This is a genomic window from Streptomyces sp. NPDC018045 (assembly GCF_044327445.1).
Taxonomy (GTDB): Bacteria; Actinomycetota; Actinomycetes; order Streptomycetales; family Streptomycetaceae; genus Streptomyces.
Window position 1 is genome coordinate 1 of sequence record NZ_JBIRFL010000023.1, and the last position, 56365, is coordinate 56365.

The 56365-nt window shown below is 71.8% G+C and carries 52 protein-coding genes (1 of these 52 cut by a window edge); 19 read left to right on the plus strand and 33 right to left on the minus strand.

Annotation, left to right across the window (positions count from 1 at the left end):
- Window positions 1-266: 266 nt before the first annotated feature.
- The gene (locus ACH4EB_RS31275) at window positions 267-1730 is read left to right on the plus strand and encodes a catalase (RefSeq protein WP_398351448.1); all 1464 of its coding nucleotides are present in this window, start codon (window positions 267-269) and stop codon (window positions 1728-1730) included.
- An 88-nt stretch (window positions 1731-1818) separates the two neighbouring features.
- Here the strand turns inward: ACH4EB_RS31275 and ACH4EB_RS31280 are convergent, their stop codons facing one another.
- Window positions 1819-4071 (minus strand): transglycosylase domain-containing protein, encoded by a 2253-nt coding sequence (locus ACH4EB_RS31280; RefSeq protein ID WP_398351449.1) that lies wholly within the window; start codon window positions 4069-4071, stop codon window positions 1819-1821.
- A 291-nt stretch (window positions 4072-4362) separates the two neighbouring features.
- Between ACH4EB_RS31280 and ACH4EB_RS31285 the strand changes: the two genes are divergently transcribed.
- From ACH4EB_RS31285 to ACH4EB_RS31320, 8 genes are all read left to right on the plus strand, one after another.
- Window positions 4363-5340 (plus strand): SPFH domain-containing protein, encoded by a 978-nt coding sequence (locus tag ACH4EB_RS31285; protein ID WP_398351450.1) that lies wholly within the window; start codon window positions 4363-4365, stop codon window positions 5338-5340.
- Window positions 5337-5684 carry a hypothetical protein gene (locus ACH4EB_RS31290; protein WP_398351451.1) on the plus strand — a complete coding sequence of 116 codons (348 nt, stop codon included), beginning with the start codon at window positions 5337-5339 and terminating at the stop codon, window positions 5682-5684. The genes ACH4EB_RS31285 and ACH4EB_RS31290 overlap by 4 nt, the downstream gene beginning before the upstream one ends.
- Before the next feature lie 218 nt (window positions 5685-5902).
- Window positions 5903-6589 (plus strand): ABC transporter ATP-binding protein, encoded by a 687-nt coding sequence (locus tag ACH4EB_RS31295; protein WP_398351452.1) that lies wholly within the window; start codon window positions 5903-5905, stop codon window positions 6587-6589.
- Window positions 6586-8997: an FtsX-like permease family protein gene (locus tag ACH4EB_RS31300; protein WP_398351453.1), complete on the plus strand. Its 2412-nt coding sequence runs from the start codon at window positions 6586-6588 to the stop codon at window positions 8995-8997. The genes ACH4EB_RS31295 and ACH4EB_RS31300 overlap by 4 nt, the downstream gene beginning before the upstream one ends.
- A 102-nt stretch (window positions 8998-9099) precedes the next feature.
- Window positions 9100-9624: a PadR family transcriptional regulator gene (locus tag ACH4EB_RS31305; RefSeq protein WP_398351454.1), complete on the plus strand. Its 525-nt coding sequence runs from the start codon at window positions 9100-9102 to the stop codon at window positions 9622-9624.
- The gene (locus ACH4EB_RS31310) at window positions 9621-10310 is read left to right on the plus strand and encodes an ABC transporter ATP-binding protein (protein WP_398351455.1); all 690 of its coding nucleotides are present in this window, start codon (window positions 9621-9623) and stop codon (window positions 10308-10310) included. Before ACH4EB_RS31305 ends, ACH4EB_RS31310 begins: the two co-directional genes overlap by 4 nt.
- Window positions 10311-10377: 67 nt before the next feature.
- Window positions 10378-12825 carry an ABC transporter permease gene (locus tag ACH4EB_RS31315; protein ID WP_398351456.1) on the plus strand — a complete coding sequence of 816 codons (2448 nt, stop codon included), beginning with the start codon at window positions 10378-10380 and terminating at the stop codon, window positions 12823-12825.
- 6 nt (window positions 12826-12831) lie between these two features.
- Window positions 12832-15279: an ABC transporter permease gene (locus tag ACH4EB_RS31320; protein WP_398351457.1), complete on the plus strand. Its 2448-nt coding sequence runs from the start codon at window positions 12832-12834 to the stop codon at window positions 15277-15279.
- Between the two features lie 169 nt (window positions 15280-15448).
- Here the strand turns inward: ACH4EB_RS31320 and ACH4EB_RS31325 are convergent, their stop codons facing one another.
- Entirely contained in the window at window positions 15449-16405 is a 957-nt protein-coding gene (locus tag ACH4EB_RS31325; protein ID WP_398351458.1) for a hydrogen peroxide-inducible genes activator, read from the minus strand.
- A 539-nt stretch (window positions 16406-16944) separates the two neighbouring features.
- Window positions 16945-17289: an Lsr2 family protein gene (locus ACH4EB_RS31330; RefSeq protein WP_398351459.1), complete on the minus strand. Its 345-nt coding sequence runs from the start codon at window positions 17287-17289 to the stop codon at window positions 16945-16947.
- A 346-nt stretch (window positions 17290-17635) separates the two neighbouring features.
- Between ACH4EB_RS31330 and ACH4EB_RS31335 the strand changes: the two genes are divergently transcribed.
- From ACH4EB_RS31335 to ACH4EB_RS31345, 3 genes are all read left to right on the plus strand, one after another.
- A complete protein-coding gene (locus ACH4EB_RS31335; RefSeq protein WP_360127556.1) occupies window positions 17636-18190 on the plus strand; it encodes a peroxiredoxin in 555 nt (184 codons plus the stop codon).
- 38 nt (window positions 18191-18228) lie between these two features.
- Complete coding sequence (locus ACH4EB_RS31340; RefSeq protein ID WP_398351461.1) at window positions 18229-18762, plus strand: alkyl hydroperoxide reductase; 534 nt, start codon at window positions 18229-18231, stop codon at window positions 18760-18762.
- 90 nt (window positions 18763-18852) lie between these two features.
- Entirely contained in the window at window positions 18853-20568 is a 1716-nt protein-coding gene (locus tag ACH4EB_RS31345; RefSeq protein ID WP_398351462.1) for an alpha/beta hydrolase, read from the plus strand.
- A gap of 90 nt (window positions 20569-20658) precedes the next feature.
- Here the strand turns inward: ACH4EB_RS31345 and ACH4EB_RS31350 are convergent, their stop codons facing one another.
- The 4 genes from ACH4EB_RS31350 to ACH4EB_RS31365 form a co-directional block, all read right to left on the minus strand.
- Window positions 20659-22110, minus strand: a complete 1452-nt coding sequence (locus tag ACH4EB_RS31350) for an AI-2E family transporter (RefSeq protein ID WP_398351464.1) — start codon at window positions 22108-22110, stop codon at window positions 20659-20661.
- Between the two features lie 211 nt (window positions 22111-22321).
- Window positions 22322-23023, minus strand: coding sequence for a transglycosylase SLT domain-containing protein (locus ACH4EB_RS31355; protein WP_398351466.1), 702 nt, complete (start codon window positions 23021-23023; stop codon window positions 22322-22324).
- A 404-nt stretch (window positions 23024-23427) separates the two neighbouring features.
- Window positions 23428-24750: a PhoH family protein gene (locus ACH4EB_RS31360; protein ID WP_398351469.1), complete on the minus strand. Its 1323-nt coding sequence runs from the start codon at window positions 24748-24750 to the stop codon at window positions 23428-23430.
- A gap of 370 nt (window positions 24751-25120) precedes the next feature.
- A complete protein-coding gene (locus tag ACH4EB_RS31365) occupies window positions 25121-25918 on the minus strand; it encodes an isoprenyl transferase (protein WP_398351470.1) in 798 nt (265 codons plus the stop codon).
- Between the two features lie 117 nt (window positions 25919-26035).
- On the opposite strand from ACH4EB_RS31365, the gene mgrA reads away from it, so the two are divergent.
- Window positions 26036-27079 carry an L-glyceraldehyde 3-phosphate reductase gene (gene mgrA, locus ACH4EB_RS31370; RefSeq protein ID WP_398351472.1) on the plus strand — a complete coding sequence of 348 codons (1044 nt, stop codon included), beginning with the start codon at window positions 26036-26038 and terminating at the stop codon, window positions 27077-27079.
- 237 nt (window positions 27080-27316) lie between these two features.
- Here the strand turns inward: mgrA and ACH4EB_RS31375 are convergent, their stop codons facing one another.
- A complete protein-coding gene (locus tag ACH4EB_RS31375; RefSeq protein ID WP_398351567.1) occupies window positions 27317-28063 on the minus strand; it encodes a prepilin peptidase in 747 nt (248 codons plus the stop codon).
- A 188-nt stretch (window positions 28064-28251) separates the two neighbouring features.
- On the opposite strand from ACH4EB_RS31375, the gene ACH4EB_RS31380 reads away from it, so the two are divergent.
- Window positions 28252-28560, plus strand: coding sequence for a DUF192 domain-containing protein (locus ACH4EB_RS31380; RefSeq protein ID WP_398351570.1), 309 nt, complete (start codon window positions 28252-28254; stop codon window positions 28558-28560).
- Between the two features lie 371 nt (window positions 28561-28931).
- Here the strand turns inward: ACH4EB_RS31380 and ACH4EB_RS31385 are convergent, their stop codons facing one another.
- Both ACH4EB_RS31385 and ACH4EB_RS31390 read right to left on the minus strand, forming a co-directional pair.
- Window positions 28932-29168 carry a DUF397 domain-containing protein gene (locus ACH4EB_RS31385; RefSeq protein WP_398351473.1) on the minus strand — a complete coding sequence of 79 codons (237 nt, stop codon included), beginning with the start codon at window positions 29166-29168 and terminating at the stop codon, window positions 28932-28934.
- Window positions 29134-29985, minus strand: coding sequence for a helix-turn-helix domain-containing protein (locus ACH4EB_RS31390; RefSeq protein WP_398351474.1), 852 nt, complete (start codon window positions 29983-29985; stop codon window positions 29134-29136). Before ACH4EB_RS31390 ends, ACH4EB_RS31385 begins: the two co-directional genes overlap by 35 nt.
- A 136-nt stretch (window positions 29986-30121) precedes the next feature.
- On the opposite strand from ACH4EB_RS31390, the gene ACH4EB_RS31395 reads away from it, so the two are divergent.
- Complete coding sequence (locus tag ACH4EB_RS31395) at window positions 30122-30571, plus strand: ATP-binding protein (protein WP_398351475.1); 450 nt, start codon at window positions 30122-30124, stop codon at window positions 30569-30571.
- A gap of 9 nt (window positions 30572-30580) precedes the next feature.
- Here ACH4EB_RS31395 and ACH4EB_RS31400 read toward each other — a convergent pair whose 3' ends face one another.
- The 16 genes from ACH4EB_RS31400 to ACH4EB_RS31475 all read right to left on the minus strand — a co-directional run bounded on the left by ACH4EB_RS31400 (window position 30581) and on the right by ACH4EB_RS31475 (window position 44936).
- Entirely contained in the window at window positions 30581-31819 is a 1239-nt protein-coding gene (locus ACH4EB_RS31400; RefSeq protein WP_398351572.1) for a Cmx/CmrA family chloramphenicol efflux MFS transporter, read from the minus strand.
- A 161-nt stretch (window positions 31820-31980) separates the two neighbouring features.
- The gene (locus ACH4EB_RS31405) at window positions 31981-32562 is read right to left on the minus strand and encodes a TetR/AcrR family transcriptional regulator (protein WP_398351477.1); all 582 of its coding nucleotides are present in this window, start codon (window positions 32560-32562) and stop codon (window positions 31981-31983) included.
- A gap of 202 nt (window positions 32563-32764) precedes the next feature.
- On the minus strand, window positions 32765-33175 hold the full coding sequence (locus ACH4EB_RS31410) for a VOC family protein (RefSeq protein WP_398351478.1): 411 nt from the start codon (window positions 33173-33175) through the stop codon (window positions 32765-32767).
- Between the two features lie 168 nt (window positions 33176-33343).
- The gene (locus ACH4EB_RS31415) at window positions 33344-33973 is read right to left on the minus strand and encodes an OmpA family protein (protein WP_398351480.1); all 630 of its coding nucleotides are present in this window, start codon (window positions 33971-33973) and stop codon (window positions 33344-33346) included.
- Window positions 33974-33976: 3 nt separating this feature from the next.
- On the minus strand, window positions 33977-34558 hold the full coding sequence (locus tag ACH4EB_RS31420) for a hypothetical protein (protein ID WP_398351481.1): 582 nt from the start codon (window positions 34556-34558) through the stop codon (window positions 33977-33979).
- Window positions 34559-34590: 32 nt separating this feature from the next.
- Entirely contained in the window at window positions 34591-35298 is a 708-nt protein-coding gene (locus ACH4EB_RS31425; protein WP_398351574.1) for a pilus assembly protein TadG-related protein, read from the minus strand.
- Entirely contained in the window at window positions 35295-35459 is a 165-nt protein-coding gene (locus ACH4EB_RS31430; RefSeq protein WP_398351575.1) for a hypothetical protein, read from the minus strand. The genes ACH4EB_RS31425 and ACH4EB_RS31430 overlap by 4 nt, the downstream gene beginning before the upstream one ends.
- Before the next feature lie 647 nt (window positions 35460-36106).
- Window positions 36107-37009 carry a DUF5936 domain-containing protein gene (locus tag ACH4EB_RS31435; RefSeq protein WP_398351483.1) on the minus strand — a complete coding sequence of 301 codons (903 nt, stop codon included), beginning with the start codon at window positions 37007-37009 and terminating at the stop codon, window positions 36107-36109.
- Window positions 37010-37104: 95 nt separating this feature from the next.
- Complete coding sequence (locus tag ACH4EB_RS31440) at window positions 37105-38049, minus strand: type II secretion system F family protein (protein WP_398351484.1); 945 nt, start codon at window positions 38047-38049, stop codon at window positions 37105-37107.
- A 32-nt stretch (window positions 38050-38081) separates the two neighbouring features.
- Window positions 38082-39419 carry a CpaF family protein gene (locus tag ACH4EB_RS31445; protein ID WP_398351485.1) on the minus strand — a complete coding sequence of 446 codons (1338 nt, stop codon included), beginning with the start codon at window positions 39417-39419 and terminating at the stop codon, window positions 38082-38084.
- On the minus strand, window positions 39416-39889 hold the full coding sequence (locus ACH4EB_RS31450) for a TadE family protein (protein WP_398351486.1): 474 nt from the start codon (window positions 39887-39889) through the stop codon (window positions 39416-39418). The genes ACH4EB_RS31445 and ACH4EB_RS31450 overlap by 4 nt, the downstream gene beginning before the upstream one ends.
- On the minus strand, window positions 39886-40305 hold the full coding sequence (locus tag ACH4EB_RS31455; protein ID WP_398351488.1) for a TadE/TadG family type IV pilus assembly protein: 420 nt from the start codon (window positions 40303-40305) through the stop codon (window positions 39886-39888). The genes ACH4EB_RS31450 and ACH4EB_RS31455 overlap by 4 nt, the downstream gene beginning before the upstream one ends.
- Window positions 40306-40308: 3 nt before the next feature.
- Window positions 40309-41673: a CpaE family protein gene (locus ACH4EB_RS31460; RefSeq protein WP_398351489.1), complete on the minus strand. Its 1365-nt coding sequence runs from the start codon at window positions 41671-41673 to the stop codon at window positions 40309-40311.
- A 13-nt stretch (window positions 41674-41686) separates the two neighbouring features.
- The gene (gene cpaB / locus ACH4EB_RS31465; protein WP_398351490.1) at window positions 41687-42409 is read right to left on the minus strand and encodes a Flp pilus assembly protein CpaB; all 723 of its coding nucleotides are present in this window, start codon (window positions 42407-42409) and stop codon (window positions 41687-41689) included.
- A 196-nt stretch (window positions 42410-42605) separates the two neighbouring features.
- A complete protein-coding gene (locus tag ACH4EB_RS31470) occupies window positions 42606-43625 on the minus strand; it encodes a hypothetical protein (protein WP_398351492.1) in 1020 nt (339 codons plus the stop codon).
- A 396-nt stretch (window positions 43626-44021) separates the two neighbouring features.
- Window positions 44022-44936: a serine protease gene (locus tag ACH4EB_RS31475; protein WP_398351493.1), complete on the minus strand. Its 915-nt coding sequence runs from the start codon at window positions 44934-44936 to the stop codon at window positions 44022-44024.
- A 204-nt stretch (window positions 44937-45140) separates the two neighbouring features.
- On the opposite strand from ACH4EB_RS31475, the gene ACH4EB_RS31480 reads away from it, so the two are divergent.
- Complete coding sequence (locus ACH4EB_RS31480) at window positions 45141-46490, plus strand: M14 family metallopeptidase (RefSeq protein WP_398351495.1); 1350 nt, start codon at window positions 45141-45143, stop codon at window positions 46488-46490.
- A 48-nt stretch (window positions 46491-46538) separates the two neighbouring features.
- Here ACH4EB_RS31480 and ACH4EB_RS31485 read toward each other — a convergent pair whose 3' ends face one another.
- Together ACH4EB_RS31485 and ACH4EB_RS31490 are read right to left on the minus strand one after the other, a co-directional pair.
- On the minus strand, window positions 46539-47105 hold the full coding sequence (locus ACH4EB_RS31485; RefSeq protein WP_398351496.1) for a class IV adenylate cyclase: 567 nt from the start codon (window positions 47103-47105) through the stop codon (window positions 46539-46541).
- 222 nt (window positions 47106-47327) lie between these two features.
- Complete coding sequence (locus ACH4EB_RS31490; protein WP_398351497.1) at window positions 47328-47762, minus strand: helix-turn-helix domain-containing protein; 435 nt, start codon at window positions 47760-47762, stop codon at window positions 47328-47330.
- 110 nt (window positions 47763-47872) lie between these two features.
- Here ACH4EB_RS31490 and ACH4EB_RS31495 point away from each other — a divergent pair, with 110 nt between their 5' ends.
- Window positions 47873-48268, plus strand: coding sequence for a hypothetical protein (locus tag ACH4EB_RS31495; RefSeq protein WP_398351498.1), 396 nt, complete (start codon window positions 47873-47875; stop codon window positions 48266-48268).
- 1 nt (window position 48269) lies between these two features.
- Here ACH4EB_RS31495 and ACH4EB_RS31500 read toward each other — a convergent pair whose 3' ends face one another.
- The 4 genes from ACH4EB_RS31500 to ACH4EB_RS31515 form a co-directional block, all read right to left on the minus strand.
- Window positions 48270-49748, minus strand: a complete 1479-nt coding sequence (locus ACH4EB_RS31500) for a GntP family permease (RefSeq protein WP_398351500.1) — start codon at window positions 49746-49748, stop codon at window positions 48270-48272.
- Window positions 49749-49873: 125 nt separating this feature from the next.
- A complete protein-coding gene (locus ACH4EB_RS31505; RefSeq protein WP_398351501.1) occupies window positions 49874-50284 on the minus strand; it encodes a RidA family protein in 411 nt (136 codons plus the stop codon).
- Between the two features lie 2 nt (window positions 50285-50286).
- On the minus strand, window positions 50287-51054 hold the full coding sequence (locus ACH4EB_RS31510; protein WP_398351503.1) for an IclR family transcriptional regulator: 768 nt from the start codon (window positions 51052-51054) through the stop codon (window positions 50287-50289).
- Window positions 51051-52115, minus strand: a complete 1065-nt coding sequence (locus ACH4EB_RS31515; RefSeq protein ID WP_398351576.1) for a sugar kinase — start codon at window positions 52113-52115, stop codon at window positions 51051-51053. Before ACH4EB_RS31515 ends, ACH4EB_RS31510 begins: the two co-directional genes overlap by 4 nt.
- Window positions 52116-52433: 318 nt before the next feature.
- Here ACH4EB_RS31515 and ACH4EB_RS31520 point away from each other — a divergent pair, with 318 nt between their 5' ends.
- Window positions 52434-53774, plus strand: coding sequence for an amino acid deaminase (locus ACH4EB_RS31520; RefSeq protein ID WP_398351505.1), 1341 nt, complete (start codon window positions 52434-52436; stop codon window positions 53772-53774).
- Window positions 53775-53993: 219 nt separating this feature from the next.
- On the plus strand, window positions 53994-55610 hold the full coding sequence (locus ACH4EB_RS31525; RefSeq protein ID WP_398351506.1) for an amidohydrolase family protein: 1617 nt from the start codon (window positions 53994-53996) through the stop codon (window positions 55608-55610).
- On the opposite strand, the gene ACH4EB_RS31530 is transcribed toward ACH4EB_RS31525, so the two are convergent.
- Window positions 55546-56365 carry the 3' portion of a P-loop NTPase fold protein gene (locus ACH4EB_RS31530; RefSeq protein WP_398351508.1) on the minus strand. Its footprint extends 1046 nt past the window's final position, so only the last 820 of its 1866 coding nucleotides appear in the window; its start codon lies off the right edge, out of view; the stop codon is at window positions 55546-55548. The genes ACH4EB_RS31525 and ACH4EB_RS31530 overlap by 65 nt on opposite strands.

Genomic DNA, 56365 nt, shown 5'->3' on the forward strand with positions numbered 1-56365 from the left:
GCCGGACGAACTCCCACTCGGCATCCGACAGCTCATGTCGACGTATCACCCGACCATGATCCACCACGCAAGATCATTTGAAGACACGACCTAGGGGCGTGCGCGGGGTCTCGGCGTACGGGGGCCGCCGGGGCGCCGACGCGCGGGCCGGTGGCCGGACTTCGTCTCGAACCGGACGGCGTCCAACGGTTGCCGACACCGCGTCGGCGGAGTTGACTGCTGGGGTGGCAAGGGACTGACGACCCCACCACGGGAGGCGCTCCGCCATGACCAGCTCCGCGCACGACGTCCCGCGTACGACCACCAACGCCGGCGTCCCGGTGGAGAGCGACGAGTTCTCGCTCTCGGTGGGCTCCGACGGTCCGCTGCTGCTCCAGGACCACTACCTGATCGAGAAGATGGCCCAGTTCAACCGGGAACGGGTGCCCGAGCGGGTCGTGCACGCCAAGGGCAGCGGCGCGTACGGGTTCTTCGAAGTGACCAACGACGTCAGCCAGTTCACCAAGGCGGACCTCTTCCAGCCGGGCCGGCGCACCGAGATGCTGGCCCGCTTCTCGACGGTCGCGGGTGAGCAGGGCTCGCCGGACACCTGGCGCGACCCGCGCGGCTTCGCGCTGAAGTTCTACACCGAGCACGGCAACTACGACCTGGTCGGGAACAACACGCCGATCTTCTTCGTGCGGGACCCGAGCAAGTTTCAGGACTTCATCCGCTCGCAGAAGCGCCGCCCGGACAGCGGGGTGCGCGACCACGACATGCAGTGGGACTTCTGGACGCTGTCGCCGGAGACGGCGCACATGGTCACCTGGCTGATGGGCGACCGCGGCATCCCGAAGACGTACCGGAACATGAACGGCTACGGCTCGCACACGTTCATGTGGATCAACGGTGGCGGCGAGCGCTTCTGGATCAAGTATCACATCAAGACCGACCAGGGCATCGACTTCCTCACCCAGGAGGAGGCCGACCGGCTCGCGGGCGAGGACGGCGACCTGCACCGCCGTGACCTGTACGAGTCGATCGCGGCCGGTGACGCGCCCTCGTGGACCATGTACGTCCAGGTGATGCCGTTCGACGAAGCCCCGGACTACCGCTTCAACCCGTTCGACCTGACCAAGGTGTGGCCGCACGGCGACCACCCGCTGATCGAGGTCGGCCGGATGACGCTGGACCGCAACCCGGAGGACTTCTTCGTCCACGTCGAGCAGGCGGCCTTCGAGCCGTCCAACATGGTGCCGGGCATCGGCCCGTCGCCGGACAAGATGCTGCTGGGCCGGCTGTTCTCCTACCCGGACACCCACCGCTACCGCATCGGCCCGAACTACGCGCAACTGCCGCCGAACCGCCCGCACTCGCTGGTCACCTCGTACGCGAAGGACGGCCCGATGCGCTACGAGCCGTCCCGCGCGGCGGCGGTGTACGCGCCGAACTCGTACGGCGGCCCGGCGGCCGACACGCAGAACTTCGGCGACCCGGCGGGCTGGCACGCGGCGGGCGAGATGGTGCGCGAGGCGTACAAGCTGCGCCGCGATGACGACGACTGGAGCCAGGCGGGCACCCAGGTGCGGCAGGTGCTGGACGACGCGGCGCGCGGGCGGCTGGTCGACAACGTCGCCGGGCACCTGTCGAAGGGCGTGAGCCGACCGGTGCTGCTGCGCGCCCTCCAGTACTGGCGCAATGTCGACAAGGCGCTCGGCGACCGGATCGCCGCGCGGTTCAACGGCGGCTGAGCCGGGACCGTACGCGGCCGGCGGGACGGAAACGGCCGTGGCCCCCGCCTTCGGGCGGGGGCCACGGCACGGCACTGTCAGGCGCCGGTCATTCCAGGTCCTCGAAGCCGGGCGGCCGGCCGTCGTTGCCGTGGCCGCCGCTGTCACCCGACGGGGAGGCCGGAGGCGACCCCGAGGGCGAGGTGGGCGTCCGCGACGGCGTGTGCGAGGGGGTGTGGGACGGCGTCTGGGACGGGGTCTGCGACGGCGTGCGGGACGGCGTCTGCGAGGGGGTCTGCGACGGCGTCTGGGACGGCGTGTGCGAGGGGGTGTTGCTCGGCGGCGGGGTGATGGTCGGTGCCACCCCGGCACCGGAGTTCGTCTCCAGGTCGAACTCGGCCCCGGTGTCGTCGCCGATCGCCGCCGCGGTGTAGGCGGCCCAGACCTTGGCCGGGTAGCCGCCGCCGTTGACGCGCCCGCCGCCGCCGGTGCCCTTGAGCGAGACCTGCTTGCCGCCCTTGGTCTCCTCGCCGAACATGCCGACCGCGGTGACCAGCTTGGGCGTGTAGCCGACGAACCACGCCGACTTGTTGTCGTCGGAGGTGCCGGTCTTGCCCGCCGCCTTGTAGTCGGTGCCGCCGATCGCGGACTTCGCCGTACCGTCGTTGACCACGCCGCGCAGCACGGACGTGACGGTGTCGGCGGTCCCGCGGGTCAGCACCTGGGAGCCGATGGGGTCGGGCAGCTCGGTCTCCTGCGCGCCGTGCTGGGCCTTGACGACCAGGGCCGGGTCGACCTTCTTGCCGTGGTTGTCGAGCGTGGCGTAGGCGGCGGCCATCTGGAGCGGGCTGGCGCCCATGCTGCCGAGCGTCATGGCGGGCTGGACGTCCATCCGGCTGCCGTCCATGCCGAGGCTGACCGCGGTCTTCTTCACCTCGTCCAGGCCCACGTCCGCGCCCATCTGCGCGAAGACGGAGTTGACGGAGTTGTTGGTCGCCTGCTGGACGCTGACCTTGCCGTACGAGACCTCGTCCTCGTTCGGCGGCGCGAACGGCTTGACGCTGTTGACCACCGGGCGGCGGTTGCGGCCGTCGTAGACCGTGTCGGGGGTGATGGGCACGCCGGACTGGGTCTTGGCGTGATTCTCCAGGGCCGAGGCGAAGATCAGCGGCTTGAACGTGGAGGCGGGCTGGAAGTCGGCCCGCGTCGCGTTGTTCGTGTAGTGCTTGGTGTAGCCCGCGCCGCCGTACATCGCCAGGACGTGACCGGTCTTGGGGTCGACCGAGACGGCGCCGAGCTGGGCGTCCCGGTCCGCCTTGCGCAGGGTCGGCTTGAGGTCGTCGGTCAGCTTGCGCTGGACGGCCTTCTCCAGCTCCTGCTGCTTCTTCTTGTCGATGCCCAGGGTGATGGTCCAGCCGCCGGCGGCCAGCTCCTTCTCGTCGACGCCCTTGCGGATCAGCTCATCGTTGGCGGCGTTGATGAAGTAGCCGACCTGGCCGGCCTCGCCGGGCAGCGGCTTGGGCTTGATGGGCTTCTGAAACGCCTGCTTCTGCCGGTCGGCGGCGCTCAGCCACTTCATCTCGACCATGTTGTCGAGGGTGTAGGCCCAGCGCTGCTGCACCCGCTTCTTGCCGGCGTCCGAGGCGACGGCCCAGTCGTACTGGCTGGGCGCCTGGAGCAGCGAGGCCAGGTACGCGCCCTGGCTGACGGTCAGCTTGCCGACGTCCACGCCGTAGTACGCCTGGGCCGCCGCCTGGATGCCGTACGCGCCGCGGCCGTAGTAGCTGGTGTTCATGTACCCGGCGAGGATCTCCTTCTTGCCGAGCTTGTTGTCGACCTTGAGGGAGATGACGATCTCCTGGAGCTTGCGGCTGACCGTCTGCTCCTGGCTCAGGTAGTAGTTCTTGACGTACTGCTGGGTGATGGTGGAGCCGCCCTGCTTGCCCTGGCCCTTGAGGGTGTTGAGGATGCCGCGCAGGGTGCCCTTCAGGTCGACGCCGGAGTCCTGGTAGAAGGTCTTGTTCTCGGCCGCGACGAAGGCGTGCTGGACGTGCTCGGGGATCTGGTCGATCTTGACGGTCTCGCGGTTCACCGCGTTCGCGGCGCCCTTGCGGGCCATGATCGTGCCGTCGGCGTACTTGTAGATGTTGCTCTGGCTCGTGGCCTGGAAGTTGCCCTCTTCGGGCACGTCCACGTACAGGTACAGCCCGACGAAGCCGAGGATGCCCAGCAGGCACACGCCGAGGAAGGCACCCAGGAGCTTCTTCCAGGTGAAGAAGCGGCGTATGCCGGCCTTCTCGCCCTTCGGCTTCGCCCGGCGTTTACGCCCCTGTGCCGCTCGCCTCGCATCCGCTCGCCCCATCGCTCCCGCAACTCCAGTCGTTCCGCCCCCAATAACTCAGCTCACGAAGCTAACACCGCATCTGTCAGCAAATGCTCATCGATCAAGGCTTTTCCCGACGTGACAAAGAGCACCCGGAGTGGGGGAACCGTCCCGGGAGAATGCCGTACCGATCTGAGAGCCTTCTTAAAGTGCTATCACTTTGCTAGGCTTGCGACAGCACAATCGATCCGTACGATCCCGGCCGCGGCACCGACCACGCTGCGGCCCGGTACGGACACGAGGAACGTCACGAGGAAACGGGGAGACGACATGCCCGACCAGACACCGCCCGGCCGCACCGACGGGACGAGCGGCGGCGCGCAGCTCGCGGCCGACGCCCCGCAGATGCCCCGTCCGCAGGTCCGCGAGACGGTGGCGCACAGCATCCCGGGCGGCCTGGGCCTGCTGCTCACCGTCCTCGGCGTGTTCGCCGGGCTGGGCCTGAGCATCGGCGGCGGCGCCGCCGGCTCGAACGGCAACAACGCGCTGAGGGTGCCGCTGCTCGTCGTCGGCGTCCTGCTGCTGGTGGGCTCGCTGTTCTGCATGACCGGCGTGAAGATGGTCGCCCCCGGCGAGGCCCGCGTCATCCAGCTCTTCGGACGCTACGTCGGCACCATCCGCGAGGACGGCCTGCGCTGGATCAACCCGCTCACCACCGCCCGCAAGATCTCCACCCGCGTCCGCAACCACGAGACCGCGGTCCTGAAGGTCAACGACGCCTACGGCAACCCGATCGAGCTGGCCTCCATCGTCGTATGGCAGGTCGAGGACACCGCGCAGGCGCTGTTCGAGGTCGACGACTTCCTGGAGTTCGTCGCCACCCAGACCGAGGCCGCGGTGCGGCACATCGCGATCGAGTACCCGTACGACGCGCACGACGAGGACGCGCTGTCGCTGCGCGGCAACGCCGAGGAGATCACCGAGAAGCTGGCCGTCGAACTGACCGCCCGGGTGCAGGCCGCCGGCGTACGGATCATCGAGTCCCGCTTCAGCCACCTCGCCTACGCCCCGGAGATCGCCTCGGCGATGCTCCAGCGGCAGCAGGCCGGCGCGGTCGTGGCGGCCCGCCAGCAGATCGTCGAGGGTGCGGTCGGCATGGTCGAGATGGCGCTGGCCCGCATCAGTGAGCAGGACATCGTGGAGCTGGACGAGGAGCGCAAGGCGGCCATGGTCAGCAACCTGATGGTGGTGCTGTGCGGCGACCGGGCCGCCCAGCCCGTACTGAACACCGGTTCCCTCTACCAGTGAGTGAGGGCGGCCCCCAGGACGCGCCCCGGGACGCCCCCGGGGCCGCCGGGCCCGCGGACGACGACCGGGCGCCGAAGCGGCGGGCGCAGCGGCGCAAGCAGATGCTGCTGCGGCTCGACCCGCTGGTGCACGACGCGCTCGCCCGCTGGGCCGACGACGAGCTGCGCAGCGCCAACGCCCAGGTGGAGTTCCTGCTGCGCAAGGCCCTGGCGGACGCGGGGCGGCTGCCGAAGGGCACGGGCGGACTGCCCCGCCGGGGGCGGCCGCCGAAGGCCGCCGGATCGCCGGAGTCTGCGGCGGACGAAGAACCGGAGCCGCCGGAGGGTGCCGACCGGGGTGAGTGAGGACGAGGGGTGCCGGAGGCCGGCCCGTGCGCGGGCGGACCTCCGGCCGCTTGCCGGGCGGGTATACACCACAGGTATACACGCCGTGTAGAGTGCATGGTGTCCTGCCGGGCGGCAGTCTCGGGCACCGCGAGCGGTCCCGACGGCGCCCCCGGCCGGCGGAGCCCCCGGGCCCCGCCCCCGGACCGCTCCCTGTCCGCACTTCCGGAGGCCCGCGTATGACCCCGGCCGGTTCCCTGCTCAAGGCCAGCGCGCTGCACAAGGCGTACGGCTCGACCCGCGCGCTCGACGGCGCCGAGTTCTCCATCCACCCCGGCGAGGTCGTCGCCGTCATGGGCCCCTCCGGCTCCGGCAAGTCGACCCTGCTGCACTGCCTGGCCGGCATCGTCCGCCCCGACTCCGGCAGCGTCCGCTACGGCTCGCGCGACCTGACGCAGATGAACGACGCGCAGCGCAGCGCCCTGCGCCGCGCCGACTTCGGCTTCGTCTTCCAGTTCGGCCAGTTGGTCCCCGAACTGACCTGCCTGGAGAACGTCGCCCTGCCGCTGCGCCTGAACGGCGTCAGGCGCAAGGAGGCCGAGCGGCACGCCCGCGAGTGGCTGGAGCGCCTGGAGGTCGGCGACATACGGGCCAAGCGGCCCGGCGAGGTCTCCGGCGGCCAGGGCCAGCGCGTCGCGGTCGCCCGCGCCCTCGCCGCCCGCCCCCGCGTGATCTTCGCCGACGAACCCACCGGCGCCCTCGACTCCCTCAACGGCGAACGCGTGATGACCCTGCTCACCGACGCGGCCCGGGACACCAACGCCGCCGTCGTCCTGGTCACCCACGAGGCCCGGGTCGCCGCCTACTCCGACCGCGAGATCGTCGTCCGCGACGGCAAGGCCCGGGAAATGGCGGGCACCGTATGACCGCCGTGGACCACCGCCCCGGCGGCGCCGGGCACGGGGACCGCCCGGCCAAGGCCCCGGCCGGCCCGGCCGTCTGGTTCCGCGACCTCGTCATGGGGATGCGCTTCGCCGTCGGCAGCGGCCGCGAGGGCTGGACCCGTACGGCGCTGACCGCTGTCGGTGTCGGCCTCGGTGTGGCCCTGCTGCTGGGCGCCTCCTCCGTGCCGAGCCTGCTGGCGAACCGCTCCGACCGGAGCAACGCGCGCAGCATCCAGCTCGGGGAGCACGACGTGAAGCGCTCCGACAGCTCCTTCCTCTTCCACAGCGTGGGAACCAAGTTCCGGGGCGACAGCGTGGACGGTGTCCTGCTGCGCCCGGAGGGCAGCGACCCCGCCCTGCCGCCCGGCGTGGACCGCCTCCCCGGGCCCGGCGAGGCGGTCGTCTCCCCCACCCTGAAGAAGCTCCTGGAATCCCCGGACGGCAAGCTGCTGCACGACCGGCTCCCGTACCGCGTGGTCGGCACCATCGGCGAAGCGGGCCTGATCGACCCCGGCGAGAACTTCTACTACGCGGGCAGCGACCGGCTCGTCCCGGAGGACGGGACCACCCGCGCCGACACCTACGGATGGCAGCTCAGGTCAGCGGGCATGGACCCCGTCCTGCTGGTGCTGATCCTCGTGGGCTGCGTCGTCCTGCTGATGCCGGTGGCCATCTTCATCGCCACCGCCGTCCGCTTCGGTGGCGAGCGCCGCGACCGGCGGCTGGCCGCGCTGCGCCTGGTGGGCGCCGACAACCACATGACGCGCCGGATCGCCGGTGGTGAGGCCCTGCTGGGCTCGCTGTTCGGGCTGGTGGTCGGCGCCGGGCTGTTCCTGGCCGGCCGGCAGTTCATCGGCTCGGTCGACATCCGCAGCGTCAACGCCTTCCCCACCGATCTGTCGCCGGTCCCCGCCCTGGCCGTCCTGATCGCGCTGGCCGTACCGGCGTCGGCCGTCGCCGTCACGCTCTTCGCGCTGCGCGGCATCGCCATCGAGCCGCTGGGCGTCGTCCGCAACGCCGTACCGCGCCGCCGGCGGCTGTGGTGGCGGCTGCCCGTCCCGGTCATCGGGCTGGCGCTGCTGGTCGCGTTCGGGTCGATCGACAAGAAGACGGGCGACGTCAACACGTATCTGATCGGTGCCGGCGCGGTCCTGACGCTGCTGGGCCTGACCATCCTGCTGCCCTGGCTGGTGGAGGCGGTCGTGGCGCGCTTCAAGGGCGGCCCGGTCCCGTGGCAGCTCGCCGGCCGCCGGCTCCAGTTGAGCAGCAGCAGCGCGGCCCGCGCGGTCAGCGGCATCACCGTCGCCGTGGCCGGTGCCATCGCGTTGCAGACGCTGTTCACGGGCGTCGGGAACGACTACACCAAGCCCACCGGGCAGGACACCTCCCGGGCACAGCTCCAGGTGATGCTGCCGGCCCGGGACGGCGCCGCCACACAGAAGATGATCGACGCGTTCGACCGGACCGAGGGGGTCAACGGCGTCATCGCCACCGTCGGGTCACGGATCACCTCCCCCGGCCCGGAGCGTGGGGAGAGCGGCTACCCGCTGAGCACCTCGGTGACGGTCGGAAGCTGCGAGACCCTCCAGGAGATCAGCCGGCCGGGCCCGTGCAAGGACGGCGACGTCTTCCTGGTCAAGGGCGGTCCTGGCTCCTTCGAGGACGAGGACCTGCCCAAGGTCGTACATCCCGGTGGCACGGTGCTCCTGAACAGCTTCGACGACGACGGCAAGCGCGTGGGCAAGCCCAGCACCTGGACCCTGCCCCGGACGATCCGCCCCGTCCAAGGCCGGCCCGACCCGACCGGCGAACAGACCACCGGCCTGTTCGCCACCCCGGGCGCGGTCGACGTGAAGAAGCTGGACGCGCCCACGGCCAGGGCCATGGTGCGGCTCGACCCGTCCGTCCCGGACGCCGCCGAGCACGCCCGCAACACGGCGGCCCGTATCGACGTGACGGCGAACGTCTTCCAGCTCATGGACACCGCCGACGACCGGCGCTTCGTCAGCGTGCGCAACGGGCTGGTGATCGCCTCCGTGGCGACCATGACACTGATCGCCGCCAGCATGCTGGTCACCACCCTGGAGCAGTTGCGCGAACGCCGCCGCCTGCTGTCGGTCCTGGTGGCCTTCGGCACCCGGCGCTCCACGCTCGCCTGGTCCGTGCTGTGGCAGACCGCCGTCCCGATGGTCCTCGGCCTGGCGCTCGCGGTGGCCGGCGGTCTCGGGCTCGGCCGGGTGCTGCTGGGTCTGGCGGGCAAGGGCGATGTCGTGTGGTCGGTGGTCTGGCCGCTGCCGCTGTTCGGTGCCGCCCTGGTGCTGCTCGTGACGCTGCTCAGCATGCCGCCGCTGTGGCGCATGATGCGCGCGGACGGGCTGCGTACGGAGTGACCGGAGCACCGCCCCCGGGGTCCGCACGGCGGGCCCCGGGGCGGCAGCGCTCTGCACGGCGTGTATACACCACGGCTGTAGCGACGAAGTAAGGTGGTCGTCATGTCAATCGGTCATACGCTTCTGGGCCTTCTGGAGTCCGGCCCCCGCCATGGCTACGACCTGAAGCGGGCGTTCGACGAGCACTTCGGCCACGACCGCCCGCTGCACTACGGGCAGGTCTACTCGACCATGTCCCGCCTGCTGAAGAACGGCCTCGTCGAGGTGGACGGCGTCGAGGCGGGCGCGGGCCCGGAGCGCAAGCGCTACGCCATCACGGACGCCGGCGTCACCGACGTCGCCCAGTGGCTGGCCCGGCCCGAGAAGCCCGAGCCGTACCTCCAGTCGACGCTCTACACGAAGGTGGTGCTGGCCCTGCTCACCGGCCGGGACGCCGCCGAACTGCTCGACACCCAGCGCACCGAGCACCTGCGCCTGATGCGCGGTCTGACCGAGCGCAAGCGCAAGGGCGACCTCGCCGACCAGCTCATCTGCGACCACGCCCTGTTCCACCTGGAGGCCGACCTGCGCTGGCTGGAGCTGACCGCCGCCCGCCTGGACAAGCTGGCCGCGGTGGTCCGCCCGTGACGCCCGAGGGATCGCTGCTGGCCGCCGAGGCCCTGCACAAGGCGTACGGCCGGACCACCGCGCTGGACGGGGTGGACTTCTCCATCCACCCCGGCGAGGTCGTCGCCGTCATGGGCCCCTCCGGCTCCGGCAAGTCGACCCTGCTGCACTGCCTGGCCGGCATCGTCCTGCCGGATTCCGGCACGGTCCGCTACGGCGAGCACGACGTGACGGCGATGAACGACGCGCAGCGCAGCGCCCTGCGCCGGACGGACTTCGGCTTCGTCTTCCAGTTCGGCCAGTTGGTCCCCGAACTGACCTGCCTGGAGAACGTCGCCCTGCCGCTGCGCCTGAACGGCGTCAAGCGCAAGGAGGCCGAGCGGCACGCCCGCGAGTGGCTGGAGCGCCTGGAGGTCGAGGACAGCGAGGGCAAGCGGCCGGGTGAGGTCTCCGGCGGGCAGGGCCAGCGCGTCGCGGTCGCCCGCGCCCTCGCCGCCCGCCCCCGCGTGATCTTCGCCGACGAACCCACCGGCGCCCTCGACTCCCTCAACGGCGAACGCGTGATGACCCTGCTCACCGACGCGGCCCGGGACACCAACGCCGCCGTCGTCCTGGTCACCCACGAGGCCCGGGTCGCCGCCTACTCCGACCGCGAGATCGTCGTCCGCGACGGCAGGGTGAAGGACATGCTGGCGGGCCTGCGGTGAGGAGCCTGCCCGACGGCCGCACCCCGCCCGGCCCGGGCGGGCCCGCCGCCCCGATCGGCGCCGCCGGATGACCCTGCTCGGTCCGCGTGCCAACGGCGTACGCACCGGGCGCGGCACCCCGTCCACGGAACAGGGCGGCCCCACGCTCCCGGCCGTGCCCACCCCGCCGCCCGCCGGCCCGGCCGTCTGGGCCCGCGACCTCGCCGCCGGTCTGCGCTTCGCCGCGGGCGGCGGCCGGGAGGGCTGGATCCGTACGGCGCTGACCGCCGTCGGCGTCGGCCTCGGCGTCGCCGTGCTGCTGCTCGGCTCGTCCGTGCCCGCCCTGCTCGACTCCTGGCACGGCCGGGAGAAGGCCCGCGAGAACCTGGGCCAGGCGCACGAGCCGCGGCCCGCCGACGACACGCTGCTGTACGCCCACGCCGACACCCGCTACCACCACCAGAACATCCGCGGCCGGCTCGTCAAGCCCGACGGGACCCGCCCGCCGAAGCCGCCGGGCGTCGCCGCGCTCCCGGGCCCGGGGACCATGCTGGTCTCCCCCGGCCTGAAGGAACTGCTGGACTCGCCCGACGGCCAGGCCCTGCGCGAACGGCTCCCGTACCGCGTCGTGGGCACCATCGGCGACGCCGGGCTGCAAGGACCGGCCGAACTGACCTTCCTCGCGGGCAGTTCCGCGCTGACCGAGCGGCTCGGTGCCGACCGCATCGACCACTTCGGGCTGGAGTTCGTCCAGCGCCCGATGCGGGCCCCCGCGGTGGTGCTGGTGATCATGACGTGTGTGGCGCTGCTGACGCCCGTCATGGTCTTCATCGGCACCTCCGTACGGTTCGGCAACGAACGCCGCGAACTGCGGCTCGCCGCGCTGCGCCTGATCGGCGCCGACATCCGCACGACCCGGCGGATCGCCGCCGGGGAGGCGCTGCTCGGCTCGCTGGCGGGCCTGGTGCTGGGCGCCGGGTTCTTCCTCGGAGGGCGGCAGTTCGCCTCCGTGGTCACCCTGTGGGACATCAACGTCTTCCCGTCGGACATCACCCCGGACCCGCTGCTGGCCACGCTGATCGCGGTGCTGGTGCCGGCCGCGGCCGTCCTGGTGACGCTGTTCGCGCAGCGCGGTGTGACCGTCGAGCCGCTGGGCGTCGTCCGCAGCCGGCCGCCCGTCCGGCGCCGGCTGTGGTGGCGGCCGCTGGTGCCGCTGGCCGGGGTCGGGCTGCTGGTGACCGTCTCGCGGGACGTCGACCGGGTGGACAGCCCGCTCAACACGGTCCGGCTGGCCGGCGGCGCGACCCTGCTGCTGCTCGGCGTCACGGCCCTGCTGCCGTGGCTGGTCGACGCGGTGGTGCGGCGGCTGCACGGCGGCCCGGTGCCCTGGCAGCTCGCCACCCGGCGGCTCCAGTTGAACAGCGGGGCGGCCACCCGCGCGGTCGCCGGGATCACCGTCGCGGTCGCCGGGGCCATCGCCGTCCACCTGACCTTCACCGGAATGCAGGCCGGATTCGCCGAGACCTACGCCCGCAACGGACGCCCGGTGGTCGAGATGACCGGAGGCACGCAGGGCTGGGAACAGACCCGGCACGCGCTCGCGGTGCTGCGCGGCGCCAAGGGGGTCCGTACGGCCGGCGGCACGATCGAGTCGTCCGTCTCGGCGGCCGGCGACCGGGGCCGGTACCTGCCGGGCAGCGACTACCGCATGGCGGACAGCGTCTTCGCCACCGTCGGCGACTGCGCCGAACTGGCCCGGATCGCCGGCCTCGGCTCCTGCCGGGACGGCGATGTCTTCGTCACCGACAACCTGGCGGACCGCGCCTTCGTACGGCCGGGCGCCCGGCTCAACCTCGACCCGCCCGAAGGCTCCGGCCCCATCCGCCCGCCGCGGCTGTGGACGCTGCCCGCCACCGCCCGTGTCGTCCCCGCGAAGACCGGCGCCGACGGCCTGACCACCCACGGCATCCTGATCACCCCGGCCGCGGTGGACGTGCGCCGGATGTACCGGCCCCTGATGCACCTGACGGTCCGCTACGACCCCGCCGTCCCGGACGCGGTGGAGCACATCCGCACGGCGGCAGCGCGCGTCAACCCGTCGATGGCGGTGGTCTCACTGGCCGAGAACCGGCACGACGGGCAGTACGACAGCCTGCGCACCGGCCTGTTCCTCGGCGCGGTGGTCACCCTGCTGCTGATCGGCGCGGGCCTGGTGATCTCCACCGTGGAGCAGTTGCACGAGCACCGGCGGCTGCTGTCGGTGCTGGACGCGTTCGGCACCCGGCGCGCCACGCTGGGCTGGTCGGTCCTGTGGCAGACCGCCATCCCCGTCACGCTGGGCCTGGTGCTCGCCGTCGGGGGCGGGCTGGCGCTGGGCACGCTGCTGCTCTGGATGATCGACAGCGCGGTGTTCGTGGACTGGCCGGTGGTGGCGGGCATGGCGGGCGCCGGGGCCGGGGTGATCCTGCTGGTGACGGTGCTGAGCCTGCCGCCGCTGTGGCGGATGATGCGGCCGGACGGACTACGGACGGAGTGAGCACAGGTGGACGAGTCCCGACGGCACCGGGGCCGGCGCTGGTGCCGTGACCTCGCCATGGGCGTACGGTTCGCGGTCGGCGGCGGCCGGGAGGGCTGGATCCGTACGGCGCTGACCGCGCTCGGCGTGGGGCTGGGCGTCGCGGTCCTGCTGATCGCCGCCTCCGTACCGCAGGCCGTCGGCACCGCCGTCGCCCGTGACCAGGCCCGCTCCGACACCCTGGGCGTCTCCACGCCCGCCACCGCCCGCACCCTGCTGGTGGCCCGCACCGACACCGCCTACCACGGCCAGTCCATCCGCGGACGCCTGGTGCGGCCCGACGGCGACCGGCCCGTCACCCCGCCCGGTGTGCCGCGCCTTCCCGGCCCCGGTGAGATGGTCGTCTCGCCCGGCCTCGCGGACCTGCTGGCCTCCTCCGACGGCGCGGACCTGCGCGACCGCTTCCAGGGCGTACGCACCGTGGGGCGGATCGGCGCGGAGGGGCTGACCGGGCCGGACGAACTCGCGTACTACCAAGGGTCGGACCGGCTCACCGGCAGCCAGTCGGGAACCACGCGGATCGACACCTTCGGGCGCGTCCCCGACGCCGCCTCCCCCGTCACCAATCCCCAACTGCTGCTGGCGATCCTCGTCGGCAGTGTGGCCCTGCTCGCCCCGGTGGCCGTCTTCATCGCCGCCGCCGTGCGCTTCGGCGGGGAGCGTCGGGACCGGCGGCTGGCGGCGCTGCGGCTGGTGGGCACCGACCGCGCCACGACGCGGCGGATCGCGGCCGGGGAGGCCCTGGCCGGGTCGCTGCTGGGGCTGCTCACCGGCGCCGTCGTCTTCCTGGCCGCCCGGTACCCGCTGTCGGGGATACGGGTGCTGGACTTCGGGGTCTACCCCTCCGACGTCGTACCGGTCCCCTGGCTGACCGCCCTCGTCGCACTGGCCGTCCCGCTCTGCTCGGTCGGTGTCGCCCTGCTGACGATGCGCCGGATCACCGTCGAACCGCTCGGTGTGACCCGGTCCGCGCCACCGGTGCGGCGCCGCCTGTGGTGGCGGCTGCTGCTGCCCGCCGCGGGCGTCGCGCTGCTGTGGCCCATGACGGTCGGTGACACGGCGCTGGTGGGCGAGGAGGCCGGCGCCATGGTGGTCGCGGGCACCTCGCTGCTCCTGCTCGGCGTCGCGGCGTTGCTGCCGTGGCTGCTGGACGCCGTGGTCTCCCGGATCGGCGCGGGCGGCGGACCGTCCTGGCAGCTCGCGGTGCGCCGGCTCCAGTTGAGCACCACCGCGGCGGCCCGTTCGGTCAGCGGTATCACCGTGGCGGTCGCCGGTGTCGTCGCGGTGCGGTTGCTGCTGGCCGGGATCCAGACCAACGACCTGCCCGATCCGCTCCCGCCGTCCGACAAACACCGGATGGTGGTCGCTTCCTGGCAGGCGGAGCTGCCCGTGTCCCGCGCTCCGGAGGTGTATCAGCGGCTGCGGGAGACCGCGGGAGTGCGGAGCGTGTACGGGGCCCTGCTCAGCAATGCGGGCCCGCCGCCGTCCGGGGACCGCCGGGCACCCGCCGGGGACGACCCGGACGAGACGTTCGTCCCCGCGCCCTACCGGCTGGCCGTGGCCGACTGCGGCACGCTGCGCCGGATGGCCCGGATCGACCGGTGCGCCGACGGCGACCTGTTCTACACCAAACCACCGGTGAACATGCCGGACGGCGAGGGCGGTACGGACATCGCCCGGCCGGACCCCGACGCGGCGCCGGCCCCGCGTCCCGGCACCCGGCTGCTCATCTCGCCGGAGGCCGGGGGCCGTCCCGCCGCCTGGACGGTCCCGGGGCCCGTCCCCACCGTGGACCCGCTCTCCGGCTACTTCTCCCTGCAAGAGGCCAACCTCCTCGTCACGCCCGGCGCCCTGGACCCCGCACTGCTGCGGTACGCGTCCGCCGAGATCGAGGTCGACCTCGACCCAGACCGGCCGGATGCCGTCGAGTACGTACGCAACACCGCGGCGCGGATCGACCCGCGCCTGGCCGTCATGTGGCTGGGGGACCCGGTCACCGCCGGCCTGCGGGGTCCCGGACTGTTCGACCTGGTCAGCTCGGCACTCCAGGTCGGGGCCATGGCCGTCCTGTGCCTCATCGGCGCCGGCCTGCTCATCTCCGTACTGGAGCAACTGCGCGAGCGCAGGCGGCTGTTGTCGGCCCTCGACGCCTTCGGTACGCCGCGCCGTACGCTCGGCCGGTCGGTGCTGTGGCAGGCCGCCATACCCGTCGTCCTCGGACTGGCCCTCGCCGTCGGCTGCGGGCTGGGCGTCGGTCTCCTGCTGCTGCGCCTGGTGAACAAGCCGGTGCTGCCGGACTGGGCGGGCATCGCGGTCCTCACCGGCACGGCCGGGGCGGTGATCCTCGCGGTGACCGCGCTCAGCCTGCCGCTGCTGTGGCGGCTGATGCGGCCGGACGGCCTGCGGACGGAGTAGGCGGGCGGGGGCCGCCGGGGGCGCGGGGGCGGGCCGGTCGGGTACGGGCGCGACCGGTCACGTACGGGCGCGTGGGTCGGTCACGTGACGGGTGCACGTGCCGGTCATGTACGGGCGCGGCCGTACGGACCTCACGGCCGGGCCGACTCCACGACCCGTACGGCCGGGCTCACTCCACGATCCGCACCGGAAGGCCCTTCATCGCCTCGCGCAGCGCGCCCGCGAACTCCTCGAACTCGTCCTGGCGCGCCGCGCCCGCGCGCATGGCCAGCGCGACCCGCCGGGACGGCGCCGGGTCGGCGAAGTACCCGGTCGTGAGCTGGTCGTTGCGGGCCGTCTCGACGCGCAGCGCGGTGCGCGGCAGCAGCGTGACGCCCAGGCCGCCCGCGACCAACTGCACCAGGGTCGACAGCCCGGCCGCGCTGGTCGTCACCGGCGCCCCCTCGTCGCGGCCCGCCTCCCGGCAGATGTCCAGCGCCTGGTCGCGCAGGCAGTGCCCCTCGTCCAGCAGCAGCAGGTCCATGTCCTTGAGCGCCTCGCGCGGGATGTCCCCGCGCCCGCCCAGCCAGTGGTCCTTCGGGGCGACCAGCACGAAGTCCTCGTCGAACAGCGGGAGTTCGGCGACCGTCGGGGCGCCCAGCGGCACGGCGAGCAGCAGGAGGTCCAGCCGCCCCTGCTGGAGGCCGTCCAGCAGGGAACCGGTCTGCTCCTCGTGGACCTGGAGCTCCAGGTCGGGGTAACGGTCGTGGACCAGCCGCAGGACGGTCGGGAGCAGGTACGGGGCGACGGTCGGGATCACCCCGAGCCGCAGGACGCCGGTGAACGGCGCACGGGCCGCCTCCGCCTCCTCCATGAGGTCACCGACCGCCTCCAGCACGCCGCGGGCCCGGGCGGCGACCCGTTCCCCGGCGGGCGAGAGCAGCACCTTACGGGTCGTACGCTCCAGCAGTTGCACCCCGAGGGCCTCCTCCAGGGCCGACACGGCGCCGGACAGCGCGGGCTGACTCATGCCGATCTCCGCCGCGGCCTCCCGGAAGTGCAGGTGTTCGGCGACGGCGACAAAGGCCCGGAGCTGCGCCAGACTGGGCTGCCGCGGCCGGGTCCCGGGATTCGTGGGGGATGCCACCGATAGCCACCTCCGATCAGAGTGATCCAGTCTAATGGCGTGGGAGGCACCACCCGGGGGAGGAGTTTTCGAGGGAAGGCCGCGGAGTGCGGCCGGCCGGACAATTGCCGTGCCGTGTTACCGGCAGGTTTCAGCACGGGCGCCGATCGGTGGCTCCGGGCAAGCTTCACGGAGCACATTTCGCGGGCCGGGATTCCCGGACGCCCTTTTCCGGCAGCCGACCGCGGGATTGCGGGCCGGCTGCCCGGCCGGATTCTCCGGCCACGGGACCGTTTTCCCTGCGCGGCACAGCACACGCCACACGGGCACCCCGCCGTCGGCGCCGCACCGGATACGGCCCGGATACCGCCCCGGCGGGATACGCGCCGTTCCCGATTGCCGCGTCACCGGCTTTTCGACGGCCGCGGTCCACCACATTACGGACGGCGGCAGCCGACGCCGATTACCCGGCTGCCACCAGCGCCGTTCACCAGGCCACGGGCCTGGGCCGGCCGAGATCCGCCCACTGCCACGGCGGCTTCGGCCGACGAGGGCGATGTCTACTTGTTGGCGTTCTGGTACGCCTCACGGATATCGGCGGACACCCGGCCGCGCTCGTTGACCTCGTAGCCGTTCTCCTTGGCCCAGGCGCGGATCTTCGCGGTCTCACCCGAACCCGAGGCGGCGCCGCTCGCCTTGCGCGCCCCGGCACCCGCCTTCACCCGCCCGGTGCGGCGCCCGGCCTTCAGGAAGGGGCCGATCGCCTCCAGCAGCTTGTCGTAACTGTCCGGGGCGAGGTCGACCTCGTATGCAATACCGTCGACCGAGAGCGAGTGGGTGGCGACCTCCGTGGATTCTTCCCCGGTGAGGTCATCCGTGTAAATAGTGACGATCTTCTGTGCCATGCGGGTGATTGTACGTCTCGCGGCTGGTGCTGGGGCGAATCTTTGGCGAGGTGAACGAACCGGGGAACATCGTTTCGGAGATAGCCGGTGGATTCCCCGGATTCCCGCCCCTTTTCGACCGATCCGGCATTGTTGTGCACGGCTGCGCCTACATCATGACGGTCAGGTCCGCCAGAGGAGCAGGTCACACTCGCCCGGACCCACTGCGGCGACTGATAGCCAGCCCCGATCAACGAGGCATGATCTGGCTATTTCCCCGATCAATGCCCCCTGTGGCACCGTAGGGAACCGTCCAACCCCTCGCGTAAGCCCTGTTTCAGGACTTACGGCACACGAAGGAGAGCCTGTGCTCACTGTCGGTGACAAGTTCCCCGAGTTCGATCTGACCGCCTGCGTGTCGCTGGAGAGCGGCAAGGAGTTCGAGCAGATCAACCACAAGACCTACGAAGGCAAGTGGAAGATCGTCTTCGCGTGGCCCAAGGACTTCACCTTCGTCTGCCCCACGGAGATCGCCGCCTTCGGCAAGCTGAACGACGAGTTCGCCGACCGCGACGCCCAGATCCTCGGCTTCTCCGGTGACTCCGAGTTCGTGCACCACGCCTGGCGCAAGGACCACCCGGACCTGACCGACCTGCCCTTCCCGATGCTGGCCGACTCCAAGCACGAGCTGATGCGCGCGCTCGGCATCGAGGGCGAGGACGGCTTCGCGCAGCGCGCCGTCTTCATCGTGGACCAGAACAACGAGATCCAGTTCACCATGGTGACCGCCGGTTCCGTCGGCCGTAACCCCAAGGAGGTCCTGCGGGTCCTCGACGCGCTGCAGACCGACGAGCTGTGCCCCTGCAACTGGAGCAAGGGCGACGAGACCCTCGACCCGGTCGCGCTGCTCTCGGGCGAGTGAACCGCGACTGACGGCAACACGGGAAAGGCTGACCTGACATGGCTCTCGACGAGCTGAAGTCCGCGGTACCGGACTTCGCCAAGGACCTGAAGCTGAACCTCGGTTCGGTGATCGGCAACAGTGAGCTGCCCAAGCAGCAGCTCTGGGGCACCGTCCTGGCCTGCGCGATCGCCTCGCGTTCGCCGAAGGTGCTGCGCGAGCTGGAGCCGGAGGCCAAGGCCAACCTCTCCGACGAGGCGTACACCGCGGCCAAGTCGGCCGCCGCCATCATGGCGATGAACAACGTGTTCTACCGGACCCGGCACCTGCTGTCGGACCCGGAGTACGGCACGATGCGCGCCGGCCTGCGGATGAACGTCATCGGCAACCCGGGCGTGGAGAAGGTCGACTTCGAGCTGTGGTCGCTGGCCGTCTCGGCCATCAACGGCTGCGGCATGTGCCTGGACTCGCACGAGCAGGTGCTGCGCAAGGCGGGCGTGGACCGCGAGACGATCCTTGAGGCCATCAAGATCGCTTCCGTCCTCCAGGCCGTCGGCGCCACCCTCGACGCCGAGGCCACCCTCGCCGAATAGGTGAACCGGAGGCGCCCGGCGGGCGCCCGGCCGGTACGACAGAGCCCCGCGGACCTCAGGTTCGTGGGGCTCTGCGCATAATGATGGCAAATGTCCGTCCCGCACCTCATCGTCCAGTGGCTCAGACGCCCGTACTGGGACGCCCCCGACCCCACCTGGATCGTCCGGCGCTGGCCCGACCTCACCGCCTGCTGCGTCGCGGCGCTCTTCTTCTGGCTCTCCCTCACCCCGTCGCTGCTCCCCCGCCCCTGGCACCTCCAAGGTCTGATCGGCGGCATCACGGCCGCCATCGGCTACGCCGCCGGAGCCGCGGCGAGCGGCCTCTTCCGCGCCCTGTGCCGGTACCGCCCCACCGAACGCACCCGCGCCCGCTGCTGGCTGGCCTTCCACGTCCTCGGCGTCGTGCTCTCCACGGCGGCCGTCTCCTGGAGCGCCCACGCCCAGCGCCGCCTGCGCCGCCTCCAGGAGGTCGAGCCCTCTCTGGTCTGGCACACCCCGGTGATCATCCTGAGCGCGGTGGCGGTCTGCGCGCTGTTCGTGCTCCTCGCCCGGTGCGTACGCCTGGTGGCCCGCCGGCTCGCCCGGTTCTTCGGCCGCTGGGTGCCGCGCCCGGCCGCGTACCTGACCGGCGCGGCGCTGACCGCCCTGCTGGTCACCATCGGCTCCAAGGACGTCCTGTACGAGCGCGGCTTCATCGACATCGTCGACCGGATCTCCAAGGCCGCCAACCTGAGCACCGCCGACGGCATCACCCAGCCCGCCTCCGCGTATGTCTCCGGCGGCCCCACCTCCGTCGTCGCCTGGGCGGAACTCGGCGCGGAGGGCCGCAGCTTCATCGGCTCGGTGCCCCGCAAGCAGGACATCACCGCCTTCACCGGCCGGCCCGCCAAGGACCCGGTACGGGTGTACGTCGGCGAACAGGAGGGCGGCGACGCGCGCTTCCGGCGCACCGCCGACCTCGTCGTACAGGAGCTGGAACGCACCGGCGGCTTCGACCGCGAGGTGCTGGCCCTGCTGGGCACCACGGGCAGCGGCTGGGTGGACCCGCGGATGCCGGAACCGCTGGAGTACATGTACGGCGGTGACTCCGCGATCGTCGCGACCCAGTACTCGTACCTGCCGTCATGGATCTCCTTCCTCGTCGACAGGGAGCAGGCGGCGCGGGACGCCCGGGCGGTGTTCGACGCGGTGTACGCCAAGTGGTCCGCGCTGCCCGCGGACGACCGCCCCAAGCTGGTCGTGGGCGGCGAGAGCCTCGGTACGTACGCGACCGAGGCGGGCTTCGACGGGCTGGACGACATGCTCGGCAAAGTGGACGGCGCGCTGCTGGCCGGGCCGCCCAACGTCAGCCCCATCTGGAACGAGGTGGTCGCCGGGCGCGATCCCGGCAGCCCGGTGTGGCGTCCGGTGTACGGCCACGGGCGGCACGTCCGCTTCGCCCAGTACCCGGAACGCGACCTCGGGCGCCCCGACGGCCCGTGGGAGCACCCCCGGGTGGTCTACCTCCAGAACGCCTCGGACCCCGTGGTGTGGTGGTCCCCCGACCTGCTCTTCCACCGGCCCGCCTGGCTGGACCGGCCGCTCGGCCCGGACGTCACCGACGAGATGCGCTTCTGGCCGGTCATCACCTTCTGGCAGACGACCGTCGACCTCGCGGTGTCCTTCGGCGCGCCACCGCCGCACGGCCACCGGTACGGCACCGGCGCGGTGGACGGCTGGGCGGCGGTCGTCCCGCCGCCGGGCTGGACCGACCGGGACACGGCCCGGCTGCGGGCGTACGAGGACGCGAAGGACGCTCCGTACTGAGGGTCGGCTGGTGGGCCAGGTGAGCCGGGTGGGTCCGACGAGCCCGGTGGGCCCGGTGGGCCCGGTCGGCCCGGCCGACCCGGCCCTCGGTCAGTCCTGTGGGGCGCTCCCCTTCGGCTGCGTCGGCGCGACGTCCAGCGCCGTGGCGCCGTGCGGGGGCGGCGTCATCCTGAGGGCCTGCTCCCTGGAGTACGAGCGCAGATAGCCGACGACGGTGTTGGTGACCGCGACCAGCGGCACCGCGACCACCGCGCCACCGATGCCGGCGACCAGGCCGCCGGCGGCCACCGACAGGATGACGGCGAGCGGATGGACCCGTACCGCGCGGCCCAGGATGAACGGCTGGAGGATGTGCCCCTCGATCTGCTGCACCGCCAGGACGACCGCGAGCACCATCAGCGCGGCGAACACGCCCTGCGTCACCAGCGCGACCACGCACGCCAGCGCGCCCGAGACGACCGCGCCGACCAGCGGGATGAAGGCGAACAGGAAGATGAAGACGGCGAGCGGCACGGCGAGCGGCACGTCGAGGAAGTAGATGCCGATGCCGATGAAGATGGCGTCGATCAGCGCCACTATCACCGTCCCGCGCACATAGGCGGTCAGCGTGCGCCAGGCGCGCGGCCCGGCGCCCGCCACGCCTTCGCGCGCCGCGCTCGGCACGAGCTTGAGAAACCAGTTCCAGATGCGCCGGCCGTCGTACAGCAGGAACAGCGTGGTGAACATCGCCAGCAGGATGCCGGTGAGCACCTCCAGGACGACCGTGACGCCCTCCAGGCCGGCCGAGGTGATCGCCTCCGTGTTGGCGCCGACGGCGTCCTGGAGGTTCTTGGCGATGTTGTTGATCTGGTCCTCGGTGACGTGGAACGGGCTGTTGAGGAGCCAGCCCTTCAGCTCGGTGATACCTTCCTGGATCCGTCGGGACACCGAGTCGATATTGTCCTGGACCTGCCATACGACGAACCATCCGACCAGGCCCATGATGACGAACCCGGCGATGAAGGTCAGGGCCGTGGCGAGCCCCCGCGGCACGCCCCGGCGCTTGAGCCAGGCCACGGTCGGCTGGAGCAGCGCGGTGATCAGCAGGGCGGCGACGAACGCCAGCACCACGAGCTGGATGGAGGTGATGACCTTGGCCAGCACCCAGATGGTCCCCGCCAGGAGCAGCAGCCGCCAGCTCACCTCGGCCGCGACCCGCACACCCCACGGCACCGCGGCCACCGGGTCGGGGCGGGGGGCGACGGCGGGCGCGTACGTCGGCGGGGCCGGCACCGAGTCCGGCTGCCGGTGGGCGTCGTCCGGCGTATCCGCGGCGCCCGGCGCGTCCGGTGACCCGTCGTCGGTTCGCACACCGGCGTACGCACCGGCGTACGTGTCGTCGTGCGGCGCCCGGGGCCCGGCCGCGTGCCCGGCTCGCCTCAGCTCCTCCGGGTCGCTCTCCCCCACCGCGGCCTCCGCGCGGCGGCGCTGGTCCTCCAGCCGCTGCGCGATCCGCGTCAGGCCGGCGCCGAGGCCACCGACCCACTGAGGCAATCTGGACATGTCGCTTCCTCTTCCCCTCCCGCCCCCCGGTGCTGTCAGGACGACGTTACCGGTGCGGGACGCACGAAACCCCCGACGCCGTCGCGGCCGGGGGTTTCGCGTACGAAGCGGAGAGGCGGACCACCTTACGCGGTGATCCGCCCTCACGTTCCGGTACCAGCGGCTGCCTGCCGGAACCAGCGGTGCTTTTCCGGTACCGGCAGCCGTCTTCTCAGTACCAGTGGTTGTTCTGCCAGAAGCCCCAGGCGCCGCACGGGCTGTTGTAGCGGCTGTTCATGTAGTTCAGCCCCCACTTGATCTGGGTGGCCGGGTTGGTGCGCCAGTCGGAGCCCGCGGAGGACATCTTGGTGCCGGGCAGCGCCTGGACGAGGCCGTAGGCGCCGGAGGAGGCGTTGGTGGCGCGGTAGTTCCAGCCGGACTCGTGGTCCACGATGTTGCTGAAGCACTGGAACTGGTCGGCCGGCAGCATCTGCCGGGCGATGGCCTGCGTCTCGGCGATCGAGTACGACGCCTTGGCGGTGAAGGTGGAGGCGTCGCGCGCGGCGGAGCGGGAGGCTTCCTTCTCCTTCTCGCGCTCCTTGGCGTCCTGCTCGGCCTTCGCCTTCTTCTCGGCGGCGTCCTTCTTGGCCTGCGCGTCCTCGGCGGCGGCCTTGCGGGCCGACTCCTGAGCGGACTTCAGCGCGGCGGCGTCCGCCTGGGTGGACGCGTCGTCCGCCTGCTGCGTAAGGGAGGCCGTCTGCACCTGGGCCTGGAGGCCCGCGGGGACATCGGCGATCGTCGCGTCGGCCGCGGCGGCCTCGGTGTGGGCGACCGAGCCCTGCTCCTGGCCTGACGCGACACCGACAACGGCGCCGACGGTGGTGACCGCGGTGGCGGAGGCCACGGCGAATCCCCGGACCGAAATCCGGCTCACACGCTTTCCTTCCAGCATCGTCCGCATAGGTGACCTCGCGGACGCAATCGTGCCCCTGGCGCTGGCCTCCCCTTGTTCCGGCCCCGAACGAGCGGAGGGGACGGCTGGTCACGGGAGGCGCTGGCCCGGTACGTCCCCCTCGGGGTCCGCGTGGTGCTCGGGCGGCATACGGCGACGCTATGAAGTTCTGGGGTTCCGCACCGCTGGGGGTGCTGGTGTGCCGTATGCGGGGCCTGACAGGACCCAGACTCTGCCCGAACCGGACGCGCGGAATCAATTCATCGTTGCGTGTGAAAGCTCACACCCCGTTTGCCGCAGGCGATTTGCGGAAATCCCCGCGCAACGCGGCGCCGCCCGGCTAAGCTCTCGCGCTCCTGCCGGGCGGCGCCATACTCCACAACGGGTCAGATCCTGCCGTCCTCCAGCATTTCGGTCACCAGGGCCGCGATCGGCGACCGCTCCGAGCGGGTGAGGGTGACATGCGCGAACAGCGGGTGGCCCTTGAGCTTCTCGACGACCGCCACCACCCCGTCGTACCGGCCGACCCGCAGGTTGTCGCGCTGGGCGACGTCATGGGTGAGCACCACCCGCGAGTTGGCGCCGATCCTGGACAGCACCGTCAGCAGCACGTTGCGCTCCAGCGACTGCGCCTCGTCGACGATGACGAAGGCGTCGTGCAGCGACCGGCCGCGGATGTGCGTCAGCGGCAGCACCTCCAACATGCCGCGGCCCACCACCTCTTCGATGACGTCCGAGGTGGTCACCGCGGACAGCGTGTCGAAGACGGCCTGGGCCCACGGGCTCATCTTCTCCGCCTCGGTGCCCGGCAGATAGCCCAGCTCCTGGCCGCCGACCGCGTACAGCGGCCGGAAGACCATCACCTTGCGGTGCTGACGGCGTTCCAGCACCGCCTCCAGCCCCGCGCACAGCGCCAGCGCCGACTTGCCCGTACCGGCCCGGCCGCCCATCGAGACGATGCCGATCTCCGGATCGAGCAGCAGGTCGAGCGCGATCCGCTGCTCGGCGCTGCGTCCGTGGATGCCGAACGCCTCCCGGTCGCCGCGCACCAGCCGTACGCTGCCGTCCGCCGTGACCCGGCCGAGCGCCTTGCCCCGTTCGGACTGGAGCACGAGCCCGGTGTGCACGGGCAGCCCCTCGGCCTCGGGGAGGCCGGTGGTCTCGTCGGCGAAGAGGTCGTCGATCTGCCCGGCGGTCGCGGTCAGCTCCGCCATGCCCGTCCAGCCGGAGTCCGTGATGGCGAGTTCGGCGCGGTACTCCTCCGCCAGCAGGCCCACCGCGGACGCCTTGATGCGCAGCGGCAGGTCCTTGGAGACGACCGTGACGTCGTAGCCCTCGGCCTGGAGGTTGCGGGCCACCGCGAGGATCCGCGAGTCGTTGTCGCCCAGGCGGAAGCCGGCCGGAAGGACACCGGGGTCGGCGTGGTTCAGCTCGACCCTGAGGGATCCGCCCAGCTCCCCGATGGGGATCGGGGCGTCCAGCCGCCCGTACCGCACCCGGTACTCGTCGAGCAGGCGCAGGGCCTGCCGGGCGAAGTAGCCGAGTTCCGGATGATGCCTCTTGGCCTCCAGTTCGGTGACCACGACGACCGGCAGCACGACTTCGTGCTCGTCGAAGCGGGACATGGAGCCTGGGTCCGCCAGCAGCACGCTGGTGTCGAGGACATAGGTGCGCCGGCCGTTCTCACGGCGCTGCTTGCTGTTCACCACGGGTGGACGTACCCCCTCGGATGAGGTCGGGGTGCGACGGCGTCGCGGAAGTGGGGTCGCCGCGCCGTCGGGCGGCGGGCGACGAGGCCGGGCTCGGACCGCGATGCACGGGCCGAACGCCGGCCCTCCGCGTCGTCCGTGCGGTCCGCACGGTCGTCCGTGATGCGCAAAGGGCCTCCCGGGCGGACGGCCCCGTGCCGTCCGCTGAGATACGGCATCCGATGACTGGTACTGCCGGATACCGACCTGGAAGGGATATTCCCGCGAACGTGCGCACCCATGCAATGGCATATGACGCACGGTCGGTGAACGCTTGGTTACGGCTTTGGCGCGGGGTGCTCCCGCGCCGGGAGCTGAAGGTCCGCTTGGCCTAAAAGCCGTAACGCCGGTGGCGGGCGGCGTAGTCGCGCAGGGCGCGCAGGAAGTCCACCTTGCGGAAGGCCGGCCAGAAGACCTCGCAGAAGTAGTACTCCGAGTGGGCGCTCTGCCAGAGCATGAAGCCGGAGAGCCGCTGCTCGCCACTGGTGCGGATCACCAGGTCCGGGTCCGGCTGGCCGCGCGTGTAGAGGTGTTCGGAGATCAGGTCGATGTCGACGATGTCGGCCAGCTCCTCGAAGGAGGTGCCGCGCTCGGCGTGGTCCAGGAGCAGCGAGCGCACCGCGTCCGCGATCTCCTGGCGGCCGCCGTAGCCGACGGCGACGTTCACCAGGATGCCGGTGTGGTCGGCGGTGGCCTGCTCGGCCTCCTTGAGCACCCGCTGCGTGCCGGCGGGCAGCAGGTCGCGGTTGCCGACGTGGTGGACCCGCCAGCGGCCGTCGGCGGCCAGGCCGCGCACGGTGTTCTCGATGATCCCCAGCAGCGGGGTCAGTTCCTTCTCGGGCCGGTCGAGGTTGTCCGTCGACAGCAGCCAGAGCGTGACCACCTCGACGTCGGTCTCCTCGCACCAGCCGAGCAGCTCGGTGATCTTTTCGGCCCCGGCCTGGTGGCCCTGCACGGTGGTCCGGCCGTCGGCCCGCGCCCAGCGGCGGTTGCCGTCCAGGATGACGCCGATGTGCTTGGGGACCTGGTCATGGTCGAGGCGGCCTTCGACCCGGCGGGCGTAGAGCCTGTAGACGAGGTTGCGCAACGCGGGCGGGTACGGGATGCGCACCCCGGAAGATCGCAGCATGTGTGGTCAAGCCCCTCCGTGCAAATGGCGGTCGCCCCCGTCGCCTCAAGTCGGCAACTTTACGTCGCGGATGTCCCGGTGACCCAATCAGGTGTGTCACAACTCCGTGATAAGGAGATGACCATGACTGACTCCTCTGTCCACATTGCCGCGAAAACGCGCTACGACTCCATGGAGTACCGCCGCACCGGCCGCAGCGGTCTCAAACTCCCCGCCGTCTCCCTGGGCCTGTGGCACAACTTCGGCGACGACCGTGACCTGGCGTCCCAGCAGGCGATCCTGCGCCGCGCCTTCGACCTGGGCGTGACCCACTTCGACCTGGCGAACAACTACGGGCCGCCGCCCGGCTCGGCCGAGCTGAACTTCGGAAAGATCTTCGCGCGGGACTTCCGGCCCTACCGCGACGAGATCGTCCTCTCCACCAAGGCCGGATATCTGATGCACCCCGGGCCGTACGGCGAATGGGGTTCGCGGAAATATCTCCTCTCGTCGCTGGATGCGTCACTGAAGCGGATGGGCGTCGATTACGTCGACATCTTCTATTCGCACCGTTTCGACCCGGACACCCCGCTGGAGGAGACGATGGGCGCCCTGGCGTCCGCCGTCCAGCAGGGCAAGGCGCTGTACGCGGGTGTCTCGTCCTACTCCGCCGAGCAGACCCGTGAAGCCGCCCGCATCCTGCGGGGGATGGGCGTCCGGCCGCTGATCCACCAGCCCTCGTACTCGATGATCAACCGGTGGACCGAGGACGACGCGCTGCTGGACACCCTGGAGGCGGAGGGCATGGGCTGCATCTCCTTCGCCCCCTTGGCCCAGGGCCTGCTGACGGACAAGTACCTGGACGGCATCCCCGCGGGCTCGCGCGCCTCGCAGGGCAAGTCGCTCGACCCGGGCCTGCTCTCGGACGACGTACGGCGGCGGTTGCGCGGCCTGAACGAGATCGCCGCACGCCGCGGCCAGTCCCTCGCGCAGTTGGCGCTGTCCTGGGTGCTGCGGGACGAGCGGATGACCTCGGCACTGATCGGGGCGAGCAGCGTGGCGCAGCTTGAGGCCAACGTCGCGGCGGTGGGTGCGCCGAAGATCACGGACGAGGAGCTGGCCGAGATCGAGGAGTTCGCGAAGTCGACCGATGGTGTGAACATCTGGGCCAAGCGCGGCTGATTCTGTTCGGTCCGCGACGCCCTCGCGGTGCGCTCCCCGCGCCCCGCAGAGACGTTCGCACGATCCGTGTACGAAACCCGCTTCGACATGATCATGGCGAGATCCGTACCCGGGCAGAAAAGCGGGCCGGTCCGTGGGGGGGGATACGGACCGGCCCGAGGGGGGGGTTCCCACCATAACCCCGCCGAGGGGGTGCTCCGTGCAACTTCAGGCGGAACGGCGCGGCCGGTTTTTGGATCAAGGCGCCGCCGCGGCCCCGAGAAGCACCCCGAGAAGCGCCCCGGTGATCATGAAAGGGCCGTACGGCATGGCCTGTTTGGGCCCATCATTACGGCGTTCCGAGCCCCTGGCACGCGTCAGCAGCAGCCCGCATCCGTAGAGCGCGCCGAGCAGCAGCCCCGCGAACGCGCCAGTGATCAGAATTGCCCAGCCGTACCACCCAAGAGTGACCCCCAACCCGATCGCCAACTTGACGTCCCCGAGTCCCATTCCCGCTGGATTGACCAAATATAGGACGAAATAGAAGCCCCCGAGGGTGAGCCCACCGAGCAGCGCCCCGCTCCACGCCCCCGCCGCGCGCCCGCTCAGCACGGCGAGCCCCAGCAGCAGCGCGGCACCGGCCGCCAGCGGCAGGGTCAGCACGTCGGGCAGCCGCCGCACCCGCCAGTCGACGACGGCGAGCAGCACCGCCACGGGGGCGGCCGCGAGCCAGACCGCCAGCTCGGGCCGCGCGCCGGTGGCAGCGGCGAGCACCGCGCAGACCAGGGCCGTGACCAGGGCGGTCGCCACCGCCCCAGGGCCGTACGGGCCACAGGCGCGGCACCGCCCCAGCCCCACCCACCCCCGCGCAGGGCCGGCGACCGGCTGACCGCACGGGCAGTGGGCGCGCCAGTCCTCCTCCGGCTCGACGGTCAGCCGGTACGCGGGCCGCGGCACGAGCAAGCCGGCGGCGGCACCGTACCCGGCGGCGAGAACCATCAGCATCACAGGCACACGGCCGACCCTAAGCTGATAAAACGCTCTCCATGTCCCGCTGGCAGAACGGATCAGGAACGCTCCGCTTCGTGCAGACCGACGACGGAGAAACGACGCCCGCGGAAGCGGAGCGGGCGGTGGCAGCGGCCGGCCCGGCACCGGACGGCACAGCCGACGCGCCGGGCGCACCCACCGGCATGCCGCCGATCGCTCTCGAAATCGCCGCCTCCCACCGGGCCCGCGCCCGCGGGCTGCTGGGCCGCGACGGCATCGACGGCGCGCTGCTCCTCACCCCGGCGAGCGGCGTCCACACGTTCCGCATGCGCTTCCCCGTCGACGTCGCCTACCTCAGCCGGAACCTCACCGTCCTGGCCGTCCGCACCATGCGGCCGGGGCGGCTCGGGCTCCCCCGCCTCCGCGCCCGGCACGTACTGGAGGCGGAGGCCGGCGCAATGGCCCGCTGGGGCCTGCGCCCCGGCGCCCGCGTCACGGTCGACACCCCCTGACCCTCCACCCGCCCGGCAGCTCGGCACCGCCGGCACGCCGCATCGGCTGGTGGCTCGTCTCCCTGCCGCGGGCCGGCCTCTCCCAGGGCAGGAGCAGGCAGGCAGGCCCGCGCGATGCGCTTCCAGCCGATCGCGTGTGAGCGGTGCGAAAACGACCATAGGGCACATACCCGCATATGTACTATCTTCCAGCACCAACTCACCTCCCGACGCCCCGCAATTACCCCTTCCAGGCGGCACCGGGCACCAACGGCCGCGAGATGGGGCCCCCGCCCCGTCAACCCAGGCATGACCGCGCCACGCCGCACACACGATCGAACACACCCGGGCCGCCGGCGCCCCCGCCCGCACCTCCGAGGCGTCAGGCGTCCTCAGAGGTCGATCAGACCACCTTGAGCAGCCCGCAGGAGCCCCGCGATCGCCACAGAGCCGGCAGTGACGACTATCGACGGGGCATCACTCTCACGGATCAGCACATCACCTTCACCGCCTACCGCAAGTTCCAGGCAATTGTTGCCTTCGCTGCTGTAGGTCGACTTCTGCCAGTGGAGGGAGGACACGGGCACGCCTCTTTCAAAGCTCGCTGATGATGTCTTGAAGGAACTCACGAGACGCGTTCTCCTGGAGCGCCACGTCTTCGAAGCGCCGCATGAACGTGCGGTACTTCTCCAACTGGTAGTCCGCGTACACGCACTCAGACCCATGTTCGGAGTCCAGTTGTACCGTGTCCAGTTGCGGAACCGGCCCCGAGGCGTAGAGAACCGTCTGCCCGGCCCCGGGGAAGACCCCGGCCGAGTAGGGAACCACCAGGACGACGACGTGCGGGAGCTCGCTCAACTCGGCGATGTGGGTGAGCTGTTCCTTGACAACTCGTCGGCCACCGAACTGCATGCGCAGCGCCGCCTCATGGATGATCGCCTTGAAGGGTGTCGGATCATCACCGTAGAGGATCTCTTGTCGCTTGATCCGGTGCGAGACGCGATGCTCAATCTCCGGAGGAGACAGCGCAGGAATGGACTGCCGAAAAATTACCCGCGCGTAATCAACGGTCTGCATCAGTCCCGGCAGATGAGCAATCTGCGCAGTGCTGATCGCACCGGCATAGTGCTCCAGCTCAGCGAGATCGAGCAGGTTTGACGGCAGCAAGCGCCTGTACTCGTCCCACCATTGACGGCCATGACTAGCGGTCATGTCGGCGAGCGCAGCGATGTACGCCTCATCCGCGCAGCCGTAGTTGTGCGCGAACATACGCACCCGCTCGGCACTCACTCCGAAGCGCCCGGACTCAATGCTGCTGATCCGCGCCGCATTCACGCTGAGCAGTTGCCCTGCCTCGCGCGTGGCCAGCCCGGCACGCTCGCGCAACTTCCGCAGCTCAGCACCGATTCGCTGCTGACGGCCGGTCGGCGCACTTCTTGGCGGCATGCCCCACCCCCCTTCGGGCGCACAGTCTGCCATCGACTGCCGCTTGAAGCATTCTTCCGCATTGCGTAGCAGTACTACTCCGGCTTGCGCTACGTTGCGTGTTGAAGCAACTACTCACGCAGTAGCGGAGACAGTCATGCCCCTACACGCAGTCACCCCCCTCCGGCACCCCGCCCACCGCCACGGCAACTGGGAGTACAGCCTTCGGCTCCCCCACAGTCCGCTCAGCCCCGGCATCGCCCGTAGCACCGCGTACCTCGTCCTGGAGCGTCACTCGCTCGACGAACTCGGCGACCGCGTACGGCTCCTGGCCTCGGAACTCGCGACGAACTGCTACCTGCACGCGCCCGGCCCGGCGCGCATGCGGCTGTCCTGGGAGGCCGGGGTGGTGCGGATGAGCATGTGGGACACCGGACGTACGCTCCCCGGCGTCGCCGAGTGCCCCGCGCCGGGCGATGTGGACGCCGGGACCGGGCGCGGGCTGCGGCTCGTGGGCGCGTACGCCGACGACTGGGGGTGGTACGCGCTCGATCCGAACCGTCTCGGCGTCGACGGCAAGATCGTGTGGTGCGAGCTGTACCGCTGAGATCGCCGATCAGTCGGCCGCGGACAGGGCCTCCGGCTTCGCCGCCGTGGCCGGGGCGTCCGGCGCGGCCGGTGTCCGGGGCGGCACCGTACGGGCCTTCGCGCGGCGCTGAAGTGCCGCCGCCCAGAGCGCCGCGGCCAGCGCCGCGGCACCGACCGCCGCTCCCACCCAGGCCACCGACGGGAAGCCGAGGCCCGCGTCGATCGTCAGGCCGCCCAGCATCGGGGTGAGGGTGATGCCGACGTTGAAGGCGGACGTGTTGACCGCGGGGGCCAGTGTCGGTGCGTCCGGGGCGAGCGTGAACACCCGGGACTGGACGACCGGGTTGGTGACGTATCCGGTCACTCCGAGGGCGAAGACGAGCACGATGGTCACGGCCAGATTCTCGGCCGTCAGCGCGAGCAGCGCGGAGGCGGCGGTCAGGCCGCCGATGCCGAGGAAGAGGGTGCGCAGGGGGCGGCGGTCGGCGGTGCGTCCGCCGAGGGTCATTCCGAGGAGCCCGCCGACCCCGTACAGCGCCAGTACGGCCGGCACCAGGCCCGCCGGCAGGCCGCTCACCTCGGTCAGCAGGGGCGCGAGGTAACTGAAGGTGACGATCGCGGCGCCGAAGCTCAGCGTGGTGACGAGGTAGGAGACCCACAGCGCGGGCCGGGCCACGGCTTTGACCTCGCGGCGCACGGAGAGGGGTTCCGCCAGGTCCGCCCGGCCCGTCGGCAGCGCGGCCAGCAGAGTGATCAGGCTGACGGCGGTCAGGGCGACCACGCCCCAGAAGGCCGCGCGCCACCCCGCGTGCTGGCTGAGCACCGTGCCGGCCGGTACGCCCACGATCGTCGCGAGCGTGAGTCCGGTGCCGACGACCGACAGTGCCTTTCCCTTGGCGTCGGCGGACACCAGGCTCACCGCCGTCGCAGCGGCCACCGCCCAGAAGCCCGCGTACGCGAACGCGCTGACGATCCGCGTCGCGAACAGCACCCCGTACCCCGGGGCCAGCGCGCCGACCACGTGACCGGCCACGAAGACGAGTTGGAAGGCGACCAGCGCGGTCCGGCGCGGCAGGCGCAGGGTGCCGACGGCGAGCACGGGCGCGCCCACGACCATGCCGATGGCGAACGCGGACACCAGGAGCCCGGCGTCGGGGATGGACACTCCCAGGTCGGCGGCCACATTGGGCAGCAGCCCCGCGAGCATGAACTCGGAGGTCCCCTGGGCGAAGATCCCCAGCCCGAGGAGATAGACGGCTATCGGCATGTCGTGCGTGCTCCCGTTCTTGTGCGGCGGGGCGTCCGGTACGGACACCGCCGGTCACGTTTTGTATCGTTCGGTTCAAAATCAGGGCGAAGAAAAAGACGGCCCGAAGGGCGGGCCGCCGACAGGGCACCGTGACGGGGAGACACCGCCCCGCCGCCCCCTCAGAGCGCCGCCATGAAGCCCTCCATGACCCCCTCCAGCGCCGCGCGGTCGGCACCGCAGCGGGCCGAGACACGCAGGCCGCCGACGGCCGCGATGACCAGGTGGGCGAGCATGCGCGCGTCCTTGCCCGCATCGATGTCGCCGTCCCGCTGCCCGGACGCGATCGCGGTACGGATCGCCTCCAGCCGCAGCCGGTAGTCCCGCGCCAGCTCGCCCGCGACCTCCTCGTCACGGGCCGCCACCTCGACGGCGGTGTTCACCACCAGGCAGCCGCGCCGGGGCTCCTCGTCGCCGCACTCCTCGTCGATGACCCGCCGAAGGTGCGTACGGATCTTCTCCCGCACCGGCAGGCCGCTCTCCAGCAGCGCGAACAGCTCACCGTTGCGTTCCGCCATGTAGCGGTCCAGCGCCCGCTCGAAAAGGTCGTGCTTGCTCTTGAACGTGTTGTAGATGCTGCTGCGCCCGAGGCCGGTCGCCTCGCACAGGTCCTGCGTGGACGTGGCTTCGTAGCCGGCGGCCCAGAACGCCTCCATCGCGGCGCCGACCGCCCGCTCCTCGTCGAATTTCCTGGGGCGGGCCATGCCGGTGACAGTACAGGTATTGGAACGTACGGTCCAATACCTGCGATCCCATACGCGCGGTCCACCACGTGCGGTCCACCGCAGACAGCCCCACGCAGGCGGCCCCATGCGGTCGGCCCCATGCGGTCGATCCCATGCGGTCGCCCTCAATGGCGTCCGCCCTCGTCCGCCCCCGTCGGCCTACGTCGCGGCCGGTCGGCGTTCACGCGTACTTGCCGCCCAGTTCGCTGTCCTTGAAGGCCGCGTTGTCGTTGATGCCGAGGACGTAGCCGTCGAGGTCCCGTACGTAGAACATGCGCTGCCCGTTGTGGTCGGTGACCGTGTCCTTGACGAGCTCGGCGTGCTGAATCATCCGGTCGTGTACGACGTCGAAGCCGTCCACTCCGAGGTAGAACATGCCCGCGAAGCCGATGGGCGTGTCGGCGAGGACGGGGAGCCAGCGCTTCAGGTCGGCGTTGCTGTAGAGCATCGCGCAGAACTCGCCGCCGTACAGCAGCATGTGGATGTCGTCGCCGGGGCGGGCCGTACTGGAGTCCACGTCGAAGCCGAGCTTCTTGTAGAAGCCGATGGCGGCGGCGGTGTCCTTGACGCTGAGGCAGGGGGCGAAGGGCATGGGGGCTCCGGAGGAGAGGAGGCGGGGGGCGTGCGGAGGAGCCGTACGCCCCGGAGTGCGCGGGCGCGCGGGCCGGCTTCCTTTTTCCGGCGCCGGGCCTGCCGCCGCACGCCGGGGGCCGCCGACCGGGTGGCCCCCGACGGGCCCTGTCCGCCGGGCCCCGCGCCGCTACGACCCCGTGCGGGGGAAGCTCACCTCGACGCGCCGGTTCTTCTTGCGGCCGTCCTCCGTGGCGTTGTCGGCGATCGGGTACTGCTCGCCGTAGCCCCGGATCTGGAAGGTGACCGTCGAGCCGAGGCCCTTGGCCAGCTCGCGCTGGACGGCGTTGGCGCGTTCCTTGGACAGCACCAGGCCGTGCGCGGCCGTGCCCAGGTCGTCGGTGAAGCCGAAGACCCGCAGGTTGGTGGCGTTCTGCTGCTTGATCTCGGCTGCGATGGCGCTGATGCGGGACAGCGCGTCGGACGAGAGTTCGGCGCTGTCCTTGCCGAAGAGGACCTCGGCCTGGAGAGCGAAGGTCACGTTGGAGTTGGTGTCCTGCCGCCGCTCGGCGCCGTCGTCGGTCTCGACGATGGACTTGATGTTGAGCACCTTGGCGGGGGCGAGGGTGGCGCCCTGGACCATCCGGAGGTCGGGGTCGCGCGGGTCGATCTCGACCGGTGCGGTGGTGTCCTCGGAGACGCCGGGCGGATCGTCGGCGCGGGCGGCGGGCGGGGTCGGCGTACCGGCCAGGAGGAGGGCGGCGGCCGCGACGACGGCGGCCCGTACCGTGCGGGTCCTGGCCCCGGACGTGGTGATCATGGGTCAGTCCGAGATCGGGACGGTGGCGGGCGGCATGGTCGGCAACTGGAAGTCGACCTCGGTCACCTTCGCCGGCGGGGCCGGGAACTGCGCGAAGACGGGCCGGCTCGCCCCGGGCTTCAGGCCGCTCAGCCCGGTGGTGCACAGGCACTCGCCCTCGGTGTCCCGCAGCACCAGATAGCGCTTCTTGCCGGCCTTGTCGACCAGGGCGGCGCCGGAGACGGAGGAGCGCGAGCGCATCCCGGTCTCGTTGGAGCGCCAGTCGATCGCGTTGAAGATCTTGGTGCCGTGGTTGGTGACGGTGCCGCTGACCGTGACGAAACCACCGCTGTCCCGTACCGCGGAGTGCAGGGTGACCACCACCCCGTCCGGCCCCTTGACCTCGCCGATGACCTTCCGGGAGTCGGCGGCCGGGGTGCCGCGCCCGGTGCCCTCGGGCGCGGATCCCCGCGCCGACGGCTTGCCGGCCGCGCCGCTGCCGCCGCCCTCGTCCCCGCCGCAGCCGCCGACGACGAGAGCCAGGCCGGCGGCGATCGCCGCGGCGGCCACTCTCCTGGTGGCCTTCGAAGGGCGCCCAGTATCCATGGATGCGATTCCCTCTGCTCGTCGTCGGCTGGTCATTCGGCAAGGCGTACGGAGAACAGGTCGGCGGCCTCGGGCAGGTCACGAGGGTCGGCGGGGTCGACGGTCCACTCCTTGCCGTCCTCGCAGGTGAGGTGGGCGGCGGGGGGTCCCGCGGGCGGGTCGTCGGCGGGCGGCTCGTCGGCCGGGGGCTCGCCGCCCTGGTCCTGGCCCCCGTCGGAGCCGTCGCCCTGGCCGTCCCCCTCCCCCGGCACCGGGTCCGGCGCCGGGCCCGGCGTGCAGCGCGGTTCGACGACCGCCCTGGCCCGGGCCGAGGCGTGCGTGCTCTCGGTCCCGGGGATCACCGAACGGCCCACCGTCCTACGGGTGTCCGCCTCGACGGCGAACGACGTGGGGTACGCATCGGGGGTGCACGTCGCGTCGGCGTCGTTGCGCCCCGCGAACCACTGGGCGTTCGCACAGGCGTCGTCGCCGGGGACGCCGCGGCCGCCGAGGAGGTCCGCCCAGGGCGCGCCCGTACGGATCGCGTCGAGGAGCTTCGCGCTCAACTGGTCCCGGTACTTCTGCCCGGCCGCCAGCGCGGCCGCGTCCGCCGCGGTCTGCGCGGAGTTGCGCGTCACGGCGGCCTGCCCGACCGCGAAGAACGCGAGAGCGAGGAAGAGCAGGCCCGCCACGGCCACGATGTACACGGGAAACGCCTGGCCGGCGTCCCGGTGCCGGCGGCGGGCCGCCGCCCGGGTCAGATCCCCACGACCTCGGAGATCTTGTTGGAGATGGCCGTCGCGATCTGACTGCCGAAGTCCGTGGTCGACAGGACGAGCACGATCGCCACGACCACGGCGATGATGCCCAGGTACTCGATCGAGGTCTGCCCCCGGTCGTTTCCCCACAACCGCTTCGCCATCGTGTTCCCCTCCATGGGCGGCCGGGCCGCTCCGGTCCGGATGGTCTGCCCCCGTGGTGTCGCCCCGTGCGCACCCGTCGTCCGGCGGGACGCCGTACGGCCGGGCGCCGTACAGGCGCACACCGAACACGCGTACACCGGACGTGAGCACGCTGCGCACACGCACGCTCGCGACACGAGAAAAGTACGCCGGAACACCGGTCCCGGAACAGGGCGTCCGCCCGCATTCCTTTCCCGTGGACACGGGTTGAAGCATCGATGGGTGTTTTGGGGTGCCAGGACCGCCCGGCTCATCCGGTACGGCAGGCTTTTCCGGTACAGCCGGATCGCCCGTTACGCCCGTTCCGTCCGACGGCATCCTTCCCACCCCCGCCCGTCCTCACCGACAGCGCCGTCACCCGCCCCGGTGTGCCCGGCGGTGCGGCCGGGGCCGGGGAACACATGGATGCCGACTGTGCCACATACCGTTGCGTACGCGAAGGGTGTTTGCCCAACAGGAGCCGTTTCGAGACGCGTAAGGGGGCGCCGGGGGCGGGGAGTTGACGCACGGACCGTACGGACCGTCCAGGCCCCCGATCCGTTCCGGGCCGCCCGGGACGCCCAGGGCCTACGGACCGTCGGACCGTCCGGCGCGCCCCCGGCCCACCTCAGTCGCCCATCAGCGACCCGAAGTTGGTGCCCGAGCCCAGGAAGAAGCCCGCGACGAGCAGGATCATCGTGGCGGGGACCATGAACGTGGTGACGACCACGGTCGCCTTGGGCACCGCGCGGGCGGCGCGGCGCCGGGCGTTCTGCGCGTCGGTGCGGCGCATGTCGTCGGCGATCTGGATGAGCGTGTCGACGATCGGGGAGCCGAGTTCCTCGCCCTGCTGGAGCGCGGTGACGAACTGGGCCACCTGCTCGGAGTCGTTGCGTCTGCGCAGTTCCTCGAACGCCTCGCGGCGGCTGACGCCCATGTCCATCTGCCGCAGGGTGATCCGCAGCTCGTCGGCCCACGGGCCTTCGTACTTGTCGGCGACCCGGTCGAGGGCCTGGCGGAAGCCCAGTCCGGCGCTGACCACGACGGCCAGGACGTCGAGGAAGTCGGGCAGGGTGCGTTCGATGGTGTCCTTGCGTTGGCGAATCGCGGCCCAGATCCCGACCTCGTTCCAGAAGAGCCCGAAGGCCACCAGGAGGAGGGCGAGCAGGAACTGGGCGCGCAGCAGCACGACGAACGCGCCGCCGAAGCCGAGGAAGCCGTAGACCGCGCGGCGGGCGGCGTAGCGGTCCACGGTCAGACCGCCGGGGTTGCCCGCCAGATCGATGCGCCTGCGCACCTTGGCCACCCGCTTCTCCCCCATCATGCGCAGGACGAGGGGCGCGTAGCGCATGCCCGTCCGGTCCACCGCCGAGCCGACGACGGTGGTGCGGGACGAGCCGACCTCCAGGGCGACGGCGATGTCCGGCGGCAGCCTGGCCTCGCGGCGGTAGAGGGCGACGCCGTAACAGGCGCCCGCCACGGCGAGGGCGAACGCGAGGGCGAGGAGCAGTCCGGTCGTTCCGATTCCCATGGGTGGGTGCCTTCGGGTGAGTGCCATCGGGGGGCTCAGGGGGTTCTTCCGGGCGTCTTCGGGTGGGCCGCGTGGCGGGTCCGCTGCCGGAGCCGTCAGACGTCGATCTTGGAGATGCGGCGGATCACGAAGAAGCCGACGGCGTACAGGACGCAGGCCACGACCACCGCGGCCTGGCCCAGGAACGTGGCCGTCATCCGGTCGATGGCGCCGGGCGCGATCCGGTTCATCAGCAGCAGGGTGCCCACACCGAGGAACGGCACGACGTACGCGGTGACGACGACCTGGGAGAGCTGGGTGCGCACCTCGCGCCGGGTCTCCTTCCGCTCCTCCAGCGTCCTGGTGAGGTTGCGCAGCGAGCCGACGACCGTGCCGCCCGCGCGGTTGGACAGCACCAGGGTGGTGACGAGGACGACGAGTTCGCGGGAGGGCAGGCGGGCGGCGAGTTCGTCGAGGGCGTCGTCGAGGGAGTGGCCGACAGCCAGTTTGTCGGAGACTTTGGCCAGTTCCTCCCCGGCGGGTGCCTCCAGTTCCTCCGCCGCCATGCCCAGGGCCGTCCGCAGCGCCAGCCCGGCCTGGGTGGCGTTGGCGAGGATGCGGGACAGCTCGGGCAGTTGGTTGATGAACTTCTCGATACGTTTCTGCCGCTGCCAGGTGAGGAAGGCGTACGCGGACCAGACGGCCGCCAGGGCCGCGATGGGCCCGAAGAAGGGCGCCAGGACCGTCTGCGCGACGATCCAGAGCCCGGCGACCACGGCGAGCAGGCCCACGAAGAACTCGCCGGGGGTCACGTCCAGGCCGGTGGCCGCCAGCCGCAGTTCCAGACCGCGCCCGAGGCGGGTGGCGCGCAGCCGGCGGTCGACGGCGGAGAAGCGGCGGCCGTGGGCGGGCCGGGGCAGGCCGTGGTCGTCGGAGAGCCGGTCGACGAGGGCCTGGTGGCGCTCGCGTCCGGTCGCGTACAGCCGCAGGCCCACGACGGCCAGCACCGCGCAGAGCAGGGTGCTGCCGAGGGTGAGCAGGGCGATGTCGTCCAGGGGCATGGGCGCGGGTCCGTCCTCCGATGGGTGAGCCGCTACGAGGCTTCTCGGGTGGCGAGCTGGTCGGCGGTGGCCGCCACGCCGAAGGCCGGGGGCACCGGCTCGTCGGCGAGGTAGAGGCGTTCGGCGACCCGGCGCGGCAGCGGGTGGTGGCGGAAGCGGCCGCGTACGGTGCGGTCGGCGCCGCTCGGCTCGGCCTCGAAGCGGCAGACGGTGGCGATGCGGTAGTCGGCGTGGCCGTGCGAGTCGAGGATGGCGATCTCGCCGATGCGCCGGGAGCCGTCGGCGTGCCGGGTGATCTGGACGATGCAGTCGACGGCGCTGTTGATCTGGTCCCGCAGCGCCTCGAAGGGCACCTTGACGTCGGACATGGACGCGAGCGTCTGGAGGCGCATCAGGGCGTCCTCGGCGCTGTTGGCGTGCACGGTGGCCAGGGAGCCGTCGTGGCCGGTGGACATCGCCTGGAGCATGTCGAGGGTCTCGCCGCCGCGGACCTCGCCGACGATGATGCGGTCGGGGCGCATGCGCAGGGAGTTGCGGACCAGGTCGCGGATGGTGATGCGGCCCTTGCCCTCCACGTTGGGCGGCCGGGACTCCAGACGGATGACGTGGTTCTGCTGGAGCTGGAGTTCGGCGGCGTCCTCGACGGTGATGATCCGCTCGCCTTCGGGGATGAGGCCGGAGAGGGCGTTGAGGAGGGTGGTCTTGCCGGCGCCGGTGGGCCCGGAGACGACGACGTTGAACTTGGCCCGGACGAGCCCGGCGAGCAGCAGCACCATCGGGTCGTCGAGCGTGCCCATCCCGATCAGTTCGGGCAGCGTGTACGCGCGGGGGAAGCGACGGATGGTGAGGGTGGCGCCGTTCAAGGCGAGCGGCGGGATGATGACGTTGACGCGCTCGCCGGAGGGCAGCCGCGCGTCCACCATCGGGTTGGACTCGTCCACCCGGCGGTTGACGGTGGAGACGATGCGTTCGATCGTCTGCATGAGCTGCTCGTGGGAGGCGAAGCGGACGGGGACCAGCTCCACCCGGCCGTGGCGCTCGACGTACACCTGGTCGGGGCCGTTGACCATGATCTCGGTGACCGAGGCGTCTTCGAGGAGCGGTTCCAGGACGCCGAGGCCGAGCGCCTCGTCCACCACGCGGCGGATGAGCTGGGCGCGTTCGGCGGTGGACAGGACCGGCCCCTCGCGGCTGATGATGTGGCCGAGGACGCGCTCCAGGCGGGTGCGGCGCTCGGCCGCGGCGAGCGCCGACATCTCGGCGAGGTCGATCTCCGCCAGGAGTTTGGCGCGGTAGACGGCGACGAGATGGCCGTCCTCGCGGCCCGCCGGGGCAGCCTCCGGCGCGGCGATGCGGGCTTTGAGGCTCATGGGGTGGTCGTTCCTCCGGGTTCGGCGGGCAGGGCCATGGTGGCGCTGCGGGTGGCGTGCCAGGGGCCGGCGCCGGGGATGACGGACGGGATCTCGACGGTCACGGTCGCCCGCACCTCGCCGCCGCCCTCGGGCGCGTTGACCGTGGCTTCGGCGCCGATCCAGTCGCTCATGGCGGCCTTGCCCGCCGCCTCCGGACTCGCCTTCCGGTCGGCCTCGTCGAGGGTGGCCGTACGGGCGGCGGCGCGCGCTCCCGTACCGGCCTGCTGGACGGCGTACGCGGCCAGGCCGAGCTGGATGGCGGCGAGGGCGACGATCAGCAGGACCGGCAGGAAGCCGAGGAATTCGATGGAGACCTGGCCGTGGTCGTCGCGGCGCCCGCGTGGCCTGCGCGGTCCCCGGGCGCGTGCCGTACCCGTGTCCCGTACGGCCGCGCCGCGCGGACCGGATACCCGTCCCGTATCTCTCACGAGCCCTCCTCCGCCACGCCCGCCGTGCCCGTGACCGTCCACGGGAAGTTCCCGGCGCCGGGGAAGAGCACCGGCACCTTGAGGCCGACCGTCGCCTTCCACAGACCGCCCTCGGCACCACACCCGATCGTGGCGCTGTCCGCCCACGCGCCGGGCAGGTCCTTCTCGGCCGCCGCCGCGCACGCGCCCGCGCCCCCCGTCTCGGTGGCGGTGCCCGCCCGCGCGCCCTTGTCGGCCGAGTTCGCGGCGAGCGCGTACGTGTAGCCGACCAGCACGACCTGCCAGACCAGGACGAGCACGACCAGGATGAGCGGCGCCAGGCCGAGGAGTTCGACGGAGATCTGGCCGCGGTCGTCGGTGGTCCACGGGTGCCGCCCCGTCCCGGTGGCCGCCCCGCGCCCGCCGCGCCCCCGCACGCCTCAGCCCTCCTCGTACGGCCCGGACGGACCGGACGCGCCGAACGCCCCCGGCGCCCCCGGCTCCCCGGCGGCGGGCCCGGCCGTCAGCGCCTTGCGCCGCCGTCCGGTCAGCGACGTGCGGGCGCGGTGGCTGCCCCGCCCCTGCCGTGCGGCCGGCGCGTCGACCAGGCCCAGCTCCCCCGCCAGCGCCCACAGCGCCTGCCGGACCGTGGACCGGGCGTCCAGGTCCTGCATCCGGCCCGCGTCGACGTACGGCTGGAGCTCCTTGAACCCGGCCGGTACGGGGGTGCGGGCGACCCGGGTGCCGGTGGCCTTCCCGACCAGTGGCGGCTGGATCTCGGTGTTACGGGTGAGGCGGTTGACGACGGTCGTGGTGTCGTCCGCCTTGCGGATCTGGAGCCGGTCCCACAGTCGTACGAGGCGCTTGGCGGCCCGCACACACACCACGTCCGGCGTCGTCACCAGGAGGGCGGTGTCGGACAGTTCGACGGCGGCGGCGTTGGCGGACTGCATCTGGGAGCCGCAGTCCACCACCACCAGTTCGTAGCGCGAGCGCAGCGCCGCCAGGACCGTACGGGCGGCCCGGTCGTCCACCTCCTCGCCACGCTCGCCCTCCTCCGGCGCCAGCAGCAGGCCCAGGCCGGTGTGGTGGGCGTGCACGGCGTCCTGGAGGACGCGTACGGAGATGTCCCGGATGCCCGCGAGGTCGACGATCGAACGGCGGAACTGGACGTCCAGATAGGAGGCCACGTCCCCGGACTGGAGGTCCATGTCGACCAGCGCGACACTGCGCCCGGCGGCGTGCGCGGCGAGCGCGAGCTGGACGGCGGTGACCGTCGTGCCGACGCCGCCCTTGGCGCCGGTGACGGTGACTAGCGTGCCGGCCGGTCCGGACACCGCCTCGTGCCCGCCGCCCAGGTGCACCCGTACGCCGGACGCCCACTGGGCCGCGGCCTGCACCCGGGCGGCCAGTTCGTCGTAGCCGAGCGGCAGTCCGACGATGCCGCGCGCGCCCGCATCCATGGCGGCGGCGAACAGGGCCGGGCCCGCGTCGGTGGTGATCAGCACGACGCCGACGGCGGGGAAGCGCAGCGCGATGTCGCGGATCAGCTCCAGCGCGGGCACCGGGCCGATGCGCTCGTGGACGAGGACGACTTCGGGCAGTTCGTCCACGGCGGACGGCGGCCCCGGCAGGTCCGGGGACCCGGCGGCGGCCCTGGACGCGGCCCGGTCGAGCGCGTCGGCCAGGGCGGTGGAGTCGGCGACCGGTGGCGCGGGCTCGGCCCCCGGCAACTGGCTGAGCAGCGATGACACGGCGCGGGCGGCGTCGGGCTCACCGACGGCCGGGAGGATGCGGATGGTCACCAGTGCCTCCGGGTCATTTGTCGCCGTCGAGGGTGTAGGTGCGCTCGCCGGGCGGGATGTCGGCCTCGGTGCCGGGGGCGACGAGGGCGAGCCGTACGTGGGTGGCGAACGACTCCGCGTAGGCGACGCGCTGGGCGTCCTGGGTGCTCAGCGCGAAGGTGATCGGTACGGCCTCGGTGGCGCGGCGGGTACTGGAGGAGCGGGTGTCGCCGGGGTCCTTGTGCTCCAGCGGGGTGAGCTTGCCCCGGTCGATGACCGGGGCGTTCGCCACGATCACCTTGGAGACGGGCCGGTCCTCGGCGCGCTTGCCCTCGAAGGTGGCGTAGATGTTCACCCGGGCACCCGGATTGATCTTCCCGGCCACGCCGGTGGCCGCGTCGATCATGATGGCGATCTCCTGCTGTCCCGGCTTGAGCGCCGGACGGTCGACGACCATGTCGTCCTGGAGAAGCGAGCCCTTGTGCAGCGGTGTCACGGCGATCTTCCCGCGCACCCGGGCCAGGTCGGTGACGGCGGTGGACGGCAGCCAGCGCTCCGGTATCGCCACCTTCTCGAACTGTCCCGGGTCCAGCGCCTGGTAGGCCGCCACGTCCGCCGTCAGCCGGTACGCGGTGCGCTCGGGGCCGACCTTGGACTCCACGTCGCGGATCACCGACAGCACGCCGACGAACGCGCCGAGCGCGCAGAGGACCGACAGGAGCAACAGGATCACTCCGCGGCGCTGGCGTGAGTTCATGAGTGCGGGACCTCGTCGGTGTGGGTGTGGGTTTCGGTGTGGGTTTCGGTGTGGGTGGGGAGACGGGCGGGGGCGGTGACGGCGGTCGGCGCCGGGCGGTGGCGCCGCCGGGGCCGCTGCCGGCGTTTCTGCCGGGGCGGGCCGGGGGGCGGCGGTCTGCGCGGGCGGATTCCGCGCCGGTCCGGTACGGGTGCGATCAGCGCGCCCGCACGGCCGCCCGCCCTCCCGGCTCCGGACCGGGGACGCCGGCCGGCGCCACCGGGGCGAGGCCGCGGCGCCGCAGCAGGGAAGAGGCCGGTGAGGCGGCGGCCGCTTGAGCCGGGCCCGGCCCGGTGCGGGAGCGCGCGGCCCCGTCCGTACGGGGCCCGGCGCCCGCACCCGGCGCGGCGGTCGGCGCGCAGCAGAACGCGCAACGGTCCCCGATGAGTTCGCGACCGCACCAGCGGCACTCCTCTCTCCGTACGGACGCCACGATCTGGTAGAGCACCGAGAGATCCGGGATGGCCGCCGCGAATTCGATGACCTTGCGGGTCCCCCACCACGCCGCCGACTCGGCGGGCAACGGGACCTCGTACGTCCCCTGCACCTGCCAGGAGCGCGCCAGGACGCCGCCGACCCACTCGCCGGGCAACTGTCCCCGCGCGTGGGCGAGGCGGGTGGCGAAGCCGGGCGGGCACAGGCCCGCGTCGGTGGCCCGTTCGGCGTGCCGGCCGAGACCGACCAGGTGCGGTTCCGGATTGGCGAGCACCGCGAACTGCGTGCCGGGCAGCCAGGACCGCAGATGGGAACGGAGATCCGTCCCCACCCTGTCGAGGCGTGCGACGCTGCCGAGCAGGGCGCCCGCGTGCACGTAGTGCGCCAGCAGGCGGGCGGCGCAGGCCAGCAGCCCGGGGCTGAAGTCGCACAGCGACAACTGCCGGAGCTGGTGGGCCAGTACGGCCAGGCCGAGCGGCGGCAGATCCACCGGCAGGATCGCGAACCGGTCGCTCTCCAGGACCGCGCGCAGGGTGTGCAGCCGCCGGACGTGGTCCGGCGGGCAGGCGGTGGAGTAGAGCGCGACGAGATGGCCGTGGTGCTCCAGCACCGCGCCCATCTCGGTCAGCGCGTCGTCCAACGGCTGGGCGTGCGGGGGCCGGACGACCACGGCGGCCGGGGTCTGCCGGTCGGTGGCGGGCAGCGCGAGGTCGGCGCTGGTGACTGCAATCGCGGTCGGCACGTCGCGTCCCCCACTGCGCTGCTGGCGCTGTCGGCACTGTTGGCGCTGTCGGCACTGCTGTTGGCTCAGCACCTTATCGACGAGTTCCGCCCCGGAGAACACGTTCTGGGGTACTGGGCGTCGGCCTTGGCACATTCCGCCGCGCCCCGCCGTACGAAGGCAGCGACACCAACGGCCGACCGGCCGCGCGGCGCTCGGGGCGCCGCGCGGCCGGCTCGCGTTCTAACGGGTCACTGGTTACGCGTTACGGGGCACGGTCTCCCGGCTCCGGCTCTCCCGGATCCCGGCTCGTGGCTCCCGGCTCGTGGCTCCCGGCTCCCGGCTCCCGGCTCCCGGCTCCCGGCTCCTGGCTCCTGGCTCCTGGCTCCTGGCTCCTGGCTCTGGAGCCTCCCGCCGTCACGGCTTGGGAAGCACGCATCCCGCCCGCCCCAGGTCCAGCTTGTTGCCGGTCCCGAAGCACTTGGGGATGGTGTGGATCTGCTGGGCGTAGTTGATGCCCTTGCGGACGGTGACCTTGCCGTTCTCGTCGACCTCGCACGGGTTGTTCATCGTGCAGCGGCCGCCGCTCTCGTTGCCCGTGTTGTTGATCGCGGCGACCTTGCCGGAGGCGGTGTCGATGACCGGCGACCCGGACGTACCGCCGATCGTCTTGCACGCCGGGGTGTACCGCACGGAGTCCTTCATGACGTAACCGCCCTCCTTCAACTGCGGGACGAACCCGTCGATGTTGCAGGAGTAGGTCTTCTTCCAATAGCCGGAGACGACGGTGATGGCGGCGCCCTTGGCCGGGTGGGTGGTGGCGATGTCGAGCGCCTTGATGCCGTAGCGCTGCCGTATCTGGGCGTAGGTGGAGGAGAGTTCGTAGAACGACACATCGGTGTCGGTCATGGTCGCGTACGCGACCTTGGTGGCGCGTACCGTGCCGAGGTTGCCGGCCGAGGCGCTGAGCACGGTGAAGCTGCGGCTGGAGGGCTGGTCGACGACGACCTCGCCCGGGTCGGGCATCCCGCTCTCCAGGCAGTGGCCGTTGGACATGACCAGGGCCGGGTCATTGTCGGTCGAGGTGGGCATCCGGACGATCGAACCCGAACAGTTGCTGAGCGCGACCGTGCCCGCGAAGTTCACGGCCTTTGCCTTGGCCATGGCCGGGGCGGCCTGCGCCGGCTGGAGCGGCGGCGCCACCGCGGTCCGGGCCGCACCCCGGTCCGCCGCGTCCGGCGTCGTGACGGCGCTGGCGGTGCCGGCGGCGCCCACGAGCGCCGTGGCGCCGAGGACGGCCGTGGCCAGGGCGCCGACGAGAGGTCTGTTCATGTGGGGGTCCTCTCACACTGGTGCGTCCGGCGTGGCGCCGGACTTGTCGTGCGCATTGTTGGGGCGGCACCGGCCGCTGGCAAGGATCTTCCGGAAACCGGCGGGAATTTGGCGTGTTTGCGTCAACGCGAGGCATTGACCGAGCCATGCCAAGGCAAAACACTGGCGCCGTCGCTCGCCTCACACCCCCACGGAGGTCACACCATGCGACCACGATTACGCGGCAGACGGACCACCGTCCTCGCCGCACTCGTCTCCCTCGCCCTGGCCGCACCCCTCGCCGCCCGCGCGGAGGACTCCCCTCAGCAGGAACCTTCCTCCCGGACCGCCGCCGGCACCACGGCGGCGGACACCGGCACACCCCGTCAGTACGAGATCACCGGCCTCGCCACCGCGGCCCAGCGCACCGCCCTCGCCGCCACGGGCGTGTCCATCGACGAGGTGCACGGCCGCACCGTCGTCATCACCGCGGACACCGCGCAGGCCGCCCTCGTACGCACACTCGGCCACCGGCTACGGGCCCTGCCCGCGCCCCCGCCGGGCACCGGCGGCCGCGTCAAGGACTTCCCCTCCGGCTACGGCAAATACCACAACAACGCCGAGGCCACCGCCGAGATCAACGCGCTCGTCGCCAAGTACCCCGCCATCCTGGGCAAACGCGTCATCGGCAGGTCCCACGAAGGCCGTGACATCCTCGCCCTCAAGCTCAGCAAGAACGTCGCCCAGGACGAGAACGAGCCCGAGGTCCTCTTCACCGCGCACCAGCACGCGCGCGAACACCTCACCGTCGAGATGGCCCTCTACCTGCTCAACGACTACACGTCCAAGTACGGCAGTGACCCGCGCGTCACCAAGATGCTCGACTCCCGCGAGATCTGGATCATCCCGGACGTGAACCCGGACGGCGGCGCCTACGACATCGCCACCGGCTCCTTCCGTAGCTGGCGCAAGAACCGCCAGCCCAACGCCGGCTCCGCGAACGTCGGCACCGACCTGAACCGCAACTGGGACTACAAGTGGGGCTGCTGCGGCGGCTCCTCCGGCAGCACCGGCTCCGAGACCTACCGCGGCCGGTCACCCGCCTCCGCCCCCGAGGTCAAGGTCGTCGCCGACTTCGTCCGCGGCCGGGTCGTCGGCGGCGTCCAGCAGATCAAGACCGCCATCGACTTCCACACGTACAGCGAACTGGTCCTGTGGCCCTACGGCTACACCTACAGCGACACCGCACCCGGCATGACCCAGGACGACCGCGACGCCTTCGCCACCGTCGGCAAATCCATGGCCGCCAGCAACGGCTACACCCCCGAACAGGCCAGCGACCTCTACATCACCGACGGCTCCATCGACGACTGGCTCTGGGGCGACCAGAAGATCTTCGCCTACACCTTCGAGCTGTATCCGTCCTCCGCGGGCGCGGGCGGCTTCTACCCCCGCGACACCGTGATCCAGCGCGAAACGTCCCGCAACCGCGACGCCGTCCTCCAACTCCTGGAGAACAGCGACTGCATGTACCGGTCGATCGGCAAGGAGGCGCAGTACTGCAAGACGGGGTGAGGTGATCCTCCTAGTGGCCGGGGGCCGCCGCACAGTGGCCCCCGGCCGTCAGGATTCCCCGGCACGCACCGCCCGTACGGCGTCGGTGTACAGCTCCGCGGTCAGGTCGCCTTCTGCGATCCCCCACCCGGCAAGCACCGCCCGCACATCCTCCAGAGCGTCACGCAATTCTCCTCGACCCGCCACCTGCGTTTCCAACTCGACCCAAGTGCCATCGATTTCCGGGACTCGGACGAGGGTGGCAAGCATCGGCCGCCCGTGTGCGATGAATTCGCAATTCCGGCAGTGCTTCGCAAAGGCGATCGCCTCGATGTATCCGAGACCGTTGAGCATGTCCCGGAGGGCTGCCGGGTCGCCGATACCCGTCTCGTACTCCGGCTTCGATCCCGACGCTTCGTCGACCCGTGGCTCTTTGTACGTCAACAGAGCCCGCGTTCCGTCCGGACCGTCCACGGTGCGCAGCCGCAGTTCCCGGTCGCCTGCCCCCAAGCTCCCGCCCGGGGTGTCGAAATACGTGTCCCGGTACACCTCGTCACGCCCGTCGGCCCACCGCTCCAAACGCTCCCGCACCAGCGCAGGTTCGCGCACACGCGCTTTCAGCTCGGCTTCGATCACGCCCCTGCTCCCCGTCGTCATACCGTACGTTCGCTGTCGGCCACGGTCGTTTCCACCATGCGCCGGAAGCCGCGGAACAACGGACCGGGCGGCGTCTCCATCACCTTGTATGTCGCGGACTCGTATCCTTCCCATCCGGAGTCGAAAGCAGACACGAACATGGTGGAGTCCAGTCGGATGATCCGCCACGTGGGCAAGGTCCTGTACCGGTACACCGCCACGTCACGGCCGTCGGCAAGTTACGGCCAGTACGTCCCACTCCGACGCAGTACGCGCCTGCCCACGGATGTCCTGGGCTGCTGCCGACTGCGTCTGGTGGACGCGGACCACTTCGGGGTACGACGCCAGGTCGAAGGCCGGACCACCAGTACGGCGTTCCCGGCCTGCCGCCAGGCCAAGCAGGTGGCGTGCGTCATCCGGCAAGCTCAGCCCATCGGCGATCCGCTCGAACACGTCGAGACGTACGACTTCACGGCGCCTGTTGATGACCTCGTTGACGCGTGCCTGCGTCATGCCCACCGCCATGGCGATACGGGCCTGGCTGGCGCCGCCGTACTGCTGCACATGCCGGAACACGGCACCGATGTCCCGTGATCTCAACGCCTGGCGTACATATGCGTGCTGCCAGGCACAGTCCGGCAATTCGACCGGCATCATCACCGTCGCCGTCGGCGCCCCTCGTGCTCACGGCGGGGTGGAAAGTCATCCCACCGTGAGATCACCGGCCGGGTATCGAGATCCTGGTCGCAAAGCACGAATCTGACGGGGTGAACACAGTTGCCCCGTCACCGCTCGTCTTCATCCACGACCGTGATGCGACGCGGTCCAGCGCCATCCTCGACCTACGTCTCTCCGGCTGCGTCAACTACGCCGACCGCCACGGCCGGCAGATCGCGGGCCTGTGGGTGGATCGGGGAGACGATGCGCTGAGCAGCACGCGACCGCAGTTCTCGGCGCTCGTTGACACGATGCGCGACCCAGCACGGCGCCGGACCACGATCTGCCTCGTACACCACTGGTGCAGGCTCGCTCATGACGACGCGCTGCGCCACACGCTTCAGCAGCGCGTCTCCCGAGCCCGCGGCTGTACGGCCACGACCTTCGGCGACGCCGACGAGCGGGCGGACGCCGTACTCGCGGGGCTCGGGCGCGGAAAGGGCTGACCTACACCACCAGGCTCACCACCCCCGCCACCGCGAACCCCACCACCGACAGCACCGTCTCCAGCACCGTCCACGACTTCAGTGTGTCGCGTTCGGAGATGCCGAAGTACTTGGCGACCATCCAGAAGCCGCCGTCGTTGACGTGGGAGGCGAAGATCGAGCCGGCCGAGATGGCCATGATGATCAGGGCGAGGTGGGGCTGGGAGAGGTGCTGGCCGTCGACCAGGGGGAGGACGATGCCGGCGGTGGTGACGATGGCGACCGTGGCGGAGCCCTGGGCCACGCGGAGGACGACGGAGACCAGCCAGGCGAGCAGGATGACGGGCAGGCCGACGTTGTGAAAGGTGTCGGAGAGGGCGTCGGCCACGCCGCTGCCCTTGAGGACGGCGCCGAAGATGCCGCCCGCGCCGACCACCAGCAGGATGTTGCCGACCGGCTTGAGGGAGGCGGTGGAGACGGTCTCCAGGGACTTGCGGGACCAGCCGCGGCGGACGCCGAGGAGGTAGTAGGCGAGGAGGAGGGCGATGGTCAGGGCCACGAAGGGGTTGCCGAAGAATTCGACGATGGAGCGGAGGGTGGAGGGGGCGAGGGCGATGGAGGAGAAGGTGGCGAGCAGGATGAGGACGAGGGGGGTGCCGATGATGGTGAGGACGGTGCCCAGGGCGACGGGTTTCTCATGGGGCCGCACGCCCGCTGCTGTCTGTTCGGCGGTCACCGCGGCGCGCGCTTCCTCCGCGGCCTCGACCATGTCCTGCGGTACGGGGACGAAGAGGCGCTTGCCGATCCACGCGGCGTAGGCCCAGGCGGCCAGGACGGCGGGGATGCCGCAGACGATGCCCATGAGGATGATCCAGCCGAGGTCCACCTTGAACAGGCCGGCGGCGGCGACCGGGCCGGGATGCGGCGGGAGGAACGCGTGGGTCATGGAGAGGCCGGCGAGGAGCGGCATGCAGTAGAGGAGGACGCTCTTGCCGCTTCGCTTGGCCGCCGCGTAGACGATGGGGGCGAGAACGAAGATGCCCACGTCGAAGAAGACCGGAACGCCGAAGATGAGGCCGGTCAGGCCCATCGCGAGGGGCGCGCGGCGTTCGCCGAAGAGGCCGAGCAGGCGCCCGCTCAACACCTCGGCTCCGCCCGAGACTTCGAGGACCGCGCCGAGCATGGTGCCCAGGCCGATGATGATGGCGACGTGTCCGAGGATGCCGCCCATGCCGCTCTCGATGAGGGAGGGAAGGCTGGATTTCTGGACGGTGCCGAAGAGTTCGGTCACGGACAGGCCGGCTGCCAGGCCTACGGCCATGGAGACGCCCAGGAGCGCCACGAAGGGCTGGAGGCGGACTTTGATGATGAGGACGAGGAGCAGGAGGATGCCGAGGGCGGCGACGGTGAGGAGGCCGGGTGTGCCCGGTATGAGGGCCAGCAGGCCGCCGGTGTGTGGTGGTCTGGCGGGGGCCGCGGCAGCGAGGACAGCGTGGACCATGTGGTGACTCCGTTGTCAGACAGGGTGGTTCCAGGCAGGGGGGACCGCGGCACGGCGCCCCGGGCGGGTGGGGCGCCGCACCGTGCGGCGGGTTCAGCGGCGGTAACGGCAAGAGGGTGTCCTGGTCAGCCCAGCACCGCGAGGGCGTCGATCTCGATGAGCAGGCCCTTGGGGAGGCCGACGTACACCGTCGTACGGGCGGCCGGTGCCTCCTTGAGGCCCTCGGCCTCGAAGTAGGCGTTGTAGATCTCGTTCATCTCGGCGAAGTGGTCGGTGTCGGTGAGGTAGACGCGCATCATCATGACGTCGTCCCAGGTCGCGCCGCCCTCTTCGAGGATCGCCTTGACGTTGGCGAAGGTCTGGAGGGTCTGCTCGCGCAGGGTGGGCCCGGCCGGGGTGGGGGCCTGGCCCTCGACGGCGGGCAGGAACCCGACCTGGCCGGCGACCTGGAGGAGGTTGCCCTTCTTGACGCCGTGGGAGAACTTGGCGGGCGGGGTGGTGTGGGTCGCCGGGGTGAGGGCGGTCTTCTCGGTCATGGTCAGGCTTCCTTCGTGTCTTTCAGCGGGGCGTTGCCGGAGTACTCCCGGCTGATGGCGTCCGCGGTGCGGCGTACCAGCGGGAGCAGCGTGAGGAGTTCCTCGGCCGTGACGACGACATTCGGCGCGGAGACCGACATGGCGGCGACGAGCCGGCCGTCCGCGCCGCGGATGGGGGCCCCGACGCAGTTGATGGACTCCTCGTGGCCGCCGAGGTCGGTGGCCCAGCCCTGTTCGCGCACCTTGGCCAGCTCGGCGAGGAACGCCGTGGCGTGGGGCGTGGAACGGGACGTGTAGAGGGGGTATTCGAGCTTTTCGGCGAGCGCGCGGCGCTCGGGCTCGGGCAGGTCGGCGAGGAGCAGCTTGGCGACGGCCGCGACGGTGATGGCGACCGGCTTGCCGATGCGCGAGTACATCCGTACGGGGTAGCGGCTCTCGACCTTGTCGATGTAGAGGACCTCGTTCTCCTCGTACACCGCGAGGTGCACCGTGTGCCCGCACTTCTCGTTCAGTTCGACGAGGTGCGGGTGGGCGATCTCGCGGACGTCGAGGTTCTCCACGGCCTGCTGGGCGAGCGCGAAGAGCCGGGCGCCGAGGCGGTAGCGCTGGTCGCTCTGGCGGTAGACCATGCCGTGCTCGTGGAGTGTGCGCAGCAGGCGCAGGGCGGTGGACTTGTGCACGCCGAGACGGCCCGCCACCTGTTCCAGGTTGGCCGGGCCTTCCGCCAGCAGGGGCAGGATGCTCAGTGCGCGGTCGACTGTCTGACTCATGGGGTACGGACCTCCACCCGTGGGTTGTGCACCCCGTGGCTGGTGGTGCCGCTGCTGCGGTCAGTGGGTGCGTCACCGTCGGTGGTCCAGCCGGGGCCGAGTCGCAGTCTCCCCCAGGCGGCGGGGTCGAGGCCCGCAAGGTGGTCGGCGAGCTCGCGGGTCGGGGGTGTGCCGACGTCGCCGGGGACGGTGAGGGAGGCGGCGGCCATCAGGTGGCCGTGCCGGATGCGGGCGAAGACGGGCAGCCCGCGGAGGGTGGCGGAGAGGAAGCCGGCGGCGAAGGCGTCTCCGGCGCCGACGGGGGCGACGACGTCGACGGCCAGCGCGGGGGCGGTGGTGACCGTGTCGGTGCCGTCGGCCTGGCGGGCGTGGACGGTGGCGCCGTGGGCGCCCTGTTTGACGACGAGGACGGCGGGCTCGGGCAGCGCCTCGCGTACGGCGTCGGGGCCGTGCAGGTCCCAGGCGGCCGCGGCCTCGTCCTCGCCGACGAAGACCAGGTCGCAGCGGCGGGCGAGGTCGAGGAGGAGGTCGGGGCCGCGTCCGGCGCGGTCCCGCCAGAGGCCGACGCGGTAGTTCACGTCGAAGGAGACGAGGGGGCGTCCGGGGGCCGGTGCGGTGAGGGTGCGCAGGACGTCCAGGCAGCTTTCGGACAGGGCCGCGGTGATGCCGGTGAGGTGCAGGATGCGGGTGTCGCGCAGGGCGTCGGCGTCGAGCAGGCCGGGGGACATGGCGGAGGCGGCGGACCCGGCGCGGTAGTACGCCACCTCGGCCTCGCCGGCTCGCGTCTCCGTGCCGGTGGCGCGTTCCCCGGCGGTGCGGAAGTAGACGCCGGTGGGACGGGCCGGGTCGCGCTGGACGTGGGAGACGTCCACGCCGCAGGCGGCGACGGCCGCGCGGACGTGGTCGCCGAAGCCGTCGGCGCCGACGCGGGAGATCCAGCGGGTGCGGTGGCCGGTGCGGGCGAGGGCGCAGGCGACGTTGGACTCGGCGCCGCCGATGCCGCGCTCGAAAGAGGGGACGTCGGCGAGTCGTCCGGGCCGGGTGGGCATGAAGGTGACCATGGTTTCGCCGAGACAGACGACATCGGCGCCCGGCCGGGTGGGCACGGCGCCGTCCGTGGCCTCGCTCCGGGCGGGCGCGGTGGCGTCCGTGGCCTCGCTCCGGGCGGGCGCGGTGGCGTCCGTCGCGTCGTTGCCGCCGGCGCTGACGTTGCTGGACGTGGTCACGATTTCCTGCACTCCTTTGCGTACGGGCTCGTTGAGCCGTTCCGCGACGTGTTACGCACCATTGACCCGGCGATGGCTCGGATGTTAGACAGCAGTAAGCGATATGCGCAATGGGTGTTGCACAGCGTGCAACAGGAACTTGAGGAGGCCCCCATGGCCGCCGCGCCCCACGCCGACCGCAGCGCCACCGGCGCCGCGCCCGGCGCCGACGCAGCCACCGCCGAGCGGCACGCGAAGACCCTCGCGGACGAGCGGGTCGACCACCGCTTCAAGGGTCTTCCCCCGGACGCCGCGGGCCGTACCGTCGGCGAACTGGCGGCCGAGCGACGGAACCTGTTCACCGGCGGCTTCACCACCCCCGTCCTCGCCCTGTCCGCCGAGTCGCTGGAACACAACCTGGCGCTGATGGAGACCTACGCCGAACGGCACGGCCTGGCCTTCGCCCCGCACGGCAAGACCTCGATGGCCCCGCAGCTCTTCGCCCGCCAGCTCGCGCGGGGCGCCTGGGGCATCACCGCCGCCGTCCCCCACCAGGCCCGCGTCTACCGCGCCTACGGCATTCAGCGGATCTTCCTCGCCAACGAGGTCGTCGACGCCGCCGCGCTGCGCTGGCTCGCCGCCGAACTGGACACCGACCCCGGCTTCCGCTGCGTCTGCTACGTCGACTCGCTGCGCGGCATCGAGCTGATGGACGCCGCCCTGCGCGAAGCCGGTGCCACCCGCCCGGTGGACGTGGTCATCGAGCTGGCCGCGGGCGAGGGCGCCCGGACCGGCGTCCGGACCGACGCGGAATGCGTCGAACTGGCCGACGCCGTGGCGGGCGTGGACACCCTGCGCCTGGTCGGCATCGCGGGCTATGAGGGCGAGGTGCCCGACGCGACGCACGAGCGGGTGACGGCCTGGCTGCGCCGCCTCCTCGCGCTCACCGTCGCCTTCGACCGGGCCGGGCGCTTCGCCGACCTGGACGAGATCGTGCTCAGCGCGGGCGGCAGCGCCTGGTTCGACGCGGTCGCCGAGGTCTTCGACGAGGCGCCCGAACTGTCCCGGCCGCTGCTGAAGCTGCTGCGCTCCGGCGCGTACGTCTCGCACGACGACGGCCACTACCGCCGCCTGACGCCCTTCAACCGCGTCCCGGACGAGGGCGCCCTCCGGCCCGCCTTCCGGCTCTGGTCCCAGGTCGTCTCCCGCCCGACCCCGGAGCAGGCGTTCCTGAACGCGGGCAAGCGCGACGCGGCGTACGACCTCGACCTGCCGCAGGCCCAGGCCGTACGGTCCGGCCGGGACGGCACCGAGCGGCCGGCGGACGGCATCACCGTGACCAAGCTGTCCGACCAGCACACCTGGGTCGCCACGGAGCGGGCCGGCGACCTGGAGGTCGGCGACTGGGTCGGGCTGGGCCTGTCGCACCCGTGCACGTCCTTCGACAAGTGGCAGCTCATCCCGGTGGCCGAGGCGGACGGCACGGTCGTGGACTACGTCCGTACGTTCTTCTGACGGTCCCCACGGCCTCTCGGGGCCACGGAACTTCGGCGCGGGGCACCACCCCCGAGCCCCGCGCCGAACGCCGGGGGCACCCCCGCCCCCGGCCGGCGCGCCCCACCCCGGGCGCGCCCGGGTCCCGCTCCGGCGCGTCCCCCCGACGCCGGAGCGGGGCCCGCACGCCCTGCCGCGCGGGGCGGCCCGGCCCGGCTCCGCAGGAAAGGCAGTTCGGTCATGGACACCGTGGTCCGCGACGTACGCGTCATCGACGGCTCCGGCACCCCCTCCTACCGGGCGGACGTCGCCCTCGCCGGCGGCCGGATCGCCGAGATCCGCCGGGAGACGGGCGCGGGGCCGCGCCCCAGCGCCCCCCGCGTGGTGGACGGCGCGGGGCTGGCCCTCTCCCCCGGCTTCATCGACATGCACGCGCACAGCGACCTGGCGCTGCTGCGCGACCCGGCGCACGAGGCGAAGGCGGCGCAGGGCGTCACCCTCGAAGTCATCGGCCAGGACGGCCTGTCGTACGCGCCGGTCGACGACCGCACGCTCGCCGAGGTCCGCGCGCAGATCACCGGCTGGAACGGCGGCGGCTCGGACATCGACTTCACCTGGCGCACGGTCGGCGAGTACCTGGACCGCCTGGACCACGGCTTCGACGGACAGGGCATCGCCGTCAACGCGGCGTACCTCATCCCCCAGGGCACGGTCCGGATGCTCGCCCTCGGCTGGCAGGACCGCGCGGCCACGCCCGACGAGATCGCCCGGATGCGGCGGCTCGTCGCCGAGGGCATGGAGCAGGGCGCCGTCGGCCTGTCCTCCGGCCTCACCTACACCCCCGGCATGTACGCGGACGACGCCGAACTCACCGAGCTGTGCCGGGTCGTGGCCCGCTACGGCGGCTACTACTGCCCGCACCACCGCTCGTACGGCGCGGGCGCGCTCGGCGCGTACGAGGAGATGGTCGGCCTGACCCGGCAGGCGGGCTGCGCCCTGCACCTCGCCCACGCCACCATGAACTTCGGCGTGAACAAGGGCCGCGCCCCCGAACTCCTCGCCCTCCTGGACCGCGCCCTGGCGTCCGGCGCCGACATCACCCTCGACACGTACCCGTACACGCCCGGCTGTACGACCCTGGTCGCCATGCTGCCGAGCTGGGCGAGCGAGGGCGGGCCCGAGGCGATCCTGGGCCGGCTGCGGGACGACGCGGCGGCCGAACGCATCCGGCACGTCATGGAGGTGGAGGGCGCGGACGGCTGCCACGGTGTGCCGATCGAGTGGGACACCATCGAGATCTCCGGCGTCTCGAACCCGGCGCTGGAGGGGTACGTCGGCAGGACGGTCGCCCGCTCGGCGCTCGAACGCGGCGAGGAGCCCTGGACGACGGCCCGCCGGCTGCTGGTCGAGGACCGGCTCGGCTCGACGATCCTCCAGCACGTCGGCCACGAGGAGAACGTCCGCGCGATCATGCGCCACCGGGTGCACACCGGCGGCAGCGACGGCATCCTCCGGGGCCACAAGCCGCATCCGCGGGCATACGGCACGTTCCCGAAGTACCTGGGCACGTACGTACGGGAGCTGGGCGTGCTGTCGCTGGAGGAGTGCGTCGCGCACCTGACCTCGCGCGCCGCCGCCCGGCTGCGGCTGCCCGACCGCGGCCTGGTCCGCGAGGGTTACCGCGCCGACCTGGTCCTCTTCGACCCGGACACGGTCGCCGCCGGGTCCACCTTCGAGGCGCCGCGCACCCTGCCGACGGGCATTCCGCACGTCCTGATCGACGGCCGGTTCGTCATCGAGGACGGCCGGCGGACGGATGTACTGGCGGGGCGCTCGGTGCGCCGAACGCGCGTCTGATCAGGCGTGTCAGATCATCACCGTCGACCGCTACGCCCAGCGCGCCCAGGGCGCGGGCGGCTTCCTGGCGGGACGGTGTGACCCGGCCCGCGTAGAAGACGACCGGGCCGGTGTACCGCTCCTCCCGGCGCAACGCCTCCACGTGCAGGAAGCCGGCCCGGTCGTCCGTGCCGCGGGCGATGTCGGAGATGATCAGGGACGGCGTCCGGTCGGCGATGGCGGCGTCGGCGGTACGGGAGTCCTCGGCGCATTCGACCGTGGCCCCTCTGTGCCGGCACCAGGCGGCCAAGGCGGTGTTGTTCTCAGGGTGGTCGTCGACCCAGAGGATCGTACGGCCGGCGAAGGGCTTGGCGGGGGGCAGGGATACGGACGAGCTGCCGTACCCGGTCACGTCGGGTTCCGTCTCGTTCATCCCGGTCTGCCCAGGCGCCCTCGCCGCCCCGGGGTCCGGCTCCCGCTGCGGCAGCGTCACCAGCGCCGGGCCGCCCTCCCGCAGCCTGCGCACCAGCTCCTCGGAGCGTGGCAGGCCGAGCAGGCCGTCGAGCAGCGAGTTGAACGCGGGGTCGGCGGCCATGTCGGGGAACCCGGTGGGGAGTTCGCGCTCCAGGCGCGCCAGCGCCGCGCGCGGATCCGACGGGTCGGGTGCCACGTCACGCTGCTCCAGGAAGGCGTTCACCAGTGGCCGTACGTCGTCGGGGAGGGCCGCCGGGGCCCGCAGCAGCGTCCGTACCCGCCGGTACGTACAGAAGTCCGCG

Excerpts from the sequence above, each read along its gene's own strand:
- ACH4EB_RS31275 (WP_398351448.1), top strand. The coding sequence starts at position 267 with ATGACCAGCTCCGCGCACGACGTCCCGCGTACGACCACCAACGCCGGC.
- ACH4EB_RS31280 (WP_398351449.1), bottom strand. The coding sequence starts at position 4,071 with ATGGGGCGAGCGGATGCGAGGCGAGCGGCACAGGGGCGTAAACGCCGG.
- ACH4EB_RS31285 (WP_398351450.1), top strand. The coding sequence starts at position 4,363 with ATGCCCGACCAGACACCGCCCGGCCGCACCGACGGGACGAGCGGCGGC.
- ACH4EB_RS31295 (WP_398351452.1), top strand. The coding sequence starts at position 5,903 with ATGACCCCGGCCGGTTCCCTGCTCAAGGCCAGCGCGCTGCACAAGGCG.
- ACH4EB_RS31300 (WP_398351453.1), top strand. The coding sequence starts at position 6,586 with ATGACCGCCGTGGACCACCGCCCCGGCGGCGCCGGGCACGGGGACCGC.
- ACH4EB_RS31305 (WP_398351454.1), top strand. The coding sequence starts at position 9,100 with ATGTCAATCGGTCATACGCTTCTGGGCCTTCTGGAGTCCGGCCCCCGC.
- ACH4EB_RS31315 (WP_398351456.1), top strand. The coding sequence starts at position 10,378 with ATGACCCTGCTCGGTCCGCGTGCCAACGGCGTACGCACCGGGCGCGGC.
- ACH4EB_RS31330 (WP_398351459.1), bottom strand. The coding sequence starts at position 17,289 with ATGGCACAGAAGATCGTCACTATTTACACGGATGACCTCACCGGGGAA.
- ACH4EB_RS31340 (WP_398351461.1), top strand. The coding sequence starts at position 18,229 with ATGGCTCTCGACGAGCTGAAGTCCGCGGTACCGGACTTCGCCAAGGAC.
- ACH4EB_RS31345 (WP_398351462.1), top strand. The coding sequence starts at position 18,853 with ATGTCCGTCCCGCACCTCATCGTCCAGTGGCTCAGACGCCCGTACTGG.
- ACH4EB_RS31350 (WP_398351464.1), bottom strand. The coding sequence starts at position 22,110 with ATGTCCAGATTGCCTCAGTGGGTCGGTGGCCTCGGCGCCGGCCTGACG.
- ACH4EB_RS31365 (WP_398351470.1), bottom strand. The coding sequence starts at position 25,918 with ATGCTGCGATCTTCCGGGGTGCGCATCCCGTACCCGCCCGCGTTGCGC.
- mgrA (WP_398351472.1), top strand. The coding sequence starts at position 26,036 with ATGACCATGACTGACTCCTCTGTCCACATTGCCGCGAAAACGCGCTAC.
- ACH4EB_RS31375 (WP_398351567.1), bottom strand. The coding sequence starts at position 28,063 with ATGCTGATGGTTCTCGCCGCCGGGTACGGTGCCGCCGCCGGCTTGCTC.
- ACH4EB_RS31380 (WP_398351570.1), top strand. The coding sequence starts at position 28,252 with ATGCCGCCGATCGCTCTCGAAATCGCCGCCTCCCACCGGGCCCGCGCC.
- ACH4EB_RS31390 (WP_398351474.1), bottom strand. The coding sequence starts at position 29,985 with ATGCCGCCAAGAAGTGCGCCGACCGGCCGTCAGCAGCGAATCGGTGCT.
- ACH4EB_RS31395 (WP_398351475.1), top strand. The coding sequence starts at position 30,122 with ATGCCCCTACACGCAGTCACCCCCCTCCGGCACCCCGCCCACCGCCAC.
- ACH4EB_RS31400 (WP_398351572.1), bottom strand. The coding sequence starts at position 31,819 with ATGCCGATAGCCGTCTATCTCCTCGGGCTGGGGATCTTCGCCCAGGGG.
- ACH4EB_RS31405 (WP_398351477.1), bottom strand. The coding sequence starts at position 32,562 with ATGGCCCGCCCCAGGAAATTCGACGAGGAGCGGGCGGTCGGCGCCGCG.
- ACH4EB_RS31410 (WP_398351478.1), bottom strand. The coding sequence starts at position 33,175 with ATGCCCTTCGCCCCCTGCCTCAGCGTCAAGGACACCGCCGCCGCCATC.
- ACH4EB_RS31415 (WP_398351480.1), bottom strand. The coding sequence starts at position 33,973 with ATGATCACCACGTCCGGGGCCAGGACCCGCACGGTACGGGCCGCCGTC.
- ACH4EB_RS31420 (WP_398351481.1), bottom strand. The coding sequence starts at position 34,558 with ATGGATACTGGGCGCCCTTCGAAGGCCACCAGGAGAGTGGCCGCCGCG.
- ACH4EB_RS31430 (WP_398351575.1), bottom strand. The coding sequence starts at position 35,459 with ATGGCGAAGCGGTTGTGGGGAAACGACCGGGGGCAGACCTCGATCGAG.
- ACH4EB_RS31435 (WP_398351483.1), bottom strand. The coding sequence starts at position 37,009 with ATGGGAATCGGAACGACCGGACTGCTCCTCGCCCTCGCGTTCGCCCTC.
- ACH4EB_RS31440 (WP_398351484.1), bottom strand. The coding sequence starts at position 38,049 with ATGCCCCTGGACGACATCGCCCTGCTCACCCTCGGCAGCACCCTGCTC.
- ACH4EB_RS31445 (WP_398351485.1), bottom strand. The coding sequence starts at position 39,419 with ATGAGCCTCAAAGCCCGCATCGCCGCGCCGGAGGCTGCCCCGGCGGGC.
- cpaB (WP_398351490.1), bottom strand. The coding sequence starts at position 42,409 with ATGAACTCACGCCAGCGCCGCGGAGTGATCCTGTTGCTCCTGTCGGTC.
- ACH4EB_RS31475 (WP_398351493.1), bottom strand. The coding sequence starts at position 44,936 with ATGAACAGACCTCTCGTCGGCGCCCTGGCCACGGCCGTCCTCGGCGCC.
- ACH4EB_RS31480 (WP_398351495.1), top strand. The coding sequence starts at position 45,141 with ATGCGACCACGATTACGCGGCAGACGGACCACCGTCCTCGCCGCACTC.
- ACH4EB_RS31490 (WP_398351497.1), bottom strand. The coding sequence starts at position 47,762 with ATGATGCCGGTCGAATTGCCGGACTGTGCCTGGCAGCACGCATATGTA.
- ACH4EB_RS31500 (WP_398351500.1), bottom strand. The coding sequence starts at position 49,748 with ATGGTCCACGCTGTCCTCGCTGCCGCGGCCCCCGCCAGACCACCACAC.
- ACH4EB_RS31505 (WP_398351501.1), bottom strand. The coding sequence starts at position 50,284 with ATGACCGAGAAGACCGCCCTCACCCCGGCGACCCACACCACCCCGCCC.
- ACH4EB_RS31510 (WP_398351503.1), bottom strand. The coding sequence starts at position 51,054 with ATGAGTCAGACAGTCGACCGCGCACTGAGCATCCTGCCCCTGCTGGCG.
- ACH4EB_RS31515 (WP_398351576.1), bottom strand. The coding sequence starts at position 52,115 with ATGGTCACCTTCATGCCCACCCGGCCCGGACGACTCGCCGACGTCCCC.
- ACH4EB_RS31520 (WP_398351505.1), top strand. The coding sequence starts at position 52,434 with ATGGCCGCCGCGCCCCACGCCGACCGCAGCGCCACCGGCGCCGCGCCC.
- ACH4EB_RS31525 (WP_398351506.1), top strand. The coding sequence starts at position 53,994 with ATGGACACCGTGGTCCGCGACGTACGCGTCATCGACGGCTCCGGCACC.